Genomic DNA, 57671 nt, shown 5'->3' with positions numbered 1-57671 from the left:
CAGCACCCGGGTCGAGTGCTTTGACAGCGTCTTCCAGCGCGCGGCGTAGCCGACGCCACAGCTCCTCGTCGGCCGCCGGCGGGCGGATGAGGAATGGGCTCCCGCACTGCCGGGCCAAGTCGTTGATCGTCTGTGTGATAAAGCGTTGCGGTGTGTGGCGCTCCTCGCCGGAACTGAGGTACTCACCGCCGCCGTAACAGTCGAACAGGGTAACCACCGACCCTGATGGCAGGTGGTCACCGAGTTGCCGGATTGCGGTCGTCTTCCCCGCGCCCGCCGGACCGTGCGCCACGATGGTCGCGCCCGGATGCGCGAGCAGCGTCTCCGCGATCGCGCGTGCGCCCGGTGCCGGCAGCGGATCACCCAACGGAGCCAGCCGGGCGGGCGCCGGATACAGATCCAGCGGATCGGCAAGGCCAAGCGCGGCCAGGACATCCTCGGCACGGATGCCTCGCCGCGGAGACTCAGGCAGAGCTTCCCCGCGGACCAGTTCAAACAACCGCAGGGCTGAGTCGTCATCTCGTCCCGGTGTGAGACTCGCCGTTCGAGCCCGGACGCCGCGGGCCAGTGCGGCCCGGCCGAGTGAGCCCGTCTGCGACAGGTCGAGAATCGCCAGGAAGTCACATACCTGCTCGCTGGTGAGCACCTGGCCGACAGCATCGGACAGCTTTTCGACCACGTCGGCGTGCTGCGGGTCCGTCAGGGCCTTGAGCAGTGCGGCGCGCCCCTGTCCGGAACGCCGTGAGCGCGCCCAGTCGGCAACTGCAGCGACGGCCTCTTGCACCAGCGGGTCGCCAGGCTGGTTGCTGACGAGACGGATGCGTACCTTGCGTTGGATTTCGCTTCGATCGAGCCTTTCGAGCAGCTTCGCATAGACGCCCGCGAGGTCCGCGATCACGGACCTTGTCGAGGACGAACTGCCGTTGGCCGCGCGTCTGGTCCGTTTCTTGCACAAGCGGCTGACGGTCCACGCCGTGCCCGGATGCTTGGTGCTGTACTTGAGCTGGGAGAGATGTACAGCAGAGGCATCCTTAAGAGTGTCTCCGCCGAAGTACTCGGCAACATCCACCGCCTCGTAGCCTTCGTCCGGGTCATCGACGCGGCTCAGACCTTCGATGACAACGAGTGCTTTATCTGTGCCGGGCTCTATCAGTTCCAGCACACGAGTCCCGGACCACCAGAAGTGGAAATCGTCCCCCGCGTTCGACTCTGGCGCTCCCAACCCTGCACTTCTCCTGGGGTCCCGTCGGGCGGACCGAAATCGATCTTTCGGCTTGAACCACCCTAGCTTGCCGCGACCTGAAGTTGCCCCGGTAATGTGAACAGGTCGGGGTTTGTGGTCATGCGGCTGGGCGGAACCAGCCGACGTACGCGTCCGATGCGTATGTGTAGCAGACCTCAGGCGTCGGCCGACGGCCAAGGGTGCTGCAAACGCACGTCGGCAGCCTGGGGGGCGCCGAACGCTACACCGCGCTCGTCGCCGACCTCGGCGACGGCTCCCCCGACGAGCCGGCATAAGACATGCATCCCCCGCAGAAATTTCACGTCGTGAGATCAGAAGGGATGCCCGGAACACCGCCAACCGGTGCCACAGGAGCCGAACCTGACAGGACGGGCGAGGACGAAGCAGCCGCGAATGCCCACGGATCGGTCGCTGAACGGGCTACGCTCTCCATCTGATCACCATCACCTGGAGCCTTGGTGACCTGGGCGGTGGCCCACCTCAGCGACGGGCCGACATCCTCGACATCGACCTCGAAGGCCGTGCGCCAGATGCCTTCCTTGTCTTCGTACCCGTGCTGCCGCAGCCGCCCGGTGACCACCACACGCGCCCCCTTGGTCAGCGACTCGGCGATGTTCTCGGCCAGCTGCCGAAACGCCGAACACCGCAGGAACAACGTGTCGCTATCGACCCACCGGTCCGCGGCCTTGTCATACGTCCGGCGCGACGCCGCGACGGTGAAGTTCACCACCGCGACGCCCTGCCGACTGAAGAACAGACGGGGGTCGGCGGTGAGGTTGCCGATCACGGTGATGCGGGTCTCTCCAACAGACATGATCATGCTCTCCTTGCAGCAGTTGGGATGGAACAGCAGTCACAGCCGGGCATGCGGTCAAGGCACGGACGGCCCAGTCGAGACAGCGGGACCGCCACTGTCCGATCTCCACGGGTGACCGAGTGCTCGGCAATTCCCCGACCCGGAGGTTCTAGGTGGCCTTGCGAGTGGAAGCCCCCGTCAGTTCACTGCACAACCCCTTCGGCAATCGCAAACGCACGGGAGCGCGCGGTTGAAGTGGAACTGTGAGTCGCCGACCAGGTACCGACGATGGTGATGGTCGTCTCGTTGGCCATCGGGTGTCCTCCGTTCGTGGGGTTGGATGCGTGAGGCGCGGGGGCGTGTGCCCCCGCGCCGGTGCCGTGCCCTACACCTTCCGGCCGGCGACGGTCGCCAGGCGCTGGGTCTCGATGGCCTCGGTGATGCAGTCCTGGCAGATCCAGCTGTGGTCGGCGCAGCGGAACAGCTGCTCGATCTGAGTCGTCTGTCCGCAGCGGCCGCAGGTGCTCAGGTCGGTCAGGCCGAGGGGGGTGTCGAGGGTGAGGGTCATGTCCTGCTCCTTGTCGCCGGGACCCGTGCCGGGGTCCGTGCCGTGTTCTGTTGAGGGAGGACTCGCAGGCGGAAAGGGAGGGAGGGCAACCGGGCGGCCCGCGCGGTCAAGATGTTTTGCGACAGCAAAAGATCTTGACCACGCGGGGTGAGCGAAGCGAAAGCCCGGTTGCGTGAACGACCGCGCCTGCGACACTGACCGACCAGAACACCGGGCACGGCCGAACCCGGTACAGCAGGGGACGCGGCAGGACATGACTCCTCGACACACGGTCCGTCGCGGTCCGCCGCCGACCCGTCCCCCGGCTGCAGACGACCTCGTCGATATGGCCCGCCTCCGCTTGAGGATGCGACGGGTCCCCGCTCGCCAGGAGCGCAACGGCACCCTTGCCGCAGAGGCGGGCAGTGGTCAGGCGCCAGCGGCGGCCAGGTGCAGAGCGCGCAGTGCCTGGGCCTCCATCTCGTGGGCGGTGTCGGCGTCGTCGATGGTCTGGGCGACGCTGGTGACGGCGTGCATCACCCCGCCAGCGGTGAGGTCGCCGCCGCGGATGAAGTGGCGCAGGATCTCGCGCTGCTGGTCGTCGGTGAAGCGCAGCTTGCTGGTGATCGCCTGGATGGTCTTGTCGGGGTCGGCGATCTCAGTACCCGCTGTGGCGGTAAGTTCGCGGATTTTGGTGGTGAGGTAGTCGGTGTCGAGGAAGGTGGTGATGGCGTCGCGGGTCTGGGCGGTGATCAGCTGAAGGTTCTTGTCCTGGGTGTCGCTGCTCCACCGGACCGCGCTGCCGCCGTCGTCGAGGCGGCCGCCGAGGTGGACGTGGCGGTGGGCGTCGGCGGTGATGGTCATGCCGTTGCGGCAGACCTGCACCAGCAGGCGCGGGGTGATGGTGAACGCGCCGCAGCCGGTCTCGCTGTTGCTGATCACGAATCCGGCGAATACCAGCGGGTTGTCGGCGCCGGCGGCGCCGGTGAACGGGCTGCGGTAGTTCTTCAGCAGCTCGGGGGCCAGGGCGGCGACCTGCTCGCACACCACCCGCACGTACATCCTGCGCTCGGTCAGGTCGCACCCATCGATGTCGATGTCGACCCCGGCCAGCCGTACGCCGTCCAGGGCGGCCATGAGCACGTCCAGGTTGTCGATGATTTTGTAGCGGTCGGACAGGAACGCCCGCGCGACCCCGGGGGCGTCACCGGTGCCGCGCACGCCGCGCAGCAGGAAACGGCGGTCGTCGGAGCGCAGCCAGGTGTTGATGTTGGCCTCGTACAGGGCGGGCTGGTGGGCGCGCAGGCGCCGAAGATACGGCAGGGGGATGCCGAGCTTGTCGGCCAGGCCCTGGTCGCAGATCTCGGTCGGCAGATAGAGGCCCGTGCTGTCGCTCACCCCGGCCTCCGACAGCACGGGCGGGGTGTCGATCAGCTGCAGGTGCGTGCCGGCCGCGCGGATCTGCGCGGCGGTGACCGGGACGTCGACCTTGCGGGCGTGCTGGTCGCGCAGCAGCGCGTGCAGTTCGGCCAGGCCGGCGTTGCGGGCGGTCAGCGGAACAGGAGCGACGGTGCTCATCAGCGGTTCCTTCCATGCGAGATGAACAAGGCCCGGCCTGGTGGCCGGGCCTATCGGGTTCAGGTGCGGTGATGTGGTGGGGCGAGCGGGTCAGGCGGCCGCCGGGTACGGGGCGCCGTCGCCGGCGTCGGGATCGGTCCGCGGGTCTGCGCAGGCGTCGGCGTCCTGCGGCACGGCGGTGCTCGTCTCCTCCGCGCCGGGCTGCTGCGGCGGTTCGCCGGCGTCGGGCGCCTGCTCGGGCTCGAGCTCCTCGGCGGGGGCGTCACCGCGGTACGCAAGGCCGTCGATGACCGCCTGCTCGATCGGTGTCGGCTGATAGCCGAGCTCCACGAGCAGGGACAGGTAGGCGCGTGCGTCCGGGCGGCTGACCGCGCCGGTCCGGTCGTGCCGCCAGATGTAGCGGGCCGAGTCCGGGACGGTCATCTGATGCTCATACGCCACGGCGATCGGTGCCAGGGCCAGCAGCGGCAGCCGCCCCGGCCGGACCATGGCGGTGCTCGCCGTATCGATGGTTCCGGCCAGCTTCGCCCACACGGTGGTGTGCCGAGCGCCGGTGAGTTTGTCCCGCAACGGGGCGGGCATCTCCACCATCTGCCGGGCGACCCAGGCCAGCACCGGTTTGGGTGCGGTGGCGCGGGCCAGCAGGGCGGCCACCCACTCTTGCCGCACGGTCGCGCTGGCCTTCCATGCCCGGTTGCCCTCGATGACCAGCTTCCGCTCGAGCTCGTTACCCTTGGCCGGCGCGGCCGATCCGACGGCGCAAGCGCCCGGCGCTTCCGGTGCTTCCGGCGGCGCGTAGCCGTGCCGTTCCGGGCTGGTGCAGTAGGCCAGCGGCGTGGGCGTGCCCCGGCTGCGCAGGAACACCCCGTGCCCCTCGCAGGTGGTGTGCGTGTCGGGGTCGAAGCCCTCTACGATATCGGCCAAGCGGATGAGGGTGAGCGCCCCGGACGGGATGTCGTCGCTCACGCGGATTCCGGCCTGTTCCAGCTCGGCGCGCACCCGGGCGCGCTCGGCAGCCTCAGCCCGCTCGGTGCGTATGTACTCGACCGCGTAGCGGACCTTGTGTCCCCAGCCGACCCTCTGGTGGATCTCCGCCAGCGCGTCTTCGTCGCCGTCGAACTCAGCCAGCAGCGCCAGGTCCTCCAGCGTCCAGTCGTAGTTCATCTGCTGGACGGCCCGACGAGTCGTCGCCGACAGCCGTCCCACGGTGATGGCCCCCGCGACCTCTTCGCGGGTGCGACCGGTGAGCTTGCGGATGCGGGTACGGCTGGCCCCAGCCTCATTTGCCGCGAACAGCGCCTGGGCCTGCTCGAACGCGGTCAGCCCACGCCGGAACTCGTCGTCGTTCTCGACCACCATGTCGATGAACTGGCCGGCACGGTCGCCGGCCTTGGCCAGATCAATTAGGCACAGCAGGTCGGGCAGCTGCTGGTGGCGGGCGGCGGCCAGGCGCCGGTTGCCCTTGGTCACCCAGAACCGATAGCCCTCCCCCTCCCCTCGCGGGTGGTCATCGGGGATCGGAACGACGTGCACGGCGACCTGCTGCTCGGCTGCCAGCGATCGGCAGAACGCGTCAGTCAGTGCGTAGTCGGCCCGGACGTTCCCGGGATGGTGATCGAGCAACTCCAAGGGGATGTGTGCCAGGCGGACCTGCTCGGTCTCGCGCAGACCGTTCTCCCAGTCGGCTGTTTCAGGCATACGAGCTCCTTGTTGGTGTAGCGGACAGGAATAAGAGGGGAGGGCCGATGGCGTGCCGTCTCGGCACGCCGCGGCGCGATGGCATCCGTGCTGATGACGGGGGTGCGGGCGGCCCGATCCAAGGCCGCCCGCAACAGGTCGGATCAGGCGGCCAGCGGGGTTGCGGGCCCGTCCACGGCCGCGGAGGCGCCCTGGGCCAGACGGCGGGGCGCGGCCGCGACCGGCCAGGCGGCCTGTTCCTCGCGCACCGGGTTGTAGCGGGTGGCCAGCCCCAGATCGGTGGCGATCACCTTGACCGCCGCCCGCACGACCGGCTTGCCCTCGCGGTTCTTGGTCTCGTAGGTGCGGGGCATCAGGTCACAGCCCCAGGCCATAACCAGGTGGCCCTTGCGGTAGGACTCGTGGGCGCGGATCGCGGCGACCCCGTAGACGACGACCTCCACCTGGCGGGTGGGGACGTAGGTCGAGCCGTCGCGGCGCGGGGTGGGCGGCCCGTTGACCTCCAGCACCGCCGACCACATGGCCGGCGCCTCATGATCGGAGGCGAAAAAGCGCGGATCGTAGGCGATCCTGCCGGTCAGGCTGATGTGGATGTCGAGCACGGGTCCTCCCCCTCATCGGCGGCCCCCGGGTTGGGGACCTGGTGTCTGAGGCCGGGGGGAGCCGCCCTGCGGCGGCGTCCCCGTTCCGGCGAGGAGCGGACGTCGCGACGGCGTGACCGGAGCTGCAACCCGGGTGGTGGCGGGATTTCAAGATGTTTTGCGCAGCAAAAGATCTTGAAATCCCGCCACTCGCCCACCGCGGCCGCGGTGAAACGCGGGCGAGAACCCGGGTTGCGGCGACGGGCTAAGCCGGCGCATAGTCAGCCGCCGGAACAGGGGGTGACGCCTCAGGCGTGACCAGGCCAGACAGGCGCCGACCACCGGAGCGAAGACCGAGGAGGGAGAAGATCCGTACGACCTTCGCAGCGGAGCCTGCGGCAAGAGCTGCCTGCCCGTCTCACAAAGGTGCTCGCATGGGTTCCGGCCCTACAGCGGTCCGGCCACGGCCGCATGCTCGTCTCTCGTAGGCGCTCAGTCCGCAGCGTCGACACGTCAGAAGTGGCCCTGGCATCGATTGAGTGATTAGCGCCGGGCCAGCTTCACGGTGCTTCGCGAGCCCGAACTTGCGGGGCTACACCTAATGCCCATGCGTAAGGTGCTTGCTCAAACCGAGATGAACGGGCTCGGCTGGCCATGCCATGACACATAGAGCTGTTCTCGCGCTCTCGTGCAAGCGACAAACAGCACACACCGCTCCCGCTGGATGTCGTGGGCGTGGGCGAGTTCGTCCTCTTCTACGGGAGTAACTGCGCTCCTCGCCGGCAGCTGGTTTTCACCCACGCCGATGACCACAACGCATCGGAACTCGAGCCCTTTCATGCCGTGCATCGTCCCAACGTGCACCACGTTGCCTGTCCCCTGCTTGACAAGGCTGCCCACCGGGACGCCCTGCCTCTGCAGGAGTTCTTTGGCATCTCTGACCAAAATGTCGGATCGAGCCGCCACTGCGATCTCACCCGGTTCCACCCCGGCCCTAAGCCACGTTCGAATCTGGCCGACGAGCGCCTCGCGCTCGTCGTACGGCGTCGGGAACTGCCGAAGCGTGGGGGGGTCACCGTGCACGTACGAACGGCAGCCGGCGATCTTTTCCAGGGACTCGTTCATGTCATCGATGGCAACGTCGTGAAGCATCGACAGGCTCCACGCGAGGATCTCCGCCGTCGTTCGATAATTCAGTGTGAGGCGCGTGGAGCGTCCACCGATATTGATGCCCACCTCGCGCAGAGAAGGCCGATAGTTGTAGATCCTCTGATGGGTGTCGCCTGCGATGAAGATGTCGTCGGGCGATTCGGCAACGGCCGCCCGGATGAAACGCCACTGCATAGGGCTGAAGTCCTGCGCCTCATCGACGATCACGTGGCGATACGGCTTCTCGGGCAGCTCGTTGAGAATACGAGTCGCCTCGACGCAGACCATCTCGTGGGTCCACCTGTCCGCGAGCTGCAGTTCCTGCTGGAAGTCCCAAATGATCTCCCAAAGCTGCACGCGCTGCTGGGGTGCCAGTTTGCGTCCTCGACCGGCGCGCTTGGCTGACAGGTAGGCTCCAGCGCTCGTGATCTGTTGGGCGAGCACGACCTGGCGCCACTCGTCGTACAGGAACTGCTCGCCGAAAGACGCGCTGCGGCGCTTGGCGAGACGCTTCCAGATTGCGAATTCGTCAGCTTTGTCGAGGATCGCCGGCCGACCGTGTCTCTCGGTGAATACTCGATGAGCGACCTGATCCACGTTGTGCACGGCAACCCGGTGAGCTACCTCCGGCGTCTCCAGCAGGAGCATCATGTCGCGCCGGAGCGCGGACGCCAGTGCCGAGGTGAACGTGGTGAGCAGCACCTGGCCGTCGTCCTGCAGCGCGAGATGCTTGGCGCGATGCAGTGCCGCCACCGTTTTGCCTGTACCGGGTCCACCCGTGATGCGGGCCGGACCGCGGAAGGAAGAGTGGGCAGCTTGGTACTGCAAGGGGTGCAGGTAGATCCGCCACAGAGCGAAGGACTGCCGGAAGACGTGCATCAACTCGGCGGGACCATCCACGAGTAGCACCCGCTCGGGAGTCCGGGCGACGGCGGCGTCGACGTCTTGAGTATCGTACGAGGTGCTCTCCACATCACCGCCGATGTCCGCCCATACTTCCTCCGGGGTCATTCCAGCAGCGAGGCCGTAGAGCGCATCCCATTGCGTGGCTGGCAGGAAGGCCCTCGCGCGCTCCAGTTGTTCCACCCGGGTCAGTTCCCGAGCGAATGCCCGGGTCTGCTCATCAATGCCGAGCCGTTCAAGATCCCCGTCGCTGACATGGTCGAAGAGGCGGTCCGTCGTCTGCTGCGCCTCGTTGGTCACCTCGGGGAGTGCCGCTTCGATGGCATCGAGATCGCGCACCTCGATGCGTCCGTTGGCCGCGTTCACCGAGACCCGGTGCCGTTGCGCCCAGCGATAGGCGTCGTCGTGCCCCAGTACTTTCAAGAGCGTGTAGCTGTCGCCCGTCTCCGGCGCGAGAACGACACCGCGCCAGGAAAGATCGACCCTGATGGTCCTCAGCCTGTCATCCCGGGCGTTGTTCACCTTCTCCAGATGGAGCCCGGTGTGCCGCGCCTCCTCGAACTTGCCGAACACCTCGGCCACCCGTTCCCGGACGGGCGCTTCCATCCGGAGAACGTCCTTCAGGCAGTCGATGTCAATGCCAAGCCGGGCCATTCAGGACTCCTTGCTGCGAATCTGGTCGATAACGCGGCTTACTTCGGAGAGCTTGGGGTTATGGGAACCGTGCACGCTCGCGATGTCGCTCCGTAACGCGGTCAGTGTCTGCTCCGCAGCTTCGGAATCGCCGGCGCTCAACTGGAGCAGGCCGATCTGTTTGCGTAGCTCCACCTGCTGCGAGTCTGTGTCCCTGTGAAGACCTCGCTGCTCTTCGAACAGAGCTGTCAACTGCTTGAGGGCAACACCGGTCTCCCCACCCATTGCGCGACAGTTGGCTTCACGGAGGCGGCAGTGGTACAGGGGGGCGCCACCGGTACCTTCAAGTCGCCGGTAGATCTCGCCGAGATGACGGTATTCGCAGGCCGCTCTTCTGTAGTCGCCACCCTCGAAGAGAAGGTCTGCCAGTTCGAGCCGGAGGCTGAGGACATCGGCGCTCTCCGCGCCCAGCAGCCGCTCAGCCGGCCCGACCGCCTCGGTCAAGATCTCAACGGCCCGGGTGTAGCGGGACTCGACAGCGAGAGACGTGGCCTGGTTCCTGATCGCCTTGAGCTCGCTGACGCTGATAGGTCTGATCGCGTCAAAAGGCTCTTCCGGCCCTGTACTCGGTTCGTTCGCAGAAACAGTGGCGAGGGCACGCGCATACCTCTGTAAGGGCGAGTTTGTAGGATGCGCGCCGACAAACCCGGGTAACGGCACGGCTCCCGCTGCAAAGTGCGAGAGCTCCGCGAAGACTGTACCGGCGTCCGGCGGCCGGTCCTCCGGCATCTTCGCCAACAGCGCCAGCACAAGGTCGTTCAGCGGAGACGGAACATCCCGGCGTAATAGGGCCACGGGCCGGGGCTCGTCATTCACTTGTTGGTGAAGCGTCTGATATTCAGACGGTCCGGGGAAGACCCTCGCCCCTGTCAACATCTCGTACAGCACGCAACCAAGCGCGTACAGGTCGCTGCGCGGGCTGAGCGGCCACGACTGCACTTGCTCCGGAGACATGTACGGTGGGGTGCCGACGATCTGGCCGGTTCTGGTGTAACGGGAGAATTGCGGATCGTCGAGCACGGCCAGGCCGAAATCGAGGACTTTGACGCTGCCGTCCTTGCAAATCATGAGGTTGCCGGGCTTGAGGTCACGATGCAGGATCGAAAGCTCGTGCGCCGCGTCCAGGACCGCGCATACCTGAGCCGCGATACACGCCGCCCACCCGATCGGAAGCGGTCCGATCTCTGCGATGAGGTCGGAGACCGAACTTCCTCGGACGAACTGCATGACCTGAAAAAGGCGGCGATGACCGGTAACGGGATCGTCGTACGCCCCCGCATCGTAGATGGCGGGTGCTCCTGGATGGTCGAGACGCGCCATGATGCGCGCTTCGCGGAGGAAGCGCCGTTCAAGCTCGTCAAGAGGGATGCCAGGGGCGAGACCGATGAACTTGATCGCGATCTTGCGATCGAGTTGGCGATCGTGGCCTGCGTAGACCTCGCCCATACCGCCTTTGCCAATGGGATGGTCCAGCTCGTACCGGTCAGCGATGACCATCCCACCCCCCTGCGGACTGCACAGCTTGCTCAGCGAAATTACACCGATCTACTCATCCGGATCGAGCATGCCGTCGACAAGACCGGCGAAACCGAGGCGAACGTAGGCATCACTCAATGACGCCATCTCGCGGGCAGCGCTCTCGAACTTCATCAGCCGCTGGAAGCCCAGGCCGTAGCGCCTCTGCTCCTCGATCGGGAGTCTCGGCACCTGGGCCTTCCGCAGGTCGATACGGCTGGAGACCGTCGAGGCACGCGCAAGCCCTGACATCCTCGCGACCCTGAGGAACCCGGCTAGAAAAAGCGGGTCCAGCCGTTCAGGGTCTGGACGGCAGAGGCAGAGCTGCGGCCCCAGCGCATTTCCCGTCTGCTCGATGACCCGAGCGACCGGCTCGTTCACCAGCACAGGAGTCACCACGTCCCCCGCCTCGCATATCACTGCTCCGCTTCTATCTGCGGTACAGCCAGTTGGCCCACGACCCAGCACAACGTCGCGGAGCGTCAGCACGGGTAGGTCACCCTGGTCGACGGACATCTTCAGCGGGGCCTGCAGCAGGGTGACAACTCCCGCCTTGGCCAGTTCTCCCAACGTCGTCATGGAGAATTGCCTGAGCCTGGGAGCGGCTCTCAACGTCGGCAAATCCAGCGGCATGAGCTCCCGTATACGTTCCCTGGCATAGGCGAACGCCTCATCGCCGCCGCTCACCTTGATCACGAGGTGCCGAGTGGGACTGACGTCCACCTCGTCGTCCAGGAGATCGATAGTCCGCACAGTGCGGCAGTCGGGCTCGGAAATCTCCGCCTCGGGATTCTTGCGGTAGGCCTGCCAAAGGGGTCCTACCCGAGAAAGATCAATAGCAGCGTCGACCATGAGGACCGTGGACGGAACGCGCTCCCCTGCGGCAGGGCGATGCAGGAGCCAAAGGTCGGGTGCCATGCTCGAACCCGGTGCGGCACCGTGCGGCAGAGAAACGACCGCACGCAAAGCACCGGCCCGGAGGAGATTCGCTCTGATTCGACGGCCGCTTCTCCGCCCCGCGGCGATGGAAGGCATCATGATGGCGGCTTGGCCGCCGGGCTTGAGGTGCCAGAGACAGTGCTGGACCCACGCGAGTTCCGGCTCTCCACGGGGAGGCAGGCCGTACTCCCATCGGGGATCGCTACTCAGTTCCTCGTAGCCCCAGGCGCGATCTCCAAAAGGCGGATTACAAACGACAGCGTCTACCTGCTTTCCCGCGAACGCGTCGTCCCGGAGCGAGTCTCGTGCCGCGATCCGCGCATCGCGCCCGTGAAGCAGGGCCCTCACTGCGGTAAGTCGCGCACCCGTGCCGTTGATCTCCTGTCCGTAGAGCACACATCCCTTCACAGCGACGAGGAGCGTGCCGATACCGCAGGCCGGGTCGAGGATGGTTTCCCCCTCCACCAGCGAGGCCATCAGGTTCGCGATCTCTTCTGGTGTGACGAGAAGACGCCGCGAGTGTGCCTCGATATATCGATCGCAGAGGAAGTCGAAGGCGGCCGCCGGCCCCTCGTCCCGCGCGAAAGCAGCCAGCGAGCGCATGAGCGATGGGTCGCCTAACTCGCTGAACGGTCCCGGGACATCCGGTACCGCCTGTCCGAGCACTTCCGGCAGACGTCGCAGGGTGTCCGCATCCTCGGTAAGCCGCTGCCAGTCCTGCGGGTGGCGCTGCAGGAAGAGGAACAAGCACCCGATAGTGGCCACCATGTCACCCAATCGCAGATCGTCGCCCGAACTGCGAATGGTCTGCCAGATACGGTCACCGGCCGAGACCGTGAACGTCTTCCCCTGCTTGCGCAGCCAATTCTCTACTTGGTGGAGCGAGAAAGTAGGGCTCGAAGAGGTCCCCCCGACCGGCTGCGGAAAGTCCTCGTACCTCTTACGCCAGTTGCTCACCGCGGCGCGGCCGACGTCGGCGATCCGCGCGATGTCCGCGGCGGTTACCGTCGCGTCAGTTCGCATGCCTGACCTCTCTCCTGAACCACACGGCAGGGCTCACGGTATCTCACCAATCCCAACTTCAGCAGGAATACTTGTGAATACCATCAACGACTGGTTTACTTCTGGTCGAAGCCCTCCCGAGTGGCCGTAAAGCCCGAACGTTGGGGAACGCGGTGTTCCAAGCAGCCTCGCAGTCCAACATGCGCCACTCTGCCGATGACAGACGGTGCGCGCCCCATGCCTAACAGCTACTTATCCGAGGTCGGAGCGAGGCAGTTCGCTGAGCTCCTGGACCGACACGAAGCAGAGTGGCAGCCGCAGCTCCCAAGCGTTTCCCTCCTGACCGAAATCGAGGTCGATCAGGACACACTCGCCTCGGCCGCCAAGGCGCTGGGCGGGCTCTACGAGCTGAAGGTGGAGAAGGGCCAGTACCTCTCCCTCTTCGGCCGATGGCCCGCGTGCGTGGCGGTCACCCTCACCGGCGTGGCGGTCCGCTACTACCGCCAGGGCACTTTCTGGCCTTACCTCAAAACGGCGCTCGGCTACAGCAGGTTCAGTGTCCCCCAGGACTCGACGGCCTGGGGAGCGGCGTTTCTCGCGGCGTTGAAAAAGTTCCGGCTTCCGCTGTTCCCTGAGCGTGAGCAGAAGTACGTCGGGCCGATCCTCATGCATGCCGGCATTCCAACCTTCTGCCTCGAGGACTTCTTCACGCTGCTCCTCCGCCGGCACGCGCAGGATCCTGCGATCGATGCCGACACGCTACTCACGTGGGCGACCGCGCGGGGGACGCGACTCAACTCCCTCGATGTGCCGGCGCGGAGGTTCATCCAGTACGGCACCGACTTCGCGGTGGACATGATCGACCGGTCTCTCGACCTACTCGATCGAATGCGATCTGCAGAGCCCGACTTCGACGGGCTCGGTCTGCCCATCCGTTTCATCGAGCGAGCCCAGGAACTGCATCGGGAGGGTCGTCTCGATCTCAAAGAGAGGGCGCCGATCGGCAGGCGGCTCGCACGAGCTGAGCAGCCTCGACTCGGGCTGGAGCCGTTCGGTCAGGGCGTGCAGATCGTGCTTCCTCCGGTCGGGGAGGCGCCGGACGGCACGGCCCGTTGGAACGTGACAGTGGATGGTGTTCCTACCCTCGTGAAGAGCCGCGCGCTCTGGGTGGGGGCAGCGGAAGGCGCGCCAGCCACGTCCTTCGCCCTCGCGAAGCCAGGACGCGTCGCGCAGGTCTCGCTGTACGGCTCGAAGCACGAGACGGAAATCGAGATCGTCGATTCGGCCGACCCCCTGATGATCTTCACTGAGAATGGTCGACGCCTTCCCGCCCATCTAGCCGTACCGCCCGATGCCGTGTGGTTGCTGTACCCCGGCGATCGGGAGGTGGCAGCCGACGCGGAGCCCCGGATCATCGTGGAGAGCCCGCTGCCAGTGGGCTGGGACGGCTGGCGCCTGGTCCAGGTCGCTCTGGAAGGAGCGACCTGGGTTGGGCTCACGGACGAGGGTGCCAGACGCCGGCCGATCCGAGGACACAGCAAGCCTCGTGTGATCACCAATGAACCGATACCTGGCATCACCACGCCGTATGGCTCACCGGTCCACTCCGAACCGCCCACAATATGGCTGCCTGCCGAGACAACCACCACCTGGCTCATCGACGTGCGGCCCGCAGCCGGCGGTGAAAGCCTCTTCACCCGGTCCCTCACCGTTGATGAGCCGGCGGAGTTGGCTGAGGAACTGTGGGCGGGCGTACCTCGGCCGCTGCTTGGAGCGTTCGACATCACTGTCCGCGGACCGATCGGTCGCAGCGTCCGCAGGACGGTCTACGTCGCCGAGGGCCTGAGTCCTCGCTATGCCCCTTCCGTGCGCCTATTCAGCGGCGAGGGGCTGGTGGCAGGACAGGCGGCCCTCACCTGCAGGCCCGGCATGACCATCGATCGGTACACCCTGTCCTACTCGCCCGCCGAACGTGAGCATGTCGTCAGCTGCGCGGCCGGAGACCAGACCGAACCCCTGGTCGTCACGCCGCCGTTCATGCGGGCGCTGGTCGAGGAGGCCGCGGGCGGCCCCCGGTGGAGCGCCGCGCCGGCACGGCTGCTCACGGAGATCTTCGGCGAGGCCGAATCTCTCCTGATCGAGGTGCCAGGTGTCGAGACACTCCCGGCGATCCAGGTACAGGTGGGGCGCCGGCCGATACAGGAGATCGCCCCTTCAGGGCGTGGGCGCTACAACCTGAGGCGTGCCCAAGACACTGTCGACGAACATCACAGCGTCGACCTGATCCTTCCAGTCGCGGGTCTGTCGGTGCTCGTCGGAACCGTACGACCCGCCAGGCTCGCGGCCGGGGTGAGCATCACAGGCAGGTCGCTGATCCTCGACGAGTGCATATGGGTCGAAGGCCTCACGGCAGGGATCTATCTGTGCACCGCACCCTGGGAAGAAGCAAGGATCACCCCTGTGGAGAAGGACGGCTCGATTCCGCTCCCTGATGACCTCGTGGACACCGGACGCCTGCACGTCCGTCTTGCTGTAGAAGATCCCTGGGTGTCGTCAGAGTGGCCGCGCTGGCCCCATCCCCGCGAAATGCTCATATGCGAGGCTCCGGGGTGTTACACCGGCGCCAACAGCGAGGAACGGCAGTTGTCCGGCTACCTGGCGGGAATGAACGCGTTCCCGACCGAGGTGAGCCGTCTGGACCGGCTGTGGACAGTCGTCGATTTGGCCAACCGCATCGACTATCCCTCGGCCGCCCGCTGGATCGAGGACTGCGCGTCGCTGCTACGGCGTCAGCCCGGGGCGATCCGGTCCCTTACGGACGCGGGCCTTCCCCCCGACCGCAACGTGGTCGCCCTGATCACGACTGGTATAGCCGCTACAACAGCCGCTCAGTGCCTTGCATCTGACATCCCTCTCTGGCGCAAGGCACCCGTCGCTGCCGCCCTCCTGACGGCATCGGCGTTGGCCGACACCCCGGAGGACTCCGAGCTGCTTGAAGAGATACGCGCCGAGTGCGGCGAAGCGGCGGTCGCGATACTTAGCGGTGGAGACGACCCCCACGCAGGGGCCGGCCTGTTCGATCAGGGCGCAGAGCTCATGGCCCGTCAGGCCCCGGAGATGCTCGAAAGCCTCTGGAGCGCCGCGCGGGTTGTTCCGGCGGCCCTGCTTGACGAGGACACCCGAGTGACGGCCGCGCGTCTTCTCTTCGACCAGCGCAACTCGCGTGACGGCCGGAAGCTCGCCGAGCACGCGGAGCGAGTCGTGCGCGAGGCCCTGGCGTTGCGGGTGACCGAGTTCCGCGGCCTGGACAAGTACGTCGCAGCACGCTGCCATCCCAACCGGCTCGATGGCTGGGTGTCGCTTCCCGCCATGTCGATTGCGCTCGCGCTCATCGCGCGGATCGCGGCGCATGGGCACGAGGGCTGCCGTGTTCTGGAAGAGCGATTCCGCCCTCTCTGGCGTATGTTGGCCAAAATCGCACCAGACCTGACGACCATTGACCTGATCCGTGCAGAGCTCCTGGTCGCGGCCCGTGATCACAATCGTATCTCAACGGAAGACGGCAATAGATCAGAAGGTCGACCCTGGTAACGTACGCACCATTCGTCACCAGTATTCGCTTTTATCCGTATCGATCGAGGGATAGCTCTGAACACGCCCAGAAGCCGCGCCGAGAGCGTCGCGGCATGGCGGCAAAAGCGCGCTGACAGGCTTGCCCGACTCAGGTCCGGGGTCACCACGGAACGGGATCCCGTCGCCGAAGCCTGGGCGGAGCTGGGAGTCCGCGGCGAGGACTCGATCGCACGCCTACGTGAGGCGTTGGCGGCCCTGCTTACCGACTGTACGGATTCGACCAGCCGGGAGGTTATCAAGGCGGCCCTCAATGGTCCGCCCGAGCCTTCCCTACCTCTCGCGCTCAAGTCAGGGCTGGCGACCATACGACCTGCCCACCTTATCTGGCATCTGAGTCAACTACTCCAGGCCGGAATGCCATGGATGAGCGATATCGGCGCTCGTCGGGTCCAGTTGCTGTCGTTCGAGCATCCCGTCGCCGGGAGGGTCAAGCTTCCCGGCGAGGACGTACTCGACGGGGCGCCGGAGTGGCGTATCTACCTTGCCGCGCTGGGGCATCCCGCGGTCGTGGGCGCTGACGAGATCGCGAGGGTGGTACCCGAATCGCCTCTGTCGGTTGTGGACGACTTCATCGACCTCGGTCTCATAGGCCCCGATGACGAGCCCTGGAGGCTGCGCAGCGACGAAAAGGAGAATCTCTACCTTCGCGCGCGCCTCGCCCCGGAGTCACTCAGCCGAGATGAAGCCCACCGACTCGAATGGATTGAGCTGGAGCGGCGTCATGCCTTCCTGGTGGGCGACGATCTCGTCGACGGCGACGACATCTACTCTCTCCTGGCAGCCTTCTGGCGCGGAGAAACCGACATCAGGTTGAGATCCGCGATACCTGCGGAACGCCGCCCGCTCTTCGACGAGATCATGCTTGGCTCTCAGACCGGCCATTGGCCCCAGCACATAACAAAGGATCGCGGCCTCTGGGCACTACTCGCCGCACTATGGATACCGGCCGACCTCATCAACGCGAAAGCGAGCGAGTTCCACGCCTGGCGAGCGATGTACAACTGCTATCGGTGGATGCTGATGGGCTGGCTAGACAAGGCGAAGGCGCAGGTTCAACGCCTGACGACCGCCGCTGGGCACACGACCGAGGACGGTCGCCCCTTCCTGCCCGATACGATGCGGGCCGAGATCCACAACATGGCCGCCTACCTGGCCCAGGACACGAACGATCTCAAACTCGGCATTCGGCTACTCGATGCGGTAAAAGATTTTCATCCCACCGTGGCGGAGAACCTGCGACGGCTACGCCATCGCAGATCGCAACTGGTCAACAAGCGCGACCATTGGGAAAACCCTTACCTGATGCTGGGCGTGCCCCACGGCGACCCCGACTGGGAGAGCCAGTGGCGCGATCTACGCAAGCAGCTCGACGGCGATGTCGACCGCCTGACGCTGATTAACGCAGCCAAGCGCCGACTCCAGCAGGCAGAACGCACCGAGGCGGATTTCTACGTTCTCCCGCTGGATGAGGAAGCTCTGCAGATGCCACTGAAACGTTCGTCTCTGCTCCTCCCGCCGGTGGAACCTCTGACTCGCCGTACGCCGCTCAGCGGGGCCACAGAGATCGCGGCACTCCGCGACGCCGCCGCACAGACGATCATTAGTGACTTCCTGTCCGCCCCCATTCCATGAAAGAAGCATTGATGTCCTCAGAGCTCCGGCCCCAAAAGCCCCCTAAGCCGCGCCGGGCAGCCTCCAGCAAGGGCGACTCGCAAAATGCTCAGCCTGGGGCTCGCGAAAGACAGGGGAGGCGCGGGAGAAGCACCTCCCGGGAAACCCCGGCCGGCTCGGAGCGACTGGACGACAGAATCCGCACGGCGATCGAGAAGAGCGTCAACACCAGCGGGGAGCGGATCATCGATAGCATCCGCCACGAGGTGCGGGCCCACATCGGCAAGGGTATTCGGGACGCCTTCCGGCAGGAGATCCGCGCCGAGCTCGCGCACGAGGTCAAGGCGGAGATCAAGGCCGAGTTGCGCCGGGAGATGAAGGTCCGACTCTCCTCAATAGCCGAAGAACGCACACAGTTGGACCCGGCCGTTCTCCTGGAGAGCTTCACAAGACAGGTCTCCGACGTTCTCGAGAAGAGCGGCGGTGAACATGCCGAGGCTCTTACGCAACAGCAACTGCTGAGCGTGATCCGGCAGGCCGTGCTCGATGCGCTACGCAGCCGGAAGTTGCACCTGTCACATCTGGCCGAGCTGGAACGCATGGTCAAGGACGGGACCTTGGAGCAGGTTCCACAGCTCCTCCCCGAGTGGTTTGTTCGTGCCGGTTTGGAGCGTGTCGACGACCCTACTGCCCACCCGGAACGGTTCACAGTGATCAACGAGGGCCACGACGGCCAGTTTGTACAGGTCGTTCAGTCCGCCTACATAGATCAGATGACCGGGCAGACGATCCGGCCCGGTCAGTTGCGCCGCACAACCACGCCCCAATTGCAGGAGACCGCGGTGACCGACACCGTCTCCGGAGAATGAGAATGTCTACCGGAATCGACTTCGGCACGACCAACTCCGTTGTCGCTCAATGGAACGGGGAAGACGTCGACGTCCTCGCGCTGGACAGTGAGCACCTCGAGGACGAGTGGTTCTATCCCTCCTTCGAGTGTCTGTTCCCCACGATCGTCGGCGAGAGTTCACTCCGTCTCGGCGCGCTGTTCGGGTGGGAGGCCAAGCTCCAGTCGAACCGCGTGATCGAGGCATGCAAGCGCATGCTCCGCGACGACGGCGGCGTGGCCCTACGCGATCGCCGAGTTTCCGCCACTGCGGTCGCAGCCGGTGTGTTCAAAGCAATGCGAGAGCGCGCGGAGAACAGCCTCACCACCATTGACAGCGCCGTCATCACGGTGCCGGCCAATGCGAAGGGCGGTGCCAGATATCGAACGCGTGCCGCCGCACGCGCCGCCGGTATCCAGGTGAAAGCGCTCCTCAACGAGCCGACCGCAGCCGCGCTCTCCTATATGCACGACATCCAGGACGAAGGCACCATCATGGTCTTCGATTGGGGTGGCGGAACCATCGATGTGACCGTACTCGAACACCGTGACGGCCTCTTCGAGGAGCGAGCGTCCCGCGGCATTACGCAGCTCGGCGGTATCGAGATCGACAAGAAGCTACGCGAGCTCATCGTCCAAAAGATCGGTCGCCAGCCCGAGCTGTCCCTGGAAGAAGAACGGCAGTTCGCACTCGCGGTGGAGCGAACGAAGATTCGTCTCTCGACGGAGGAGACAGTTCTCACGCGTGTCCCGGGCGTCAGCCGGTTGATCGAGGTGTCCAGGCCGGAGTTGGAGTCCGTCATCGGTCATCTCGTCGAGGAAGCGTTGCAGCCGGTCCGCGTGTGTCTCAATGACCTCGGCGTCGAGCCGACCGCGATCTCGGACGTCCTTCTCATCGGCGGAACCAGCCAAATGCCCTGCGTCCGCGCGGCCGTCGAGCGGCTCATGGACGCCGAGACCGTGCCGGCCGAGATCTGTCACCCCATGACCGCGGTCGCACGTGGAGCGGCGATCGCCGCGGCGATCGTGGACAAGGAAGTCGACAGCTACCTTCAGGTGTCGTCCATGTACGCGCTCGGCACTACCGCGTACGACAGGGTCGACAGCGGCAAGAAGGTTTTCAGCGAGATCATCAAGCCGCGTTCGCCCCTGCCCATCCGGGAGAAGAAGAACTACACCCCGAAAAAGGACCACCAGTCGGAACTGAGCATCGAGATCTGGGAAGCGGACCCGGACAAGCCCTTGTCCGATCCGGAGAACTTCCAGCTCACGACTCTGCATGTTCGGTACCCGCGGCGCCTTCCCCGCGACCAGGCCTCGTTCACTTTGGAGTACACCTACCAGCAGGACGGCCTGCTCCATGTGAAAGCCACCCTGGATCGCGACGGTCAGGTGCTTGTCGACAAGGAGATCGCAGAGTTCACCCACGGCGGTTCCCTGTCCATCACGACGATTCAGCAGCAGATGACGGCCTTGGAGGGCATCCCTCACCAATCGTCACGGCCTGCCTCGGACAGTCCGGCTCCTCGACAGGTCGGGGACCGTGGCACTGCAAATCTCACCCCTCAGTTCATGCCACCCACCCCTCAGCCGGCTCCTATACCCACGCCTCAACCTGGGCGCGGCAACGGAAAGTCCTTCGTTGTCGATGGCTCCAACATCGCCTGGCTGGGCCGAGACGTGAAGGCGGGAGATTCGCCGAGCTTCGCCCAGCTCCTCGAAGCCGTCGAGGCCTTCAAGCAGCAGTACCCCGACGGTGAGATCTCGGTGATCGTTGACGCGGCACTGGTCCACCAGCTCACCCATCTTGAGCGCGAAGAGCTCAGAAAGGGCATGCGCTCCGGATGGATTACGCAGGTCCCCGCCGGCACCAAGGGCAAGGCCGACAGACTCGTAGCGACACTGGCCGAACGCAAGAAGGCCGTCGTGGTGACCAACGACAGCTACAAGGAACTGCAGGCCGAATTCCCGTGGCTGCACGAACCAGGCCGCCTGCTCGGTGCCAGCAACCCAGGCGGTGAATGGATCTTCCTGCAACGCCAGCCTGTCCGGCCCCGCCCTGACGTGAACGGCCGCTGACACATTCCCCCGATCGTCCCCCCAGCCATCGGAGCAACCTGTGGATCCGCTCAAGACAAGTGGCCTCATCACAGACACCTACCGGCGTTACCTGCGGTCGATCCTGCCCGTACGCGATACGAAGATCGCAGAAGCGCTGGCAGCGGAGATCACGAACACTGCGATGCTGACCAAGGGCCCAATGCTCGAGGCGACTCCGCCGTACCAGACCGGGGCCACGCTCCAGAACCTCGTCGACGAGAAGGTGCTCTCGCCCGCCTTCGCGAAGCTCGGCGGAGAAGAGTTGCCGCTGGACCGTCCGCTCTATCTCCATCAGGAGCAGGCGATACGCAAGGCCACGCGCGGGCGGAATCTAGTGGTAGCCACCGGCACCGGTTCAGGCAAGACGGAGTCCTTCCTCCTGCCGATCCTGAACTCCCTGATCACTGAGCACGACAACGGGCAACTCACACCAGGGGTTCGAGCGCTGCTGCTCTACCCGATGAACGCACTCGCCAACGACCAGCTCAAGCGCCTGCGTCTGATGCTGGCCCAGACACCCTTCATCACATTCGGCCGCTATACGGGCGACACGAAGGAGCGGCGACACGACGGCCTCGCCCAGTTCGAGGAGCTCAACCATGGCCAGAAGCGGCTGCCCAACGAGCTGCTGAGCCGCGAGGAGATGCGGGCGACGCCACCCCACATCCTCCTTACCAACTACGCGATGCTGGAGTATCTGCTGCTCCGCCCGGCCGACATGGATCTGTTCGAGGGCGAGCACGGCGGTCACTGGAAGTTCATCGCCCTGGATGAGGCACACGTATACGACGGTGCCAGGGCCGAAGAGCTTGGCATGCTGCTGCGCCGCCTGCACGATCGGGTAGCGCCCAAGCAGCGGCTGCAGTGCATCGCCACCAGCGCCACCGTCGGCGATGAGCCGCAGGCGGTCATGGACTTCGCGTCCAAGCTCTTCAACGTTCCCTTCGAGTGGGTCGAGGATGATCCCGCACGCAGAGACCTGGTAAGCGCGACGCGGGTAAGCATGCCGAAGGGCCCCTTCTGGGGCCCTATGTCAGGTGCGGACTACAAGGAGCTCGCCCAGAGCGAGGATCCCGGGGAGGACCTCTTTTGGCACGCCGGCGAACAGTACTCCGACGCCGGCACGGCCCTCGCGCACGAACACGCGATGGCGCAGCTTCGCGGCACCCTGGCCAATGGGCCGCGCGCCTTTGATGACCTCGCGCAGTTGATTTTCGGTGGCCAGGATGACCCAGCCGGCGGGCTCGCCGCCCTGGTCGACGTGGGCAGCCGGATCCACGACTCCTCGGGCACGCCGGTCCTGTCCGCGCGTTACCACTTGTTCGCCCGGGCCACCGAGGGCGCCTATACCTGTCTGACGCCCCACGGCCCGCACGTCTCCCTGAGCCGGCACGAATCCTGCCCGCATTGTGCGGGTGCGATGTTCGAGATCGCCGGATGCAAGCGTTGCGGTGCCGTCCATCTGATCGGTGCCGTGGAGCTGTCAGCCGGCGGCCAGTTCTTCACCCCTCGCATCAGCAACGAGAATCCTCGGGCATGGCTGCTGCTCGACGATGCCCCGGAGGTAATCGACGAGGACGAGGTGACCCTGGAGGAGGTGGGCGTCATCGAAGGTCAGACTGCTCACTTGTGCCCCCGATGCGGCGCGCTCCATGCCGTGCCACAGCTCTCCTGCGGCCGGAACGGGTGTACGGAGAGCGCCCTGCGGGCGGTACGGAAACTGAACACCAAAGCGGCTTCCCCTACCGGATGCCTCGTCTGCGGCGGACGTGGTGCCGAGATGATCCGGCAGTTCGAGAGCGGCAACGACGCCGCCACCGCCGTCCTCGCCACCGCGCTCTACCAGCAGATCCCTCCGGCGCCGCAGGTGGAGGTCGCCGACCACCCGGGCGAGGGGCGCAAGCTCCTCACCTTCAACGACAACCGGCAGGCGGCCGCCTTCTTCGCGCCTTACCTTGAGGCGAGCTACGGCGAAGTGCAGCACCGGCGTCTCATCATGGAAGGACTGCGCCAGGCGACCAGGGAACAGCCGGACGCGAGCCTCAAGACTCTGATCTTCTATGTGACCCAGGCCGCCGACAAGGCCGGCGTCTTCCCCAGCAAAGACGACGCGCCTACCCGGCAGCGCGAGGTGTCGCTCTGGGTGATGCGCGAGCTGCTCGCTCTCGACGAGCGCAAGTCCCTGGAAGGGCTTGGCCTCATCCGGGTCGAGCTCAGCCGTGACGAGCAGTGGAAGCTGCCCGCACCTCTCCTCGCCCTCGGCCTGTCCGAGGCCGAATGCTGGGGGTTGGTGGAGGAGCTCGTTCGATCCGTACGAAATCAGGGCGTGCTGACGATGCCCGAGGGCGTGGACCCGAGGGACGAGGCGTTCAAACCGCGGACCGGGCCGATCTACGTACGCAGCGACGGCGCGGAGCCGAAGCTGAAGGTGCTGAGCTGGCTGCCGACCCGAGGGCGCAATCGGCGGCTCGACTACCTGACGCGCCTGCTTGCGACGATGGGCTCCAGTGCGGATCCCAGGACCGTACTCGAGGGATGCTGGAAGTTCCTCACCAGTCTGAGGGGCGGCTGGTTACCCAGCGACAACCCGCGCAGGGTCGGCGTGGTCCACCAGGTGAACCACGAGCGAATTCGTATCTCCCTCGCCGACGTCCTCTATCGATGCGACCTGTGCCGCCGGTTCACCGGCGTCAACATCCGAGGCATCTGCCCGATGATGGGATGCAGCGGGCGCCTCATCGAGGCCAAGGCCGATCCGGCCGAGCATTACACCTCGCTCTACCAGTCGATGCAGCCGATCCCGTTGACCGCCCGTGAGCACACGGCGCAGTGGACCGGTGAGGAAGCAGCCGACATCCAGCAGCGGTTCCTCCGCGGCGAGGTGAACGTGTTGTCTTGCTCGACCACCTTCGAGCTCGGCGTGGACGTCGGCGAACTGCAGACGGTCATGCTGCGCAACATGCCACCGACCACGGCCAACTACATCCAGCGCGCGGGCCGCGCCGGCCGACGTGCCGACTCCGCGGCGCTGGTGCTGACCTACGCCCAGCGGCGTTCTCATGATCTGTCGCGCTACCAGGAGCCCGAGGCGATGATCGCGGGCCAGGTGCGGGCGCCGTACGTGCCGCTCGGCAACGAGCGTATTGACCGCCGCCACGCCCATTCCGTGGCGCTTGGAGCGTTCTTCCGGTACGCCAAGTCGACCAGCGGCGCGATTTGGCGCACTGCCGGTGAGTTCTTCCGGCCGGGAGCCGGAGAAGACCCGCCGTGTAACAGGGTCCTCGAATTCCTCAGCCCCGTGCCTGCCGAGATCACCGCGACCCTGCGACAGGTTCTGCCGCCGGAGGTGCAGTCCGACATCGGCATCGACTCCGAGAGCTGGGTCATCCGCCTGTGCGACCATCTGGAGAAGGTGCGACAGGAGCTGGATCAGGACATCACGACGTTCGAGCAGAAGATCCAGGAGGCGGTGGCGGACAAGAAGTTCGGCGTGGCGGAGCACTACCAGCGCACGATCAACACCTTGACGAGGCGCAACCTCATCGGATTCCTGGCGAACCGGAACGTGCTCCCGAAGTACGGCTTTCCCGTGGACACGGTCGAACTCCGCACCGTTCACTGCGACAGCCCCGTGGGTACGAAGCTGGAGCTCGCCCGTGACCTGTCCAGCGCCATCTACGAGTACGCACCTGGATCGGAAGTGGTCGCGGGTGGCGTCCTATGGAAATCTGCAGGCGTCTACCGCCTGCCCGGCCGGGAACTGATCACCAGGCGCTACCACGTCTGCCGATACTGTCAGTACTTCCGGCACGTCGACGACGATCTGGATCTCGTCTGCCCTGCGTGCGAGATGCCCGCCGACTCGCTTCCCCGGGAGTACTGCATCCCGGAGTTCGGCTTCGTTGCCGAGCGCAAAACGAGCAAGCCGTCCACGTCCCCGCCCAAGACCTCCTGGAACGGGGCCACGCTCGTGGTCAAACTCGCCGATGACCCCACTCCGTTCCACTGGCGTGCGGCGGGCGGGATGACGGTGCAATGCCACTCGGGGACCAGGGGCGAGATGATCGCGCTGTCTGAGGGCCCGGCTGGTGCGGGTTACCTCATCTGTGAGTGGTGCGGCTGGGCGACGCCCAACTTGGGACGCGCTGTCAAGAGTCACATCAGTCCGCTGCGGCAGTCCGAGTGTACCGGTCCGCTGCAGTGGCGCACCCTGGCGCACAAGTATGAGACGGACATCCTGGAGATTCGCTTCGAAGGGCTGAGCCAGGACTGGCCGGGGTGGCTCTCCACGCTGTACGCCCTTCTGGAGGGCGCGGCGTATGGCCTGGAGATCAGCCGGGATGACATCGACGGCACGGTACATGCGGGAGCCGACGGTCAGAAGAGCCTCGTCATCTACGACACCGTCCCGGGCGGTGCCGGATCAGTGTTGCGGATCGCGCAAGGTCTGGACGTCGTGATGGAAACCGCACTCCATCGGATGTCAACCTGCGACTGCGGTGAGGAGACATCTTGTTATGGGTGTCTTCGTAACCGGCGAAACGAGCGCAAACACGAACTCCTCTCCCGTGGAGCCGCACTGGAGATCCTGCGAACCCTGATCGGGGAGGGCCGGCTCACCGCAGCGGAGTAAGGCGAGCCAGTGTGCGGCGTGCCCTCGCCCCTGAGGCCACGCCATTCCGTCATGCCCTCACCGAGGCATGGTGTATCACATTCACATATCGCCTTCTCGTGACTTCTTCTCCAAACCCGATGAATGGCGATTTGCTATCCGTGATCTACAACGCGATGCGCCGTCCCTTCCGGCAACTCCTCCGCGGGACCACGCCGCCTCGCAACTCCGCTCTGGATGGAAGGGAACGTTCCAGGTGGACCGTTGGCAGGGACCTCGCTCGCCTTTTCCCTGGGAGGAGGAGGCCCTCAACTACGTTCGCGACCGAATGCCGGACGCGGACCCCTACCGGGCCTTTCAGACCTTCAACTTCACGGCGTCCAGCGGCCACCCGCGCGAGGTTGATCTCCTCATCGCGACCCCCGGCGGGCTCTACCTCGTTGAGATCAAGAGCCACCCGGGCCGACTCGTCAACGACGGTCGCCACTGGATGTTCGTGGCCGAGCGAACCCGCACCATCGACAACCCACTCGACCTCACCAACCAGAAGTGCCGGGAGCTCAAGACCCAGCTGGAGTGGGCCGCCCGCGAGCTGGATTCCAGCATCCGCATTCCCTACATCTCCCCCGCTGTCTTCCTGTCCGATCCGGGTCTTGTGAGCGAACTCGACGAGATCCAGCGGCTCAACGTCTACGGCCGGGACGAAGCCCCGACCGGCCTGCCCGGGATCTGGAAAGACTTGCTCGCGCGTCCCCCGATGAGCGAGAAGCACCGGGTCGACGCGGCGTTCTCCCGCCGACTGCCCGACCTCATGCACAAGATCGGCGCAGGCGCCATCCGCAGGCGCGTCAAAATCGGTCAGTGGGAGCTGCAGCCGAGGTCCCTCGACACAGGCCCCACCTGGGAGGACTACCTCGCCGAGAACACGGCGCTGGCGGGGCAGCATCGTCGGGTCCGCGTGTACCTCTCCGAGCAGCGCGCCACGAAGGAGGAGCGGGAGGCCACCCGCCGGGTGGCCCGCCGGGAGTACCTCGTGCTCCAGGGCATCGAGCACCCTGGCATCCTCAAGGCACTCGACTTCAGCGACGAGCACGACGCCGGCCCAGCCGTGCTCTTCGCCCACAAGCCCGAGTGGCTGCGGCTCGACCACTACATGTCCCAGTACGGCGCGCAGCTCGACGTCGGCACCCGCCTGGACATGATCCGGCAGCTCGCTGAGGCGCTCGACCACGCGCATCGGCAGCACCTCTACCACCGGGCGCTCGCCGCCCGGAGCGTGTGGGTTGAGTTCCACTCCGAGGGTCGCTATCCCCGGCTGATGATCGCGGATTGGCAGGCCGCCGCCCTCAGCCGTACCGGCACGACCGTACGGCAGACGTTGACGATGCATGCGGCTCCGTCGCTGGCCGGGCACATCGAGAAGGCCGCGCAGGCATACCTGGCCCCCGAGTTCATCCAGCCCGACGCCGAGAGCGTGCCGCTGGACGTGTTCGGGCTGGGCGCTTGCGCGTTCCTGATCCTCACCGGCCGCGCCCCTGCCGAGAGCCGCGGCGAGTTGCAGAAGCGGCTGGCGGAGCAGCACGGGCTCGTGCCCAGCGCTGTCGCCGACTCGATGGACGCCCTGCTCGACGAGCTCGTCCGCGACGCCACCCGGCCCGAGGTCTGCGACCGCATCGACTCGGTACGCACGTTGCTGCGCCGTCTCGACCTGGTCGAGGAGCGGCTTTACGCGCCGGAAGAGGTGGATCCGCTCCAGGCCACACGTGGCGCAATTGTCGGCCCCTGGAAGATCCTCGGCACCCTAGGTAAGGGCTCGACCGCGCGTGCTCTGCTGGCCGAGCGGACCACCGGCGACAACGGCAAGAGCGTCGTCCAGCAAGCGGTGCTCAAGGTCGCGCTCAACGACGCGGCCATCCCCCGGTTGGAGCGCGAGGCTGCGGTGCTGCGCCGCCTGCGCTCTCAGCAGATCGTGGAGCTGATCGAGAAGTCCGGCCCGATTGAGTACGGCGGGCGGACCCTGATCGTGCTCGAACGCGCCGGCCAGACGACCCTCGCGGACTATCTGCGCAGCGACGGCCAACTCTCGATCGAGGAGCTCGAGCGCTACGGTGAGCACCTGTTCGCCGCTGTCGACTACCTCGCCAGCGAGAGCGTACGGCACCGCGACCTCAAGCCCGACAACCTCGCCATCCGTACTCTGCAGAACCGGCAGACGCGGCTGGTGCTGTTCGACTTCTCCCTCGCCGCCACCGACGACAAGGTCGTGACCGCGGGCACACCGCCGTACCTCGACCCGTTCATCGGCAGCGACCGGCGTCCCGTGTACGACGACCAGGCCGAGCGATACGCACTGGCCGTCACCCTGCACGAGATGGCGAGCGGCGAGCACCCGTCCTGGGGCGACGGGGTGACCGAGCCGAAACTACTCAACCCCAGCGAGACCGTTCCGCAGCTGGCCGAGGACCGCTTCGACGCGCAGATCCGCGAGGGGCTCGTCGAATTCTTCACCACCGCACTGGCCCGGGACGCCGGCAAGCGGTTCCGCACACTGCAGGACATGCGTGACGCGTGGCGCGACATCTTCCGCGCGCTGGAGGACGTCCGTCCGCTCAGCACCACCGGGCACGACGAGACGGCCGACCCGGTCGAGGCGCGGGACCAGGCCGCGGCCGCCGCGACTGAGCGTACGCCGCTAGCCGCGGCCGGCCTCACCCCGAAAGCGCTCTCGGTGGCGCTCAACGACCTCGGTGTGGAGACAGTCGGCCAACTTATCCGCGTCCCCGGCGGCCGTATCCAGCGACTCCGCGGCGTCGGCGTCGCCCCTCGCAACGAACTGCTGCGCCGTGCACGCGAATGGCGGCGCCGGTTCCAGATCACCGAGCTGGTCCGGAAGCCCACCGGCAGTCAGCCCCAAGCCAAACCAGTCGCCGCTGCCGAAGACTATGGCCGGCTGGACCTGGACGAGCTGGTTGCGCGCCTGGTTCCGAAGGCCGACGACAACGCGGCCAGGGCGCTCCTGCTCGCGCTGGCTCTGCCCGCCCCGGACGGCAGCCCGTCACCGGTGAAGCCGTGGGCGCCGCAGAAGGAGATCGCCACGATCCTCGGCGTCTCCGCCGGGTACGTCGCACATCTCATCGCTAAGGCACGCGAGCGCTGGGCCAAGGACGCCGCCGTCACCGCGCTTCGCAAGGAGCTGCTGCGGATCCTGGCCGACAACGGCCGGGTCATGGAGGTGTCTGAGCTGGCCGTCGAGCTGCTCGCCCGGCGCGGCTCGGCACTGGACGGCGCCGCCGCCCGGCTCTCTCTGGCCGCGGCGGCCGTACGGGCCGCCATTGAGACCGAGGAGCGGCTCGAGAACCCCCGCCTGCTCAAGCGGCGCAAGGGCGACAAGATCCTCGTCGCCCTCGTCGCGGAGGACGACCCGTCGCTGCCCAGCGACGCGCAGCTCATCGACTACGCCCTGCTCCTCGGCGGCAAGGCGGACGAACTGTCCAGGCGTGACCCACTGCCAGTGACCGCAGCGGCTCTGCGCACCCTACGCGCCGTGCCGGCTCCAGAGGGGATGCCGCCGCTGCCCGACACTCGCCTGGTTTCTCTCGCGGCGGCGGCCTCGACGCACGCGGCGGTGACGCCCCGGTTCGAGATCTACCCGGTGGATCTCGAACCTGTCCGGGCCGTACGGCTCGCGCAGGTCGGCGGCATGCTGTCGACCGCGATCACGCCAGAGGAGCTACGCGAGCGCGTTCTGGCCCGGCTGCCCGCACTGACCGCCTTCCCCGATCACGCCGGCGGGTTGCGACAGGTGCTCAAGTCGGCCGGGCTGACGGTGGAGATTGATTCCGCCGGCCGCTACTACACGCCGTCGACCACCCTGACCACGAGGCTACCGACCAGCCTCGCCACCCGGACGACGACAGGGCTGCCCGGTCTGCTCGGCCCCACCGACGCGATCAACCGGCTCGTGACGGTCGCCGATCGCGGAGGCTTCCTCGTCGTCAAGGCCCGCATCAAACAGGCCGCCGCGCTGCCCGAGTTGCTCAGCGCGATGCCCGAGCTGCCGGTGTCCTGTGTCGACGTCACGAAGGCGTTCATCGCGGCATTGCGCGAGGTGCGCGACGAGTGGGGCGTGCCCGAGTGGCCGATCGTGCTCGCAACCGACTCGCCCGACGCCATACCTGAAGACCGGGTGGGCCTCGCCGAGATGACGACAGAGGCGTTCGCCCTCGTCGAGGATCGCGTCAGGGCGATGGAGGGTGTCGTGCTGCTGCATGACGCCACGCCGCTCGCCCAGCGGCTCGACGGCGACCACCTGGTAGCGCGGTACGCCGGTGGACCGGAACTGCTCGCCCGGCTTGCCGACGCCGCCCGAAGCTCGTACGAGTCGCCGCACGGTCTGTGGCTGCTCGCCCCGATGGCCGATCCGCGTGAGCCGGCCCAGCTCGATGGCCAGGCCATCCCGGTGATCCCCGGCGGAAACGAGGAGCTCGCCCTCTCCTCCGACACCGTCGACGCCCTTGAAGACTCTCTTCCCTCCCCCCGCAAAGCCTCATAAGGAGAGCGAGCATCGTGATCAACCGTGCCGCGCTGTTAGCCGACCTCCGCAAGCAGGTCGCCGAACTGGAGGACGACCTCCGGACATGCGCCGCCGACGATGAGCGTGTAGACGCCGCGCTGCGCCGCGAGTGGGAGCGCGCCCGTACGGCCGAGCGCATCGCCGCCACCTTCGAGTCGTGGCGCGACGAGCGAGTCACCCAGGCGGCGGTCGCGTGGGTGCTCGGCACGGTGTTCCTGCGCTACTGCGAGGACAACCGGCTGATGGAGCTGCCCTACCTGGCCGGCCCCGGCGATCGTCTCGACGTCGCGCAGGAGCGGCAGGGCGACTTCTTCCGTGCGCACCCGGAGAAGACTGACCGCGACTGGATCCTTGCCGGCTTCCGTGCGATGTCGGTCTCGCCCGTGGTGGCGGGCTTGTTCGACTTCCGCCACAACGCGATGTGGCTGATCGCCCGGCCCGCCGAGCAGGACGAGTCGACGCTCTCGTTCGACGCGCAGTGGGACGCGGCGGCGGCCCGGTTGGCCGGTCCGTCGCACCCGGTCGCGCAAAAGCTGCTCGGATTCTGGCGTACGACCGACGCCAACCGTCAGATTGTGCATGACTTCGCCGGCGAGGACACGCGCTTCCTCGGCGACCTCTACCAGGACCTGTCGGAGCACGCGAAGAAGACCTACGCCCTGCTCCAGACCCCGGACTTCGTCGAGGAGTTCATCCTCGACTACACACTCACGCCCGCACTTGAGGAGTTCCGGGAGGAGTTCCGCAATCAGGAGTTCCGGCTGATCGACCCCGCCTGCGGCTCGGGCCACTTCCTGCTGGGCGCGTTCAAGCGGATCCTCACCCACTGGGAGCTGGAGGCGCCCGGCGCGGACCGCTGGGACGTGATCGCACGGACGCTGAAGTCGGTGCACGGCGTCGACAAGAACCCCTTCGCGGCCGAGATCGCTCGCTTCCGCCTGCTCATCGCCGCGCTTGAGGCCGGCAGCGTGAAGTCCCTGGAGAAGGCCCCGGAGTTCCCCATCAACGTGGCTGTGGCCGACACCCTGAGGTTCCGGCGGGCCAAGACGCAGGGCCAGGCGTCCCTCACTGATGTGGACGCCATGCTTTTCGCGACAGAAGACGTGTGGAAATACGTCGAGCAGTGCGACATCCTCGCCCCCCAGTCGTACCACGTGGTCGTCGGCAATCCGCCCTACATCACCGTTAAGGACCAGGCTGAAAACAGAGGCTATCGCGACCTCTATGAGACATGCACCGGAAAGTACGCTTTATCGGTTCCGTTCGCCGAGCGGTTCTTTGATCTTGCTACATCAGGGCATGGCAGCCATCACAACGCAGGCTTTGTTGGCCAAATTACAGCAAACTCATTCATGAAGCGCGAGTTCGGCAAGAAGCTGATAGAAGATTTTCTTACCACCAAGGTAGACCTCAAATACATAATCGATACATCAGGCGTCCATATTCCCGGCCACGGAATTCCAACAGCAATTCTCATCGGCCGTAACAACAGGTCGAATGGAGGCTCTATACGCACAGTGATGGGAATTAGAGGCGAGCCCACTCAGCCGATCACGCCAGCAGAAGGGCATGTATGGCGGGCAATTGTGAACCAGATACAATACCAGCAGTCCGAGAGTGAATGGATTACAGTCGCCACCCTCGGCCGCAACTCTTTCGCAAAGCACCCGTGGACCCTGTCGGGTGGCGGAGCAAAAGAGCTCGCCGAGTTCATCGTACAGAATAGCGCGCAAACACTAGACTCGGTCAGCGCATCTATCGGATCTGCTTTAATCACCGGCGAAGACGATGCTTACGTCATGCCGCGCACAGGCCTTCCGAATAGGCTCCAGACCTATCCGTGGACCCCATTCATAGGTGGCGACCAAGTACGTGATTGGACAGCAAACACAAACCTTTGCTCGATCCGCCTCCTGGACGCACCTGATGCCATAAGAAATGAAATCGAGAACCACCTTCTCTGGCCGGTTAGAGAATTTTTGCGTCGCACATTATACTTTGGCGAAACAAAGGAGGAGCGAGGACTCCGCTGGTCCGACTTTGTATTTTCGTCCTCCAGCCGCCTCAAGGCAGAAGCACTGATCGGATACGCCGAGGTGGCGACTCACAATCATTTTTACCTGAGTCGCCATCAGGCATTGATCAATAAAACCGCACCCGTTATTGTACTGCCAAGCAAGACAACCGATGCTGCACATCTGGAATTGATAACGGTACTTAACAGTTCAATTGCTTGCTTCTGGCTAAAACAGGTTTGCCACGACAAGGGCAGCGGCGGTATCGGGGGCGGAATAGCGAGCGAGGACTGGGAGAAGTTTCACCAGTACAGCAGCACCAAAGTGGCGAAGTTTCCACTGCCAGCCGTAATGCCTCTCGAATTCGGGCGAGAGCTTGACCGGCTGACGCGGCGGTTGAGCGAGGTCGAGCCGTCTGCGGTGTGCGCGGACGGCGTGCCGACGAGGGCGCGACTGGAGGAGGCTCAGGCGGAGTACTACGAGATCCGCGGGCGGATGGTTGCCCTGCAGGAGGAGCTCGACTGGGAGGTCTACAAGCTCTATGGCCTGCTCAATGAGGATGAGGCCGTTGAGCTGTGCGCCGAGAACCGAGGGGCGGGTCCCGACGATCCGGGTGTCATCCCCGGTCTCAACCTCGGAGAGCGCGCCTTCGAGATCGTGCTCGCGCGAAAGATGGCTGCGGGCGAAATTGAGACTCAATGGTTCGCCCGGCACGGCTCGACGCCAATCACTGAGCTGCCCGCGCACTGGCCTGCTGCGTACCGCAAGGTGGTGGAGCGACGCATCGAGATTGTCGAGGCGCGCCGGGACCTCGCGCTCATAGAGCGGCCGGAATGCAAGCGGCGCTGGGCAAGCGAGCCGTGGGACAAGAAGGAGCGCGAGGCGCTCACCACATGGCTGCTCGATCGCTGCGAGGCACGCGACCTCTGGTATGTCCCCGACGACCTGGGGAAGCCGCAGCCGAGACCGATGACCGTCAACCGCCTGGCGGACAAGCTTCGTGCGGACGCGGACGTGGTCAGCGTGGCCCGGCTGCTGAAGGGGCCCGACGCGGACCTGGCCGATGTGCTGACGGTGATCCTCGCCGACGAGCACGTACCGTACCTCGCGGCGCTCCGCTACAAGGACACGGGCCTGCGCAAGCGCGCCCAGTGGGAGCGGACCTGGGATCTGCAGCGCGAGGAGGACGCCACCGGGGAGCGGCTGAACATCCCGGTGCCGCCGAAGTACACCAGCGCCGACTTCCGCCGACCGTCGTTCTGGAAGCACCGCGGCAAGCTCGACGTGCCCAAGGAGCGATTCATCTCCTACCCGGGCGCGGGGCCGGAGGCGGACGACAGCTTGCTGCTCGGCTGGGCGGGCTGGGACCACCGTGACCAGGGCTACACGCTGATGACCCTCATAGAGGAGCGCGCGAACCATGACCTGTGGGACGGGGAGTTGCTCACCCCCCTGATCGCCGGCCTGCGTGAGGTGCTGCCCTGGATCAGGCAGTGGCACGCCGTCATTGACCCTGACTACGGCGATTCCTGGGCGAACGCGCTCAGCGGCTACTTCGAAGCCCAGCAGCACCGGTACGGCCTGACCGATGACGACCTGACCTCGTGGGGACCCAAGGCAACGGGCCGCGGGCGGAAGAAGGCATGACGATGGCGGAACTCCTGCGCGATTTGATCGAGATCCCCGAGCGCGTCCACGCCGGGGACTTCGTCCTCAAGCTGACGGAGGGCATCAGCCACGCGGACCAGACGATCCGCGACTACGTGGTGACGTCGCAGCTCGCGGAGACTTTCGACGAGGCCCTGGCCATCGTGAAAAAGGCCGTGGAGACGAACAGCTCGCACGCCACTTATTTGGACGGCTCGTTCGGCTCCGGCAAGAGCCACTTCATGGCCGTGCTCTACGCGATCCTGCAGAAGAACCCGGACGCACGGGCCAAGGACGAGTTCGTCCCGGTCATCGCGAAGCACGACCCGTGGCTTCGGGACCGCAGGTTCCTGCTCGTGCCGTACCACCTGATCGGTGCGAAGAACCTGGAGTCAGCGATCCTCGGCGGATATGTCAACCACGTCCGCAAGTTGCACCCGGATAAGAAGCTGCCTGCGGTCTACCGGGACGAGGCGCTGCTCGCGGACGCCCGTGAGCTGCGGGACCGGCTCGGGGACGAGGGGTTCATCGCCCAGTTGCCCGTGGGCCAGGGCAACTTCCGGCGGGCCACGTGGAACAGCGAGTTCCTGAATAAGGCGTTCGCCGCGCCTCCGGGGGACCGGGAGCGGCGGCGCCTGGTCACCGACCTGCTCGCTGGGCCGTTCAAGCGCTACGCCTCCGCAGTGCACGGCGACGCCGAGTCGTTCATCGACCTCGACCAGGGCTTGTCGATCATTTCCGCACACGCCAAGGAGGAGCTCGGCTACGACGCGATCGTGCTGCTCCTGGACGAGCTGGTGCTGTGGCTGGCCGGGCGGCTAGGCGACGACGCATTCGTCCGGCGTGAGGCGCAGAACGTCTCCAAGCTGGTCGAGAGTGCCGAGCACGAGCGGCCGGCCCCCATCATCAGCTTCGTCCCTCGGCAGCGAGACCTGCGTGAACTTGTCGGCCGTGACATCGCGGGAGCACAGACGGCCAGCCTGTTTGACACCTTGAAGTACTGGGACGGCCGATTCGGACGGCTCAGCCTCGCCGACCGCAACCTCCGCGAGATCATCCGTCGCCGGCTCCTCAGGCCCAGCAGCGACGAGGCGGCGGCCCGGCTCGACGCGGCTTTCGAGCGGACCACCCGGGTCAACCCGCAGGTGTGGGAAGTGTTGCTGGACGCCCAGGGCGGGGGCGCGACCCGGCAGGACTTCCGTGCCACCTATCCGTTCAGCCCCGCGTTCCTGTCCGCGATGATCGACATCTCCAGTGCGCTGCAGCGCGAGCGGACGGCTCTCAAGCTGACCCAGCAACTACTCGTCGACCACCGCGACACTCTCGAGGTCGGAAAGATCATCCCGCTCGGCGCGATCTACGACGTGATCGCAGCCGGTGGTGACAAGCCGTTCAGTGACAAGCTGCGCGAGGAGTTCGACCAGGCGAAGCGGTTCTACTTGGAGCGACTGCGGCCATACCTGCTGCAGAAGCACAACCTGACTGAGGACGCGCCGCCGACACAGGCGTTCCGGCTGGACGATCTCACGGTCAAGACCCTGCTGCTGGCCGCGCTGGTGCCGCACGTCCCGGCGCTGCGTAACCTTACGGCGAGCCGCATCGCGGCGCTGAACTACGGGTCGGTCGTCGCGATGATCCCCGGGCAGGAGCGCGCGCTCGTAGCCAGGACGCTGCGGGAGTTGGCCTCGACCTTCGGCGAGATCAGGGTCTCGGGTGCCGACGACCCCGCGGTCGAGATGGCACTGATCGGCGTGGACACTCAGGGCATCATGGCCCAGGCCAGGTCGTACGACGACCCGGCAGCCCGGCGCCGACTGCTGCAGGACCTGCTCTGGGCCGAGCTCGGTGTGACCAACAGCGGGCAATTCGAGTCGCGCAAGCAAATCGTCTGGCGCGGCACCAGCCGGACCGTCGAGGTTGTCTTCGCGAACATCCGTGACCCAGAGCGGCTGGACAGCCGGCAGTTCGAGCCGTCTGAGCCGGGCGCACTGCGGATCATCGTCGACTACCCATTCGACGACGGGAACTTCGGTCCGGCCGACGACCGCAGCCGTTGGCTGCGCATCCGCGCCGAGCGTCCGAACCCCGACACGGCCGGATGGCTGCCGCACTTCTTCTCCACGGAGCGGCTGAGCGACCTCGGCGACCTGGTGGTCATCAACCACGTGCTGTCCGGTGAAAACCTCCGAGAACTCGCCGCGCACCTCACCGATGAGGACCGCTACCACGCCAAAACCCAGTTGGAGAGCCGGCGTCAGGCTTTGACAACCCGCCTGAGTGACGTGCTCAAGCAGGCGTACGGCGTGGCCGAGCCCGACCAGGCCAACCTGGGCAGGGAGTCGGACCAGCACGTCCTGCCGCTGGCCGATGGCCTGGACATCCGGCTTCCAGCGGCCAAGGGTCTTGCCGGGGCGCTGGAATGGATTTGCGGCAAGCTGCTCGATCACCAGTACCCCAAGCACCCCAGCCTCGACCCCGATGGGCGAGGCACGGCCTACCGGCAGCGGGACCTCGATTTGGTGTTGCAGACGATCGAGAAGGCGACGGAGGACGACGCCAAGCGCGAGCAGGTGACCAAGAATGACATCCCCGTTCTCCGCCGCATCGGGCACCCGCTGGAGCTCGGCACCATGCACGAGGCTCACTTCGTGTTACGCGAAGATTGGCCGCTGCGCATCGAGCGCTCGGCCAGTAAGGCGGGCAAGACCGGTGACCTGCTCATCGGGGACATCAAGATCTGGATCAAGGAGGAGCAGCCGGGTCTTCCCGACGACCTCGTCAACCTCATCGCGTACGCGTACGCCGTGCAACGAGATCGAGCCTGGGTGCGAGGTGGGCAGCCGATCAACGCCCCAGATCTGCGGGGCCTGACACCCGATATGGCCCTGCGGGCCCAGGAACTGCCGTCTCCCGAGGAGTTCCAGCTGGCCTCGGAACGCGCTCACGCGCTGTTCGGCACCGAGCGGCAGCAGGTGCGGAGCGCGCGAGCGGTCCACGCCCTCGGCTCCGCCGTACGGCAAGCCGCGAGCAAGCTGCTACCCGACGCCGAGACATTAGTGCGCGAACTGGAACGGCACGCGGAACTACTTGGACTGCACGAATCGGCGCGCCTGTCCACCGCCCAGACGTCCGCCTCGGTGGTCGAATCCCTGGCCGGCCTTCGCAACGACACCAATCTGCTGCGCACACTCGCGGAGTTCCCGCTGGGCCCCCTGGCCGTGTACGAGATAAGCCTGTCCACGGCCAAGGATGTGACGGCCGCGCTGAGCAGGGTGCAATGGCCGATCATGACCGCGCTCACACAGCGTACGGACGAGCAGGCGAAGGTGATACTCGAACGGCTTCGCGCTGTCGCGACGAAGAACGAGCAGGCCACCTCACTCATCCCTGCGCTCAGCGAGGCGAACGAGGCGGCCGTACGCCTCCTCGTCGACCAGTCTCCGAACGGCGGCGGCAGGGATAAGGTCACGCCCCTGCCCGGCGGGGGCGGCGGAGGTATCACGGTGCCCCTGCCTGGCTCCGATGCGACGCGCCGTGTGGTCGATGCCGCCGCAGTCGAGAAGGTTCTCGAAGAGCTTAAGACGTGGGCAGATCAGAATAGAACCGCGCGTATCGAGATCACCTGGCGGGTTGTGAAGAATTCATGAGCATCACAACGATGACCACCCAGCCGCCGCAGGCGAGCCGCGCCGTGATCGAGGCCGCGGTCCGCCGTGTCGTCGCACGCGATGACCCGGAGCGGATTGTCGCACTGCGCGCGGCGCCCGAGTGGCGAGAGCCGGCGTACATCGATGTGGACGGCCACCGGGTCGAAGTGCGGGCCTGTGGCACCGTGCTCGCCGTACTGGACGCGGTCGCCGCTCATTCTGATGACTCCATCCTCGTGCTGCTCACGCCGTGCGACGATCTCGGCGACAGCCTGCTCGCCCAGATCGCCGAACACGAGCTCCGGCCGGTCAACCGGTTCGACCTCGTCCGGGAGGCGTTCGGCGCGCGGCTGGCCGACCCTCGCCTGTCCTCCCGTCAGTGGCTCTGGCTGGCTGACGCGCTCATCGACGCCCAGCCCCCCGGTGGCTGGCCGAAGCTGGGCGGCGGTGTGCTCACTCTCGAGACCGCCCTGCGTACGCTCGCCTCTGCCCGCTTCGGTGGGGAGGTGGATGCCGCCACGCTGCTGGCCTGGACCATGCGGTCCACCGCCGTCGCCCGCTACCGGGCGCTGTCTGAGGTGGAACGCGACGGTCTTCGACAGCGGCTGGAGAGCGAGATGGGCAGCGTCGCCACCGCCGTGTTCCGGCTGGTGGGCCAGGGGCACGCGGCTGACGCGGTGCCGCTCGGTCTCGCTGCCTCCGTGGTGTTCGACGATCGCGCTGGCCGCAGGCAGGTGGCTGTCCAGGCGCGGGTCAGGATCGAGGAACGTTTCTTCGGGGGCGAACGGCTGCCAGTGCAGGCCGTACGGGAGTTCACCGAGACCGCCGAATCCCTGTGGACGCGCTGGCTCGGTGATTCCGTGCTCGCCAAGCAGGCCGAGCAGGTCGCGGCCCGCGCACAGCAGATCCTCGTCGAACTGCAGGCCGATTCGCTGGCCGACCTCAGTGATGCGTTGACGTTGGGCTTCGATGCGAGGCTCAGTGCGCTCGGTGAGGCGCTGTCCGCCGACAACCTGAGCGAGGTCGAGAAGGCGCTCGACCGGGTGCGGGGGCACCGGATGGCCGGTCGGCACCTCAATGAGGTGCGGGCCGCCGAGATGGCGGTGCGTCTGGCGCGCTGGCTGCACACCCCCCTCGACATCCCGCAGACTCTCGACGCGCTGGCTGTACGGCATATGCGCGAGTGGGGCTGGGTGGATCGGGCCGTCGCCACCGTCTGGCAGCCGAACACAGCCCGCGTGCCTCGCCTGAAGACCGCGTACGCCACGCTCTACGAGAGGGCACGCACCCGCCGTACCGAATTGGACCAGGCGTTCGCCCAGCGCCTCGCCGCCTGGACCGAACGCGGCTCCGAAACCGACGAGTTGGTGCTCGCAGAGAACCTCCTGGACCGGGTCGCGCGCCCGCTCAGCGCGCCGCTGCTGATCGTGCTGGACGGCATGAGCGCGGCGGTCGCCAGCGAGCTGGCCGACGACATCCTCGCCACCTGGAACTGGATTGAGGTGGGCCGCAGGAAGGACGGCCGGGAGCCTGCGCTGGCCGTCATCCCGTCGATGACTCGCTTCTCGCGAACCAGCTTGTTGTGCGGCCGACTACGTGAGGGCACTCAGCGAGACGAGGTCCCGGGCTTCCGGTCGCTGTGGCCGGGACGGCGTAGTGCACTGTTTCACAAGGGAAACCTGGCCGGCGACGCGGGAGCGAAGCTCGACAACGCGCTGCTGACAGCGATCGCCGATCTGTCGACAGTGGTCGGCGTGGTGCTGAACGCCGTGGACGAGTCGCTGGACAAGGGCCCGACGAGCGGTAGCGACTCCTGGAGTCTCACCGGGGTCGCATACCTCAAGGAGGTCCTGGCCGCAGCTTGGTCGGCTGGCCGGAGCGTGGTGCTGACCTCCGACCACGGACACGTGCTCAACCGCGACGCACCGGTGGCCATGGAGAAGTCAAGCTCGGCCCGTTACCGGGTCGGCAAGCCTGGCAAGGGCGAGGTGCTGCTGACCGGCCCTCGCGTACTCGCCGAAGGCGGCGAGGTGGTGGTTCCCTGGGACGAGTCCATCAGGTACACCGCCCGGCATGAGGGGTACCACGGCGGTGCCTCGCCTGCCGAGATGGTAATTCCGATTCTGGTCTTCGTTCCGAGCGCGCGGCACTGCCCGTCGGGCTGGCAGGTGTACGACCCCTCGCAGCATGCGCCAGCCTGGTGGACGACAGCCGTCTCCGAACAGCCCGTAGTCACGGCCACCCGAAAGAAGGCCGACAAGGGCCTCAAGGACGAAGCCCTGTTCTCGGTGTTCGAAGCGTCGGGCGACTCGCTCGGCACCCGAGTGGTGCAATCGACGCCCTTCGAGGAGCAGCAGGGCTTCGTGCGGAACGCACCCACAGCGGAGCAAATCGCGGAGCTGATCGACGGCCTAGCGACAGCCGGCGGGAAGCTGTCGGTGAACGCTGCCGCGGCCCTGGTGGGTCAGGCGCCGGCGCGTATGCGTGGCTACGTCAGCCAGGCATCTCGCCTGCTCAACCTCGACGGCTATGGAGTCCTGACCCTGACTGACGGTGACGCTGCCGTTGAATTGGACGTCAAGCTGCTGAAGCTGCAGTTCCTCGGCGAGTCCGGATAAGGCGGCCGAGTGTCCGCGGCTTTTGGCGGTGCCCCTGCGGTGACGTGAGCCGGCAACACCGCAGGGGCACCATCCATCACATCCGAGATCGTAACGGGGTGCTCTCTCTTGCCGCTGAAACGAACCCTTAGCTCTCTCATTCACGGAGATTAGTGATGTCCGCAGCCTCCAACGTGCAGGAGCTGATTGAGACAGCGATGAGCTGCCCGGATGCGGATCCGGCACTCGAGGCCAGGTGCCAGCAGGCGATGGAAGAAGGGCTGGGGCTCGCCTTCTACCTCCCCCAGTTCAGCTACCACAAGCATTTCCGGACGTGCCGGAACCACGTCGAAGTCCGTACCTTCGGCGGTACCACCGCTGACTGCGAAGCGCCGACACCGGACACGTACACCCTCACCCGGCCACACGGCACCCTCGCGCACCTTTCGCTGCTCTTCAGCGGCGGGATCGTGAGTAGGCCAGGCGACGAGCACCGGGAAGAGCCGTTTCAGATCGGCCTCGCGGGCGCCGAGGGCGAGGAGCCCGACTTCGACCAACCGATGGTCGAGGTCCAGATGCTGCAGCAGCTCGGCCTTCACCGTTGCCGACGCGGAGAACTGACCGAGGGCCTGTCGTATCTGCGCCAGGCCGCGGCGCTCTTCGAGCAGACCGCTCCTGAGCCATCCGCGCTCCTCGGCGGGCTGTACGAGCAGCTCGGTCACTGCCACCGCGACCTTGGGCACCTGCACGACGCCATCGGTTCGCTCGAGAAGGCCGTCGCCAACTTCGCGAACTCAGCGGACGGACCTAAAGACCCACGCCAGAGCCTTGTCAGGGTGGCGCGTGACCTTGCCAGGGTGCAGCAGGAGGCCGGCCAGTTACAGAACGCGGTTAGCACGAATCGCCAGGTCATCGAGCTGCTGAGGGAGCTCGTCACTGAAGGTCGGGACGAAGTGCGCGACGATCTGGCAGACAGCCTGGAGGAGTTCGCCTACCTGCTCACCTCGCTGGATGAGCACGACCAGGCCGCGGAGGCCGCTGCCGAGAGCGTGATCGTGCGACGGAAGCTGGCGGTTGAGGACCGTAGCCGCCAGCCCGCTGTCGTCGACGCTCTGATCCTGCTTGCCCGGCTTCTGATGGCCGCCGGCAGGAACGACGATGCCCTGGCCGGCGTCCGGGAAGCCGTAGAGGCCGCAGCTCAGGGCGGATTCGCCAAGGGGGACATGACCCGGGGATGGGCATCTCTGTGGGCCGGCCGCATCTCGTATTGGACCGGACACCCCACGGAAGCCGTGTCCTACCTGCGCGAGGCGGCCTCCGCGCCCCTCCCCATGCCCACACTGGCGGAGGCGCATCAGACCCTGGCCCACGTCGAGGCAGCCCGTGGTGATGCCGAGGCGGCCTACCAGGTAGCTCTGCGCACGGTTGAGCTGTATCGCATGCTCGAGAGCGAAGAGCCGGAGCGGTACGCGAGGCTCCTCACGCAGGCGCTGGTCAACCTGAGTGAGTTGAGCCACAACGCCGGCCACCCGAGTGAAGCCGTGGACCTCACGGCGGAGGCCATACAGCGCTGCCGTCACCGTGCCGGAACCGACCCCTCAGCCCGGCTTCTCCTCCCGGCGACATTGTTCAATCACACCATTGGTCTTCGCGCTATGGACCGCACCGCGGAAGGACTCGCCGCTATCCGCGAGGCCGTCATCTTGTATCGCGAAGCCGACGCGCACCTCCTCGCTGCGGACATGTTCCTGCAGGCAGAAGATCTGCGAGAGTCCCTGATCCACGCCGAGCGCGGCGGCCTTCTCGCGCGAACTTTGGCGGAGCATCCTCACAACTACCCCGCCAGAGCAGCGAACCAGCTCCGTCGCTGCCTGGAGGCGTCCGCAGAGTATTGGGAAGCTGCGACACCGGATGCCGAGCGGCGGTCGCTCATCGATCGGTGTCGTACGGCCTTCGCAGGACTGTGCTCCAACGACTCGTAGATCACTTCGATGAGAAAGCCAAGAACTATGCCTGAGCTAACGGGCGAACCACGCCGCACCGCAGCCGAGATCCTCGCGCTCTGGCCCTCTGGCACCGTGACCGTTGACAGCGGCTATTTCGGTGGCCAGTTGTTCATGGTGCTGAAGGAGTGGGAGGACGCTCTGCTCGCGGAGCCCCCGGCGCCGACACCGGAAGATTTGGAGGAGGACTTCGGCGAAGAGGAGTGGTACGAGTACCAGGAGAACGAACGGCGCATCCCCCTGCACCTGGCGACGGACGAGTGGATTCCCATCGAAATAGCCGAACGCTTCGGCGTCCCCGACGGCGGCTGCGGCATGGACTATTGGCCTGCCGAGTACTGCTACCCGATCGAGAAACAAGCGGAGATCGAGCAGGCGCTGCGCGATCTCGGTCTCACCGTAGTACGAGGCTCCCTCGGATATGATGGCGCATTCCTGAATCGGTGGCACCCCTAACCTCCTTGGCCTCATTTCTCACAAAACCAATGCATCAATCGAAGGAAAGCAATATGGATCTCGAACCGGGCAGCATCATTGGCTGGCTCGTCAGCTTCGATATGGATGCAAGCGGCGATGACCTCTATGACGCACTTCCTGAAGTAACCGATTTGGCCGACTGCGATGAGTTCTTCTACAACGTTTACGCCATCCGCACCCAGGGTTGCGAACCCGGGGAGCATGAGGACATGGAATGCGACTGCTGGGATCCCGAGCACGTTGCCAAGGTCCTCGTCAAGGAGCGTTCGCAGAACGACGTCTTTTATCGGACTCCTGACGAGATCGAGGACGAATACATTCGCAGCATCGTTACCAAATGGCTGTCCACCGCCGCTTAATACTTCAGCCGTAGATCTTAATGGCGGCTTGCAAACAACTCGCCCGTCGCGAAATCCAAACCGCAGCCTCGCCGTATCGAGGCCAAAGCTCGAGGATAACGATTAGCACACCGACCGCGAGCGGGCATGATTGCGGATGAGTTGGTTCGCGGCGAAACGTAACCGTGGAGTTCGAGAAACAACGCCGTGATCAATTCAGGCAGAGATGCCTGCATGGAAGCACACATCAAACTACAACAAATCGGCTACTTCGGTTACCTTCCACCTAGTCCTCGGACAAAATGACAGAGTGAGGCAGAAGAAGCGTTCGTTAGAGCTAAAGGCCCGCCGCGCCCGTCAATTCATGCTGGCCGCCCTAGATTGTCCGCACGTGCGTCAGAAGCAGACGGACCTGGCCGCCACCAGTGACCAAGCGCTGAAGAACGGCTTGGGCCTGGCCTTTTACCTCGGCCGTTGTGCACACCAGTTGCACATCGCCGTCCATACCTTCGGCGGCCCCACCGCAACGTTAGGCACGTCGCGTCCGCCATCGGAGATTAGCGGCCTTGTCACTGGATGGGGACGGCTACTGGCCACGTATCAGGGCCCGAGTATCTTCGGTGGCGACTGGCCATCCCGAGTCGCCGAGGGCCCCCTGCTCGCTGAGGAGCGCTCGGACGAGCTCGAAGATTCCTTCGGCGGCTTGGGCTGTATCCACAATGGCAGGGAGTTGGTCATGGGAGAACTCGCCGGAGTGCTCTGCATCGTCGACCGGACTCTCCTCGCCCGGGACACCAGACTCAGCGGGTTACGGGCAGCCCACAGCTACGGCCAGGCGCGGGAAGCGGATTCGAATATCGATGCCCTTCGCTATTTTAACTTTTATCGCGACCGATACATCATAGAACACCCAGAGATTGCGGCGGACATCGACGAATACGATGAACGCGAGCTCTGGCCCCTGGTCCGACCCGGCGATGACGACGCTTTCGACTATGCTGCCCATCCGATAGCGGACAACCAGCCATGGGAGGCCGTCCCCACCACGCCGCTGCCGCTTATAAGAAACCTGCGCGATGCGGGGTTTTATCGGATCCAGAGCGTGGAGCTTCCTAAGCTTGTGGGATACGACCCGGCGCAGGCCAACCTGCTGTCGGAACACCTGAGGGCGCAGGGCTGGCGCCTTAAGCGTGACAACGCGCTGCTACAAATCTACCTCCCCTGACCTCGATAACTGAGCCGCTCCAATTTTCGTTGAAGCTCCGAGATCAGCATCGCCTATCAGCGAAAGGGAGAATCACGACACCATACCGGCTCCGTGAAAGCTCCCCGCGAGCGCGTTTCTCGTCCCTACGCGCGCCCTAGACTATTCCAGAGATACATCACGATGGCATAGCACTCACATAGCAGCTCCAACCACACGCTTATGGTTCGAGCTACAGATCCCGAGGAATTAGATGCAGCAAGACACTCGACTGGTACAAACTGCCGTTCTGGGTGACGCCCGCTCTCGAGAGCCTCTCTTCATGCCCACCAGTCGCAAGGAGGCACGGGCATTCCGCGACAAATATATCCACAGTAGTTATTGGTGTGGATATTTACTCGGTGGATGCGGAGCAGAGCTCACCGATCGCATCGGCAAGGTCAAGGTCCCTCATTTCGCACATCATCCGACACGCAACGGCCGGCCTCACGTCTGCCGGCGCACAAACTTGGGGCCTGATAGTGCAGACCATCTTTACATCGCCAAAGCACTCGCTAAATTACTTGAAAACCACAAGAAAAAGCCGGCCGTACCAGTTTTTCGTGGAGAGTTAGCGGAAGGAGGGTCGTGCACAGGTCTTACGCTCACTGCCGATGACCTCACAATCGAGGTGCTTCTCGCAGATGAGAACCACCACAAGTGGGCTGCGCGCGATAAATCACACAGACAGAATGGCCACGGCAAGGTAGTCTGGCTGTTGCGACCGGGATCAAATATGTTGCAGCGCCTAGTTGAGCGAGATGGGTACGTTCTTCTCATCAAGTGCATCAGCAAGGGCAACGACCGCATAACCATAATCGGCGTTCAGACAATAGATGACGCCGTGTACTGGACAGACGCAAACTCCTGCCAGATCACGGAAGAGGGCATCTGGACACCACATCTCGCCGAGGCCATCCATCGTGCCGAAACTTACATTGCTCCAGGGTTCCCCCTGGCGACCGAGGCGATAAGGCTACACCTGACCTCAGATATCACCGATCACGGCCCGGTGCGCATGATTAGTGCGCAGGCATTCATAGATAACGATAGCAAAGTTATTCCCGTTGCCGTTCGGTTCCGCAGACAAATGCGGCCGCCTCAGCCGGCCGTTTATGAGCTGGTGGGGCCAGCAACCTTGGATGGTGAGGCAACAGGATCAAAGCTTCGATGGATCATTTACGCAGCCGGTATACGAAAAATCGCTTCACTCCCCAATGAGGTGAGGCGTCCGAGCGAACTACATCTCCGAGATGAATTAGATCGCCTGATCGCCGAGCTTAATGCCGCACAGAGACGGAACGCTTTTGACGAAACGCGAAGTCTGCTCACGGAGGCAAGGCGGCTACTTGGACCAGCGAAAGTTCTACATCAAGACTATCAACCAAGAATTGATGAATTTCATCAATGGCTAAAGGAGGCGACCAGGAAACCCGCCCGAAAATGTCCTACTCGTTCTGGGGCGTCTTCCGCTAGTGGAAAAACTGTGGCCTTCCTCGCCTTTGCTGCCCGACGGGTGCTGATTGAGACGGCTAGGCAGAAAACTACAGTTCACTGGGCCGACCTGCTCAAGAAAGTTCCTAAACTCGCCACCCTCACAGATGAGCAGCAGGTCTTAGTGTTTACGCTTCTGGACGGGCTGGTTAGGCCTGCAGATCCAATGCTGACAGCACTAGTTACTTCCGGGGAGGACCGATGGCATCCGATATTTCGTGCAGTAGCAACGGCCCGTGGATTTAATGCTCCTCGTACGGATGCAGGACTTCGCCAAGCATGGAGACGGGAGATTGAACGAGCGCATGCCTTTTATGCAAAAACCCCTCGCCCCGTCGTCAAGGCGAGCTCGATGGCTCGGGCAAGCTTGGTCACTTCCAAGTCTCCAAGAATGCAACCGCGTACCGGTGAAAGCACCGACATTACGCAGAGGCTCAAGGATTTGAAAGCAGCAAGGAATCAGAAGCTTCGGCGCGAAATTTCCCGTGAGATTATTGAGGTGTCCGAAACATTGCCCTGGGACATAGCGGCTCAGGTACTGTTCTGGGTATACCAAATCAATCCATGGCTACCTGAACTTGGAGAGCCATCCTAAATACCTAATCCCACTCAAGATGGCCTACTCGTCCGCAGCAACGCATGTTCTTCCTTGGGCAGTGCGCCGCGCCCGTGTCTCGACGCCGGGTGCGACTCTGGCCGGGTTGCGGCGCGCTGGCCGAGGCCGGCCACGACGACTCGCACGTCATCCGTGGCGAATCGGGCCACCTGGGGTGCTTCCTGCATGCGGATCTACGCCAAGGAGCTTCAGCAGCTCGGCGGTGGGAACGAGGTAGGCGACACCGACGCGGATGATGCGGCAGGGGAACTCGCCCTTCTTGGCCAGCTCGTACGCCTTGGTCCGCCCGAGTCCGAGAGCCCGGGCGGCGGTGAGCAGGTCGACCGTCGCAGGCAGTTGCTGCAGCTCGGCCAGGGTGAGGCCCTTCATTTCTTCTCCATTAAAACTTGCCGGCCGGGTGAACCCGACCACGTCAGAACGAGCGGAATAGGACGCGTAGCGCACGACATCACCGGTGTGCGGCGCGTGGATCATCTGGCCGGGAGCGACGACGATCCCGACATGCCCAGGCCCGCCGGCTCCCGGGTGCATGAAGACCAGGTCGCCTGGCTGCTCCTGGCCGTGAGTGACAGCGGGGCCCTGGCGCCACTGGTCGGCGGCGACGCGCGGCAGCAGGATCCCCGCGTACTGATAGGCGCGCATCGTCAGCCCAGAGCAGTCGAACGCACCGGGCCCCTCAGCTCCCCACGCGTACGGCTTGCCGAGCTGCATCCGCGCGTAGGCGAGCACACGGCCGGCCACGGCAGTCGGCGCCGCAGGAAGCGCGCACAGCTCCTCCCCCACGCCAGCCGAGCCGAAAGAGTAACCACGGGCGAAGTCGAGGACCCGGCGGACGTACCAGTCGGCGTGGTTGTAGCGCCAGATGGCCCGATACATGTCCGCCGGCGCTCCGCTTGCCTTCAGGTACTTCGCCGCCGACGGGATCGCGTCGGCCGGATCGTAGACGTCGGTCCGACCGTCGCCGTTCCCGTCTACGCCGTACGCCGCCCAGGTCGCGCCAAGGAACTGCATGGGCCCCATAGCGCCGGCGCGGTTCGCACCATCCCGGATACCGACACCGGTACCGCGCCCGTGATCGCTTTCGGCCTTGCCGATCCCCGCGAGCACCTGCCAGGGGACGCCATACTTCTGCCCGGCCTGCTGATACAGCCGTAGGTAGTTCGGCGGGATGTCACCGTCCTGCCCCTGACCGCAGCCAACGGAGCCGCTCAAGGCGGTGAACGCCAGGATCAGCCCGAGCGGTATCGCGATGAGCAGACCGGCGGCCGCCACGAGCAGCCGCACGGTCATCGAGACCGGCCGGTGTCACAACTCCCGCGCAGCTCGGTCCCGAGCCTGCTGCGTCGCCAGCCGTCCGGCGCCCGGCCTACTCTCCTCATTCCCACTGCCCCCCGCTATCGGATGGGGCTGTCGCAGCACGTCGAGGACCGCGTTCCACGAGTAGCGGTAGTCCTTTCCGGTGCGCAGCGCCGGGATCTGGCCGGCGCTGGCCATGCGGCGGACGGTCTGGGCCGACAGCCCGAGCTTGGCGGCCAGTTCCTTGGTGGTCAGCACGTCCGGGTCACGGCCGAGCGGATCGGTCATGGTCACTCCTCGTGGTCAGCGGTCACCGTTCAGTTTCCCCCACGCGGCTGGGACAGCACGTCTTGTGAATACCTGAAGACGGATGCAGCCGTTTGAGACTGCTTGCGCTCTGGAATACCCACGGAGCGTGACAGTAACGCTACCAATTGCGACAATCCATCGACCCCATGTCAGCAAAGGGAGGGCAATCCATGCTGGTCAGCGCAGTTGCCGACATGCTTCAGGCGGGGCCGGTGCCGAATCCGGCGCCGATCGCACCGCCGGGCCTGGAGAGGCCGATCACGACCATCCTCGGCTGGGGGAAGTGGGGCGTCATCGTCGCTGGCGTCGCCGGCCTGCTCATCTGCGGCGCGCAGATGGCGATCGGCCGCAAGAACCGCTCCTCCTTCGCCGCCGACGGCGCGTCCGGCATTCCCTGGGTGCTCGGCGGGCTGAGTTTGGCCGCGACCGCCTCCGGCATTGTCGGGATGTTCCTCCGATGAAGGCACCCGTCCTCGTCCTGGTGCTGCTGACGGCGTGCGCCTGCGGCACGTCGACAACCCCGGTTTCCCCGGCCCGCCAGGCGCGCATCACCTGGCAGGACTTCCATGGAGTACGGCTGCCGCTGTCGGACCTCGACGGCCCGCGCGTGCTCGACCACGACCGTGCCAAGGGCTTTTCCCACACCCGAGAGGGTGCACTGCTTGCCGCGCTGCACATCGCCATCCGGGCAAGCTCACAGTGGGGCCCGGCGGTGTTCGAGCCCACCATCACGGAGCAGGTGGTAGGCCCGGACGCCGACCGCTTGTTGGAGCAGGCACGCACCCAGTATGAGGAACGCAGGCAGGAAGCCGGGCTCCCTGAGGGCAGCCCGCTCGGCAAGGCCTACGTGGACGAAGAGGCCTACCGCTGGCAGACCTACACGCGCGATGCCGCCACCGTCGACATCGTCAGCGCCGGCCCGGACCCGCGCGGCACCACGGTCCGGGCCTCCACCCGCATCCAGGTCGTCTGGCAGAACGGCGACTGGCGCGTAGTCGCACCGTTGGACGGCGACTGGGGCACTATGGCGACCCCGCTGAAATCCCTCGACCGCTACACCCGCTTCGAGGGGTGACCTGTCATGCCGTGCGACAGCCTGCTCTCCCCAGACTGCTCACTGACCGAATATGCCGTCGGCAAGGTGGCCGCCAGCGCTGCCAACGGCATCCTTGATGAGATCGCCAAGGCCATCCAGGACGGCGTGGCATGGGTGGTCGGCAACAGCATCTCCTGGTGGGTCAGGGTGCCCTCACCCGACCTCGCCACCGAATCAGCCGTGGACCGTTTGCGCGAGTGGACGTTGCCGATCGCGATCGCGGTCGCCGTACTCGGCGTGCTCAGTGCGGGCGGCAAGATGGCGTTGACCCGCAAGGGCAGCCCTCTGGTCGACGTCGGCTCCGGCCTGGTCGTCATCGCGGCGACCTCGACCATCGGCGTGCTGACGGCTTCGATGCTCGTCAAAGCCGGCGACGCCTGGTCCAACTGGATCCTCGACACCGTCTCCCACGACGACTTCGGCCGGCGCCTCACGAAAATCCTGGCTCTGACCGGCGCGGCACCCGGTGTGGTGATCGTGCTGGGGATCGTCGCCATCTTGATCGGCGTGGTGCAGGCCGTGCTCATGCTGTTCCGCGAGGCCGCCCTGGTCGTCCTCGCCGGCCTTCTCCCCTTGGCCGCCGCCGGGTCGATGACCGTGATGACCAAGCCGTGGTTTCGCAAGGTGACCGGCTGGATGCTCGCCCTGATCTTCTACAAGCCCGCCGTCGCCGCCGTGTTCGCCACGACGTTCACCATGGTCGGCGAAGGCAAGGACGTACGGACCATCCTCATGGGGTTCGCGATGATGCTCCTGTCGCTGATCGCCATGCCGGTGCTGATGAAGTTCTTCACCTGGACGACGGGCTCGCTGGCAAGCGCCGGTGGAGGTGGCGGCATTCTCGGAGCGAGCGTCGCCGGAGCCGTCGCCCTCAGCTCCTTCCGCAACTCGTCTCCGTCCTCCTCCCCCACAGGCGCGAGCAGCCACGCCGATTACTTGTCATCCCAGCTCGGGGGCACACGAGCGTCAACTGACGCGCCCTCATCCTCTGGGACGACGACCGCGGGCTCAACGGCGGCAGGAGCAGGAGCCAAAGCGGCGGGACCAGCCGCCGCTGCGGCGGCGACCGCGGCGAGTGGCGTGGCGTCCGGCGCGAAGACCGCCGCGAACTCCATCCGAGAGGACCACCAGCGATGACGGACATCCGTACCTACGGAGGCTGGCGCCGACGGCGCGGCCTCGGCCTGCTCGGCCTGGGCACGACCGGGACGTTCGTTGCGCTGGGCGCGCTCACCGCACTGGTCCTCACCGTGTCCGTGAACTTCCGTGCCGCGCTCTATACCGGTCCGCCCGCTGCCCTGGCCGGAGCGCTGGTGCTGATCCGGGTCAGCGGCGTTCCCATCGCCAACCTCATCACGCGTCGGATCCGCTGGTCGTACGGCAAGGCCCGCGGCCACACTCGCTATCGAGCTGGCGTTGTCGTCGCCCATCCTCGTGCCTTTCAGCTGCCCGGAGTTCTGGCCGCGACCCGGCTGATGTCAGCCAAGGACGCCTTCGGTCGGCCATACGGCATCGTGTGGGACCGCCGCACCGGGCTGTTCACCGCGACGCTGAAGGTGTCACCCGCCTCGACCTGGCTGGCGGAGCGGTCGGACGCAGACACCTGGGTGGCCAACTGGGGCGCCTGGCTGGCCTCGCTCGGGCACATGCCGGCCGTCCGCTGGGTCACGGTCACCATCGACACCGCACCCGAGCCCGGCTCCGCCCTCGCCGACACCGTCGGCCGCGCACTGTCTCCCACGGCGCCCGAAGCGGCGGCCCTGCTCATGCGGCAACTGGTCAGTACGGCACCGCGTACGGCGGCCCGAGTGAACACCTACGTGAGCGTGACATTCGACCCGGCCCGCTCCCCCGCCGGACAGGGCGACATGAGCACAGCGATCGGCGAGCTCGGCCGCACCACCGAGGCGCTGGCCTCCGCGCTCGGATCGTGCGGCGTCACCGTCACCGGCTGGGCGACCGCACCCGAGCTGGCCGGAATCGTCCGCGCCGCCTACGATCCCGCTGCTCGCGCCGATACGGCCCGCTCCGATGACCTGACGTGGGCGGACGCCGGTCCCATCGGCGCTGAGGAGCACCCGGATCACTACCGGCACGACAGTGGCATCAGCGTGAGCTGGGCTTGGCACGAGGCGCCACGACAGAACGTCCCCGCCGACGTGCTCAGCCGCCTGGTCGCTCCGGGTCCACACCCGAAGCGGGTCAGTCTCCAATACCGCCCGTTGCCCGCCGCCGAGGCCACGCGGGTGCTCGAAGATGAGGTCAACGCCGCCGCGTTCCGTGAGCAGTACCGCCGCCGGACCGGGCGGGACGAGACCGCCCGCGACGCCTACGACCAGGCCCGCGCCCGGCAGGCCGCCGCCGAGGAGGCAACCGGGGCCGGGGTCACGCTTGTGACGCTGTACGTCACCACGACTGTCATACGCGAGGAGGACCTGGCTCAGGCCGTCGCGGTCACCGAGGCCGCCGCGGAAGCCTCTCGCATCCGGCTTCGCCGGCTGTGGGGCAGCCAGTCCGCCGGGTTCGCCACCACCTTGCCCTGCGGCGTCTGCCCGGCCGAGCTGACCAGGAGGTCATGGTGAAGACTCCCGCACGCGGCTGGCGAGAGCCGTACGGCGGATGCGCCGTGCACGTGGAGGCCGGCGAGGAGTTTCAGGCGACCACGGCACAGGTGTGCGGCCTGTTCCCGTTCGTGGCCGGCTCGGGCTCCCCCGCCATCGGCACACCGATCGGCCGCCATCAGCTGTTCGGCGAGGTCGTCTGCCTCGACCCACTGGCCTGGCTGCGCGCGGGACTGGTCACCAACCCAGGCGTGTTCGTCCTCGGCCAGCCGGGAACCGGCAAGTCGACCCTGGTCAAGCGCCTCATCGTCGGGGCCATCGCGTCCGGCTCGACCGCGCTGATCCTCGGCGACACCAAGCCCGACTACACGATGCTCGTCGAGCACGTCGGCGGGCAGGTCATCCGCGTCGGCCGCGGCCTCGACCGCATCAACCCCCTCGACGCGGGCCCGCTCGGCGCCGCCGTACAGACCCAACGCGGCGCCGAAGCCGAACGTACGCGCTGGGAGCTGCGCGGACGACGGCTCTCGCTGCTGATGGCGCTGTGCACGCTCATCCGCGAGGCGCCGGTCGGCAACGCCGAAGAGGTCATCCTCGGCCGGGCCATCGATCTGCTCGACGAACGACTCACCGCACCGACCGTGCCCGATGTGCTTGCCGTACTCGAAGAGGGCCCCGAAGCGCTGCGATCGGCCGCGCGGACCGACGACCCGGAGCGGTACCGCGAGCGGGTCAGCGACCTCGTCTTCACCCTCGAACTGCTCTGCACGGGTTCGCTTGCCGGCGTCTTCGACGGGCCGACCACCCGCCCCATCGACCTGACCGCGCCCGCGGTCTCCGTGGACATCTCCCGCGTCGGCGCAGCGGGCGACAAGCTTCTCACCGCCGCGATGCTGTGCACCTGGGCGTACGGCTTCGCCATGGTCGATGGCACCACTGGCCATTCCTATATGGCTGTGATGGACGAGCTGTGGCGTGCACTACGTGGGGCGCCGGGTTTGGTCGAGTACGCCGACAGCCTGACCCGGCTCAACCGCGCCAAGGGCATGGCCTCCATCATGATTACCCACTCGCTCGCCGACCTGGAGGCACTGCCGACCGAGGAGGACCGGGCCAAGGCCCGCGGCTTCATCGACCGCAGCGCCATCACCGTGCTGGCCGGGCTACCCCCGCGCGAGCTGGCCCGCGTCAGCGAGATCACCCGCCTGACGGGGCCAGAGCAGGAGCTGGTGGCCTCCTGGTCGGCACCGGACTCCTGGCAGCCAGGAGCCCGGCATCCAGGTCGCGGCAAGTACCTCATCAAGACCGGCGACCGGCTCGGCATCCCGGTCGAGCTCGCGCTTGTCGGCGTCGAGCACGAGCTGTACGACACCGACCAGGCGATCCGATGACGAGAGCGGTGGGACCGCGCACCGGGTTCACCCCGCACGGCGCGACCGGAGCATGGGTGGCGCTCTTCGCGGGGTGGGGCGTCGTTGCGTTCTTCGGCCTCATCTGGGTCGCGGCCCGGATCGCGGCAGGCTTGTTCGGCGGGCGGGTCCGCGCGTTCGGCACCGACTTCGCGTGGCGTGTGCTCGAAGGCCGTACGGCTTCCGCGTGGCCCGGCACGCCGACGCTTGCCGTTGTCGTCGTTGCCGCCGTCTTCGTCACAGCTGCGCTCGCCCTTGTCGTAGCCGGCTGGTGGTTCGTCATCGGACGGCTCCCCGATCCCGTGGATCCGGTGGCCGCCCTCGCCGACAATCCCGGGCTCGCTGCGCTGAAGCCGGAAGCGGCGGAGAAGAAGGCCCGCGAGCTGCGGCCGTCCCTGTCCGGGCCGGCGATGCCTTGCGACATCGGGTTGGCGCTCGGCGACCTGATGCGCAGCGGGCCCACGCTGTACGCCTCATGGGAGGACACCATCGTGGCCTTCATGGCCCCCAGGTCGGGCAAGACGACCTGTCTGAGCATCCCGTACGTGCTCTCGGCTCCTGGGCCGGTGATCGCGACGTCGAACAAGTCCGACCTGTGGGCGGCGACCGCCACCCTTCGCGCCGCCGAGGGCACGGTGTGGCTGTTCGACCCGCAGCACATCACCTATCAGCCGCAGACCTGGTGGTGGGACCCGCTGCGCGGGCTCTCGACGGTAGAGGACGCTCACCGGCTGGCCGGGCACTTCGTCCTCACCGTCGACGACGGCACCAAGCGTGACCTGTGGGGACCCGCCGCGCAGGACCTGCTGTGCGCGTTGTTCCTCGCCACCGCCTCCTCCGGCCGCACGATGCGCGATGTCGCCAAGTGGCTCGACACGCCTGCCGTACCGACACCGGTCGAACTGCTGGAGGCCGCGGGCTTCTCCCTGCTCGCCTCGTCGCTGCGCGGCGCGCAGAACGGCGCGGTCGAGACACGCGACGGCATCTACCAGACGGCTCGTACCGCAGCCAAAGCGTTGCGCGACGAGGCGATCATCTCCTGGGTCACACCGTCGACCCTCCCCGCCTTCGACCCGAAGGCCTTCGCTGCCGGAACCGACACCCTCTACCTGTTGTCGAAGTCGCGCTCGGCTGCCGCGCCGCTCATTGCCGCACTCACCGACACCGCAATGCGGGCCGCCGAACGCCGGGCCGAGCGCATGGGCGGCAGGCTCGACCCGCCGATGGTCGTCTCCCTCGACGAGGCGGCCAACATCTGCCGGATCGCCGACCTGCCCGAGCTGTACAGCCACCTCGGCTCGCGCGGCATCGTCCCCGTGACGATCCTCCAGTCGTACGAGCAGGGCGTCACAGTGTGGGGCGAGGCGGGTATGGCCGCCATGTGGGGCGCGGCCACCCGCAAGGTCATCGGCGCCGGTGTCGACTCCCCACGCCTGGCCCGCGACCTCGCCACGCTCGTCGGCCAGCACGACGTGCCCGTCCGCTCGGTCTCGTACGCCGACGGCCGGGCCTCGGAGCAGATCTCGCTGCGCCGACAGGACATCCTCGAACCCGCGGCCATCCGTGCGCTCCCGCCGGGGACCGCGCTGCTACTTGCCACCGGCGGACGTCCCGCCCTGATCTCGCTGCTCCCGTGGTACGAGAGCCGCGACGCCGACCGGATCCAGGCCTGCCGTGACCGTCTCGAACGGCTCATCGCGGAAGGAGCGGCACGATGACCGAACCGGTCTACGAGACGGTCGAGGAATGGGTGACCGAGCGATTTGTCCCCATGTACCGGCGGACGCTCGGTGGGGAGTTCCGCTGGTGCGCGCAGTGGTGGAGGCACGCCGAGGCCATCTCGCGGCTCACGGCACTCTGGCACGCCTGGGAGGCGTTGCGCCTGGAAGCGGGCACCGGCATGGGCGTCTGGTACCGCGACCACCTCGACCACCAACTGCCCATCCTGCTCGGTGCCCGCGGCCCCTTCTATCAGTGCAGCGAGGACGAACACCTGGAACCTCACCTGGCCAACGTCGAACCCGCCCCGCCTGGCTGGTGGGGCCATTCCACAGAATCCGCTTCGGATAACCCGGCGGATGAGCCCGAGCTCGACAGTCATGTCTGAATCACTAGGAGGTCTCGTGTCCCTGATCGATGAGCTGTCCAAAGCGCACGCCGAGCTGGAGGCATGGCGCGACGTCGACACCGCTCTACACGCGTTCCTGGTCGCATCGGAGGCAGCCCGGGCCATGGAAGGCGCGAGCGCCCCAGAGGAGTTTCCGGCGTGGGTCTCGGCCGGAAGCGCCGCGTTCGAGGGCGCGTCCGCGCTGAGGTCGGTTCCTGCCACGGCGTACGACATGCCGTTGGTCTTCAAGGACGCCGACGACCGGTCTGCTGTCACAGAGGCGATGGCTGCCCTGGGCGGGCTCCTCCGCGAGGTGATGGCCGAGAGGGCTCTCGATATGAAGACCCCGGACGCCCGGCTTGCCGCGCTGACCGCCTCGCGCTGCGGCACCCGCATCCAGCTTTTCCTGGGCGGGTGAGCGACCATGGCAACCGTCTTCGGCGACTTCTTGCGTGAGGCGTCCGAGCAGATGAACACCGCCGTCTATTGCGCTGAGCGCTCCATTTCCGGTGTCGCCGCCATCGCGACGATCGAGCCGGCGCGCCGGATGACGACGGTCCTGCTCCGATACTTGGACGATCTCGCGCCCGAACGCACCCCCGCGCACGAGCGGCTGTCCCACCTGTGGGACCGGGTGAACCATCCGCGCGTCCTGCTTCAGGAAGCCGACGTGATCCTGCGCGACCTCGACCGGCAACTCGCCGGCCGGAATCGCAACACCGCGCATCCCGTCCCGGTCCATGTCGCCGGCGCCGCGCTCGCCCTCGGCACCGGCCATGACCTGCTGAAGACGCACTACAACCCGCGATCGGACTGGGCGAACGCGATTGAGGACATGGGCGTCCGGCACGCGGTGCTGGACACCGTGGCACGCCAGGCACAGCTCCTCGGCCGAGTCATGAAGGCGGCCCGAGCCGAAGTGCGCAGGGCGGGTCTGGACAGCATACGGCTCGACCGGTTGGTGACTGCCCTGCAGACCGCAGGCGACATCGCCTTTCGGGTGACGGCGCCGGGAGCCACCGAGACGCTGGCCGCCGTACCCCTCAGGGTCACGCAACCGCCGTCGAAGCTACCTGCGACCGCTTCGGTCGAGCAGCTATGCGCCGGAATCATCGCGAACGCCGAGGGGATACGCGCGGCCCAGCCCGAGGCGGGAGGACAGCTGTCGTCCGCGGACTGCCGGCGCAACGCCACCGCCGCTGTCGTGGCCCTCCACTGCGCCTACCAAGCCGTCACAATGCTGACCCGGCGGCACACCGAACTGCATCCCGCCCGCGAACTGCTTGTCCGCCGCACGCTACGCCTGTCCGCAGAAGGCCTTCACCGTGTGCTCGACCGCTGGCAGGCCGTACGGCACTGCTGGCAGCGGCTCCTGTTCGACCAGCGACGCCCGAGCCCCGCGGATCACCTTGACCAGATGACCATCCGCATGGGCCGTCTCATCTCGACGAACCCGGAGTGGACTTTCGAGCTGCGGAACCTGCCGACGCTGAAGTCCCCAGCCGAGCTGGCGCCGACGACCGCGGACATGTCGCAGATCCTGCTTTCCGTCCGGCACGCCGTAGAAGCCCTCGCCGTACTCGGCCATCGTGATCTGGCGCAGGTCACCGCCCCTGGCCAGATCGAAGCGATCCACGCGATGTCGAGAACCACCGCTGCCGTGAACGGCCAGGTGGGAGCATCCGGGGTACGAGCCCTCGTGGGGGCGTACCGAGACGTCGTCGGCTACACGAACGCGGTGCTTGCGGATCTGAATCGAGCTGCTCTCGATACGGCCACTCCTGGGGAGCGTCCGAGCGTCATGGTCGCGCTGTCCATCCTCGACCGCCGCCGAGATCCCGCCCTGGTCTCGGCACTCTTCGACCACACCACCGAGGTCAACAGCACGACGGCATCGCAGTACACCTCGAACATCCGGGTGGCTACCGTCGGCGCGGTCACGGCAGCTTTGAGGTCCAATTCGGACAGCGGGCGGCAGGCAAGCAAACCGGCGAGGTAGTGGCAGGGAACGACGCCCGTTGCCCTCCGGGGTCTCAATCATCGCCGAGATGCGCATCCCAAGGGCGCACTCGCGGGCACTATAGAACTGCCAGCCGGGCGGCGCCGGAGTCAGGACGGGTCCGGCTGCCACCTGTGAGGCGTGTAACCCGCGGGCGGGACTGGCCTATCGGAAAGCGAGTTGAAGCGATACTCCGTCATCGACATCCTCCTCGTCCGCACGTCCACCAGAGGTCACCTCGGCTCAAGAGGCCTGCTGCCGTAGGATGCGCTCTCGCAATTCGATCGGATCGAAACCGCAGTCCGCGAACACCTGGCGCGCGCGGTCGGGAGGTGCCTTGCTCATGTGGATCGCCTTACCGACGAGGCCGGGAGCGGAGGAAATGTCGGCCGAGGAGAAACGGGATTCAGGGCTCGCGGGCGGCATGATCTGATAAACCCGCCAGGTAGAAGCGGGAAAGCTGAGAAGGACAAGCTCAGGCCTCCGCCAGGCGATCAGCGTCCACTTTGTTCCGGCTCTGGCCAGGACTACGGCCGACGCGCCAGATGCGCCGATGCGGGTCGCTACCCGGGCGGCGACGGGCGTGGGGTTGGTGAAGTTCCCCGTGATCTCCCACAACCCGTCCTGCTCGGTGATCTCCCAGCCGTTGTCGTCGATCTCGGCCCTGACCTCCGCGAGTGGGTCGTCGTCTGCGGCCAAATCGATGAGGCGGCAGAGCTCAGTGCGAGACGCGACCCTGGCGCGGGGCTGTACGGGTG

General features: G+C 66.1%; 35 protein-coding genes (2 of these 35 only partly in view). 23 read left to right on the top strand and 12 right to left on the bottom strand.

The genetic code is table 11. The annotated features are described in order from the left end of the window. The 9 genes from F5972_RS11035 to F5972_RS10995 form a co-directional block, all read right to left on the bottom strand. Positions 1–1162, bottom strand: partial view of an ATP-binding protein gene (locus tag F5972_RS11035; protein ID WP_150933344.1) — the beginning only. The gene continues 5105 nt to the left of window position 1, outside the view; 1162 of the gene's 6267 nt are visible here — the first part of the coding sequence; the start codon lies at positions 1160–1162; the stop codon falls past the left edge of the window. A 379-nt stretch (positions 1163–1541) separates the two neighbouring features. Further along, positions 1542–2063, bottom strand: coding sequence for a single-stranded DNA-binding protein (gene ssb / locus F5972_RS11030; RefSeq protein ID WP_225311340.1), 522 nt, complete (start codon positions 2061–2063; stop codon positions 1542–1544). Between the two features lie 361 nt (positions 2064–2424). Then, entirely contained in the window at positions 2425–2607 is a 183-nt protein-coding gene (locus F5972_RS11025) for a hypothetical protein (protein ID WP_150933343.1), read from the bottom strand. A 408-nt stretch (positions 2608–3015) separates the two neighbouring features. Further along, positions 3016–4164, bottom strand: a complete 1149-nt coding sequence (locus F5972_RS11020; RefSeq protein WP_150933342.1) for a DUF932 domain-containing protein — start codon at positions 4162–4164, stop codon at positions 3016–3018. A gap of 90 nt (positions 4165–4254) precedes the next feature. Then, positions 4255–5862: a ParB/RepB/Spo0J family partition protein gene (locus tag F5972_RS11015; RefSeq protein ID WP_150933341.1), complete on the bottom strand. Its 1608-nt coding sequence runs from the start codon at positions 5860–5862 to the stop codon at positions 4255–4257. A 143-nt stretch (positions 5863–6005) separates the two neighbouring features. Next, positions 6006–6464 carry a single-stranded DNA-binding protein gene (locus F5972_RS11010; RefSeq protein ID WP_150933340.1) on the bottom strand — a complete coding sequence of 153 codons (459 nt, stop codon included), beginning with the start codon at positions 6462–6464 and terminating at the stop codon, positions 6006–6008. 603 nt (positions 6465–7067) lie between these two features. Beyond that, on the bottom strand, positions 7068–9149 hold the full coding sequence (locus F5972_RS11005; RefSeq protein WP_150933339.1) for a UvrD-helicase domain-containing protein: 2082 nt from the start codon (positions 9147–9149) through the stop codon (positions 7068–7070). Beyond that, positions 9150–10685 carry a serine/threonine-protein kinase gene (locus F5972_RS11000; protein ID WP_150933338.1) on the bottom strand — a complete coding sequence of 512 codons (1536 nt, stop codon included), beginning with the start codon at positions 10683–10685 and terminating at the stop codon, positions 9150–9152. Positions 10686–10733: 48 nt separating this feature from the next. Continuing rightward, positions 10734–12665, bottom strand: a complete 1932-nt coding sequence (locus F5972_RS10995; protein WP_150933337.1) for an N-6 DNA methylase — start codon at positions 12663–12665, stop codon at positions 10734–10736. Positions 12666–12881: 216 nt separating this feature from the next. Between F5972_RS10995 and F5972_RS10990 the strand changes: the two genes are divergently transcribed. The 14 genes from F5972_RS10990 (at position 12882) to F5972_RS10920 (ending at position 46115) form a co-directional block, all read left to right on the top strand. Then, a complete protein-coding gene (locus F5972_RS10990) occupies positions 12882–16235 on the top strand; it encodes a hypothetical protein (protein ID WP_150933336.1) in 3354 nt (1117 codons plus the stop codon). Positions 16236–16640: 405 nt separating this feature from the next. After that, positions 16641–17909, top strand: a complete 1269-nt coding sequence (locus F5972_RS10985) for a hypothetical protein (protein WP_225311339.1) — start codon at positions 16641–16643, stop codon at positions 17907–17909. Further along, positions 17906–18757 carry a hypothetical protein gene (locus tag F5972_RS37130; RefSeq protein WP_191910059.1) on the top strand — a complete coding sequence of 284 codons (852 nt, stop codon included), beginning with the start codon at positions 17906–17908 and terminating at the stop codon, positions 18755–18757. The genes F5972_RS10985 and F5972_RS37130 overlap by 4 nt, the downstream gene beginning before the upstream one ends. Positions 18758–18759: 2 nt before the next feature. Next, positions 18760–20853, top strand: a complete 2094-nt coding sequence (locus tag F5972_RS10970) for an Hsp70 family protein (protein WP_150933332.1) — start codon at positions 18760–18762, stop codon at positions 20851–20853. Between the two features lie 40 nt (positions 20854–20893). Further along, positions 20894–25507, top strand: a complete 4614-nt coding sequence (locus F5972_RS10965; RefSeq protein ID WP_150933331.1) for a DEAD/DEAH box helicase — start codon at positions 20894–20896, stop codon at positions 25505–25507. Between the two features lie 67 nt (positions 25508–25574). Next, positions 25575–30038, top strand: a complete 4464-nt coding sequence (gene pglW, locus F5972_RS10960) for a BREX system serine/threonine kinase PglW (protein WP_150933330.1) — start codon at positions 25575–25577, stop codon at positions 30036–30038. 14 nt (positions 30039–30052) lie between these two features. Further along, entirely contained in the window at positions 30053–33721 is a 3669-nt protein-coding gene (gene pglX, locus F5972_RS10955; protein WP_150933329.1) for a BREX-2 system adenine-specific DNA-methyltransferase PglX, read from the top strand. Then, positions 33718–37368 (top strand): phage resistance protein, encoded by a 3651-nt coding sequence (locus F5972_RS10950; RefSeq protein ID WP_150933328.1) that lies wholly within the window; start codon positions 33718–33720, stop codon positions 37366–37368. The genes pglX and F5972_RS10950 overlap by 4 nt, the downstream gene beginning before the upstream one ends. 11 nt (positions 37369–37379) lie before the next feature. Further along, on the top strand, positions 37380–39986 hold the full coding sequence (gene pglZ / locus F5972_RS10945) for a BREX-2 system phosphatase PglZ (protein ID WP_191910057.1): 2607 nt from the start codon (positions 37380–37382) through the stop codon (positions 39984–39986). Positions 39987–40141: 155 nt separating this feature from the next. Next, positions 40142–41947 (top strand): tetratricopeptide repeat protein, encoded by a 1806-nt coding sequence (locus F5972_RS10940; RefSeq protein ID WP_150933326.1) that lies wholly within the window; start codon positions 40142–40144, stop codon positions 41945–41947. 96 nt (positions 41948–42043) lie between these two features. Beyond that, positions 42044–42424 (top strand): hypothetical protein, encoded by a 381-nt coding sequence (locus tag F5972_RS10935; protein ID WP_150933325.1) that lies wholly within the window; start codon positions 42044–42046, stop codon positions 42422–42424. A 53-nt stretch (positions 42425–42477) separates the two neighbouring features. After that, entirely contained in the window at positions 42478–42804 is a 327-nt protein-coding gene (locus F5972_RS10930) for a hypothetical protein (protein WP_150933324.1), read from the top strand. A 289-nt stretch (positions 42805–43093) separates the two neighbouring features. Beyond that, complete coding sequence (locus tag F5972_RS10925; RefSeq protein WP_150933323.1) at positions 43094–44008, top strand: hypothetical protein; 915 nt, start codon at positions 43094–43096, stop codon at positions 44006–44008. 301 nt (positions 44009–44309) lie between these two features. Beyond that, positions 44310–46115: a competence protein CoiA family protein gene (locus tag F5972_RS10920; RefSeq protein ID WP_150933322.1), complete on the top strand. Its 1806-nt coding sequence runs from the start codon at positions 44310–44312 to the stop codon at positions 46113–46115. Between the two features lie 147 nt (positions 46116–46262). On the opposite strand, the gene F5972_RS10915 is transcribed toward F5972_RS10920, so the two are convergent. Both F5972_RS10915 and F5972_RS10910 read right to left on the bottom strand, forming a co-directional pair. Then, positions 46263–47426: an NlpC/P60 family protein gene (locus tag F5972_RS10915; protein ID WP_150933321.1), complete on the bottom strand. Its 1164-nt coding sequence runs from the start codon at positions 47424–47426 to the stop codon at positions 46263–46265. A 15-nt stretch (positions 47427–47441) separates the two neighbouring features. Further along, on the bottom strand, positions 47442–47720 hold the full coding sequence (locus F5972_RS10910; RefSeq protein ID WP_142624563.1) for a helix-turn-helix domain-containing protein: 279 nt from the start codon (positions 47718–47720) through the stop codon (positions 47442–47444). A gap of 191 nt (positions 47721–47911) precedes the next feature. Here F5972_RS10910 and F5972_RS10905 point away from each other — a divergent pair, with 191 nt between their 5' ends. The 9 genes from F5972_RS10905 to F5972_RS10865 all read left to right on the top strand — a co-directional run bounded on the left by F5972_RS10905 (position 47912) and on the right by F5972_RS10865 (position 56913). Further along, positions 47912–48202, top strand: a complete 291-nt coding sequence (locus F5972_RS10905; RefSeq protein ID WP_142624562.1) for a hypothetical protein — start codon at positions 47912–47914, stop codon at positions 48200–48202. Continuing rightward, on the top strand, positions 48199–48816 hold the full coding sequence (locus F5972_RS10900; protein WP_150933320.1) for a hypothetical protein: 618 nt from the start codon (positions 48199–48201) through the stop codon (positions 48814–48816). Before F5972_RS10905 ends, F5972_RS10900 begins: the two co-directional genes overlap by 4 nt. Positions 48817–48882: 66 nt before the next feature. Continuing rightward, a complete protein-coding gene (locus F5972_RS10895) occupies positions 48883–49974 on the top strand; it encodes a hypothetical protein (protein ID WP_150933319.1) in 1092 nt (363 codons plus the stop codon). Beyond that, positions 49971–51419, top strand: a complete 1449-nt coding sequence (locus F5972_RS10890; protein WP_150933318.1) for an SCO6880 family protein — start codon at positions 49971–49973, stop codon at positions 51417–51419. The genes F5972_RS10895 and F5972_RS10890 overlap by 4 nt, the downstream gene beginning before the upstream one ends. Continuing rightward, positions 51413–52789 carry a hypothetical protein gene (locus F5972_RS10885; protein ID WP_150933317.1) on the top strand — a complete coding sequence of 459 codons (1377 nt, stop codon included), beginning with the start codon at positions 51413–51415 and terminating at the stop codon, positions 52787–52789. The genes F5972_RS10890 and F5972_RS10885 overlap by 7 nt, the downstream gene beginning before the upstream one ends. Further along, positions 52786–54525 carry a type IV secretory system conjugative DNA transfer family protein gene (locus F5972_RS10880; protein ID WP_150933316.1) on the top strand — a complete coding sequence of 580 codons (1740 nt, stop codon included), beginning with the start codon at positions 52786–52788 and terminating at the stop codon, positions 54523–54525. The genes F5972_RS10885 and F5972_RS10880 overlap by 4 nt, the downstream gene beginning before the upstream one ends. Continuing rightward, on the top strand, positions 54522–54914 hold the full coding sequence (locus F5972_RS10875) for a DUF4913 domain-containing protein (RefSeq protein ID WP_150933315.1): 393 nt from the start codon (positions 54522–54524) through the stop codon (positions 54912–54914). Before F5972_RS10880 ends, F5972_RS10875 begins: the two co-directional genes overlap by 4 nt. A gap of 16 nt (positions 54915–54930) precedes the next feature. Next, on the top strand, positions 54931–55332 hold the full coding sequence (locus F5972_RS10870) for a hypothetical protein (RefSeq protein WP_150933314.1): 402 nt from the start codon (positions 54931–54933) through the stop codon (positions 55330–55332). Positions 55333–55338: 6 nt separating this feature from the next. Continuing rightward, positions 55339–56913: a hypothetical protein gene (locus F5972_RS10865; protein WP_150933313.1), complete on the top strand. Its 1575-nt coding sequence runs from the start codon at positions 55339–55341 to the stop codon at positions 56911–56913. Between the two features lie 243 nt (positions 56914–57156). Here F5972_RS10865 and F5972_RS10860 read toward each other — a convergent pair whose 3' ends face one another. Continuing rightward, a protein-coding gene (locus F5972_RS10860) for a phospholipase D-like domain-containing protein (RefSeq protein ID WP_150933312.1) crosses the window boundary here: on the bottom strand, positions 57157–57671 show its final stretch. The gene runs 2077 nt beyond the window's last position; 515 of the gene's 2592 nt are visible here — the last part of the coding sequence; the start codon falls outside the window, past its right edge; it ends in the stop codon at positions 57157–57159.

It is taken from the genome of Microbispora cellulosiformans (genome assembly GCF_008728085.1).
In the GTDB taxonomy this organism is placed as follows: Bacteria; Actinomycetota; Actinomycetes; order Streptosporangiales; family Streptosporangiaceae; genus Microbispora; species Microbispora amethystogenes.
This window is presented reverse-complemented; position numbering and strand designations above follow the sequence as displayed.

Coding starts and splice junctions, on each gene's coding strand:
- ssb (WP_225311340.1), bottom strand. CDS start 2,063: ATGATCATGTCTGTTGGAGAGACCCGCATCACCGTGATCGGCAACCTC.
- F5972_RS11025 (WP_150933343.1), bottom strand. CDS start 2,607: ATGACCCTCACCCTCGACACCCCCCTCGGCCTGACCGACCTGAGCACC.
- F5972_RS11020 (WP_150933342.1), bottom strand. CDS start 4,164: ATGAGCACCGTCGCTCCTGTTCCGCTGACCGCCCGCAACGCCGGCCTG.
- F5972_RS11015 (WP_150933341.1), bottom strand. CDS start 5,862: ATGCCTGAAACAGCCGACTGGGAGAACGGTCTGCGCGAGACCGAGCAG.
- F5972_RS11005 (WP_150933339.1), bottom strand. CDS start 9,149: ATGGCCCGGCTTGGCATTGACATCGACTGCCTGAAGGACGTTCTCCGG.
- F5972_RS11000 (WP_150933338.1), bottom strand. CDS start 10,685: ATGGTCATCGCTGACCGGTACGAGCTGGACCATCCCATTGGCAAAGGC.
- F5972_RS10995 (WP_150933337.1), bottom strand. CDS start 12,665: ATGCGAACTGACGCGACGGTAACCGCCGCGGACATCGCGCGGATCGCC.
- F5972_RS10990 (WP_150933336.1), top strand. CDS start 12,882: ATGCCTAACAGCTACTTATCCGAGGTCGGAGCGAGGCAGTTCGCTGAG.
- F5972_RS10985 (WP_225311339.1), top strand. CDS start 16,641: ATGAGCGATATCGGCGCTCGTCGGGTCCAGTTGCTGTCGTTCGAGCAT.
- F5972_RS37130 (WP_191910059.1), top strand. CDS start 17,906: ATGAAAGAAGCATTGATGTCCTCAGAGCTCCGGCCCCAAAAGCCCCCT.
- F5972_RS10970 (WP_150933332.1), top strand. CDS start 18,760: ATGTCTACCGGAATCGACTTCGGCACGACCAACTCCGTTGTCGCTCAA.
- pglW (WP_150933330.1), top strand. CDS start 25,575: ATGGTGTATCACATTCACATATCGCCTTCTCGTGACTTCTTCTCCAAA.
- F5972_RS10950 (WP_150933328.1), top strand. CDS start 33,718: ATGACGATGGCGGAACTCCTGCGCGATTTGATCGAGATCCCCGAGCGC.
- pglZ (WP_191910057.1), top strand. CDS start 37,380: ATGACCACCCAGCCGCCGCAGGCGAGCCGCGCCGTGATCGAGGCCGCG.
- F5972_RS10940 (WP_150933326.1), top strand. CDS start 40,142: ATGTCCGCAGCCTCCAACGTGCAGGAGCTGATTGAGACAGCGATGAGC.
- F5972_RS10930 (WP_150933324.1), top strand. CDS start 42,478: ATGGATCTCGAACCGGGCAGCATCATTGGCTGGCTCGTCAGCTTCGAT.
- F5972_RS10920 (WP_150933322.1), top strand. CDS start 44,310: ATGCCCACCAGTCGCAAGGAGGCACGGGCATTCCGCGACAAATATATC.
- F5972_RS10915 (WP_150933321.1), bottom strand. CDS start 47,426: ATGACCGTGCGGCTGCTCGTGGCGGCCGCCGGTCTGCTCATCGCGATA.
- F5972_RS10910 (WP_142624563.1), bottom strand. CDS start 47,720: ATGACCGATCCGCTCGGCCGTGACCCGGACGTGCTGACCACCAAGGAA.
- F5972_RS10905 (WP_142624562.1), top strand. CDS start 47,912: ATGCTGGTCAGCGCAGTTGCCGACATGCTTCAGGCGGGGCCGGTGCCG.
- F5972_RS10900 (WP_150933320.1), top strand. CDS start 48,199: ATGAAGGCACCCGTCCTCGTCCTGGTGCTGCTGACGGCGTGCGCCTGC.
- F5972_RS10890 (WP_150933318.1), top strand. CDS start 49,971: ATGACGGACATCCGTACCTACGGAGGCTGGCGCCGACGGCGCGGCCTC.
- F5972_RS10885 (WP_150933317.1), top strand. CDS start 51,413: ATGGTGAAGACTCCCGCACGCGGCTGGCGAGAGCCGTACGGCGGATGC.
- F5972_RS10880 (WP_150933316.1), top strand. CDS start 52,786: ATGACGAGAGCGGTGGGACCGCGCACCGGGTTCACCCCGCACGGCGCG.
- F5972_RS10875 (WP_150933315.1), top strand. CDS start 54,522: ATGACCGAACCGGTCTACGAGACGGTCGAGGAATGGGTGACCGAGCGA.
- F5972_RS10865 (WP_150933313.1), top strand. CDS start 55,339: ATGGCAACCGTCTTCGGCGACTTCTTGCGTGAGGCGTCCGAGCAGATG.